29 protein-coding genes are annotated in these 40,430 nt (G+C 55.5%); 20 read left to right on the forward strand and 9 right to left on the reverse strand.

The genetic code is table 11. The annotated features are described in order from the left end of the window. The first annotated feature begins 677 nt into the window (after nt 1-677). The 7 genes from R2A130_RS18430 to R2A130_RS07700 all read left to right on the forward strand — a co-directional run bounded on the left by R2A130_RS18430 (nt 678) and on the right by R2A130_RS07700 (nt 8,885). Nucleotides 678-878: a hypothetical protein gene (locus R2A130_RS18430; protein WP_009464465.1), complete on the forward strand. Its 201-nt coding sequence runs from the start codon at nt 678-680 to the stop codon at nt 876-878. A gap of 66 nt (nt 879-944) precedes the next feature. Next, nucleotides 945-1,637, forward strand: coding sequence for a DUF2493 domain-containing protein (locus R2A130_RS07670; RefSeq protein ID WP_009464466.1), 693 nt, complete (start codon nt 945-947; stop codon nt 1,635-1,637). A 240-nt stretch (nt 1,638-1,877) separates the two neighbouring features. Further along, a complete protein-coding gene (locus tag R2A130_RS07680; protein ID WP_009464468.1) occupies nt 1,878-2,462 on the forward strand; it encodes a recombinase family protein in 585 nt (194 codons plus the stop codon). Further along, complete coding sequence (locus R2A130_RS07685) at nt 2,459-3,607, forward strand: cysteine desulfurase family protein (protein WP_009464469.1); 1,149 nt, start codon at nt 2,459-2,461, stop codon at nt 3,605-3,607. Before R2A130_RS07680 ends, R2A130_RS07685 begins: the two co-directional genes overlap by 4 nt. Before the next feature lie 99 nt (nt 3,608-3,706). Next, nucleotides 3,707-4,663 carry a DUF4007 family protein gene (locus R2A130_RS07690; RefSeq protein WP_156798442.1) on the forward strand — a complete coding sequence of 319 codons (957 nt, stop codon included), beginning with the start codon at nt 3,707-3,709 and terminating at the stop codon, nt 4,661-4,663. Then, nucleotides 4,660-8,022, forward strand: a complete 3,363-nt coding sequence (locus R2A130_RS07695; protein WP_009464471.1) for a hypothetical protein — start codon at nt 4,660-4,662, stop codon at nt 8,020-8,022. Before R2A130_RS07690 ends, R2A130_RS07695 begins: the two co-directional genes overlap by 4 nt. Further along, nucleotides 8,019-8,885, forward strand: coding sequence for a phosphoadenosine phosphosulfate reductase family protein (locus tag R2A130_RS07700; protein ID WP_009464472.1), 867 nt, complete (start codon nt 8,019-8,021; stop codon nt 8,883-8,885). The genes R2A130_RS07695 and R2A130_RS07700 overlap by 4 nt, the downstream gene beginning before the upstream one ends. 2 nt (nt 8,886-8,887) lie before the next feature. Here R2A130_RS07700 and R2A130_RS07705 read toward each other — a convergent pair whose 3' ends face one another. From R2A130_RS07705 to R2A130_RS07720, 5 genes are all read right to left on the reverse strand, one after another. Further along, complete coding sequence (locus R2A130_RS07705; protein WP_009464473.1) at nt 8,888-11,218, reverse strand: DUF262 domain-containing HNH endonuclease family protein; 2,331 nt, start codon at nt 11,216-11,218, stop codon at nt 8,888-8,890. 109 nt (nt 11,219-11,327) lie between these two features. Beyond that, complete coding sequence (locus R2A130_RS07710; RefSeq protein WP_009464474.1) at nt 11,328-12,629, reverse strand: MBL fold metallo-hydrolase; 1,302 nt, start codon at nt 12,627-12,629, stop codon at nt 11,328-11,330. A gap of 45 nt (nt 12,630-12,674) precedes the next feature. Further along, nucleotides 12,675-13,307, reverse strand: a complete 633-nt coding sequence (locus tag R2A130_RS07715; RefSeq protein WP_009464475.1) for a hypothetical protein — start codon at nt 13,305-13,307, stop codon at nt 12,675-12,677. A gap of 102 nt (nt 13,308-13,409) precedes the next feature. Next, entirely contained in the window at nt 13,410-13,880 is a 471-nt protein-coding gene (locus R2A130_RS18035) for a helix-turn-helix domain-containing protein (protein WP_083804230.1), read from the reverse strand. A 120-nt stretch (nt 13,881-14,000) separates the two neighbouring features. After that, nucleotides 14,001-14,738: a hypothetical protein gene (locus R2A130_RS07720; RefSeq protein ID WP_156798443.1), complete on the reverse strand. Its 738-nt coding sequence runs from the start codon at nt 14,736-14,738 to the stop codon at nt 14,001-14,003. Nucleotides 14,739-15,048: 310 nt separating this feature from the next. Here R2A130_RS07720 and R2A130_RS07725 point away from each other — a divergent pair, with 310 nt between their 5' ends. Beyond that, on the forward strand, nt 15,049-17,409 hold the full coding sequence (locus R2A130_RS07725; RefSeq protein WP_009464477.1) for a sensor histidine kinase: 2,361 nt from the start codon (nt 15,049-15,051) through the stop codon (nt 17,407-17,409). Beyond that, nucleotides 17,406-19,331, forward strand: a complete 1,926-nt coding sequence (locus tag R2A130_RS07730; RefSeq protein WP_040305456.1) for a hypothetical protein — start codon at nt 17,406-17,408, stop codon at nt 19,329-19,331. The genes R2A130_RS07725 and R2A130_RS07730 overlap by 4 nt, the downstream gene beginning before the upstream one ends. Before the next feature lie 250 nt (nt 19,332-19,581). Here the strand turns inward: R2A130_RS07730 and R2A130_RS07735 are convergent. Both R2A130_RS07735 and R2A130_RS07745 read right to left on the reverse strand, forming a co-directional pair. Beyond that, a protein-coding gene (locus tag R2A130_RS07735) for an IS3 family transposase (protein WP_156798444.1) occupies nt 19,582-20,681 on the reverse strand; the annotation gives its coding sequence in 2 pieces (ribosomal slippage) (nt 19,582-20,429 and nt 20,429-20,681; 1,101 coding nt in all). A 786-nt stretch (nt 20,682-21,467) separates the two neighbouring features. Continuing rightward, a complete protein-coding gene (locus R2A130_RS07745) occupies nt 21,468-22,355 on the reverse strand; it encodes an HAD-IIA family hydrolase (protein ID WP_009464482.1) in 888 nt (295 codons plus the stop codon). 258 nt (nt 22,356-22,613) lie between these two features. Here R2A130_RS07745 and R2A130_RS07750 point away from each other — a divergent pair, with 258 nt between their 5' ends. The 9 genes from R2A130_RS07750 (at nt 22,614) to R2A130_RS17540 (ending at nt 33,845) form a co-directional block, all read left to right on the forward strand. Beyond that, nucleotides 22,614-23,396 (forward strand): DeoR/GlpR family DNA-binding transcription regulator, encoded by a 783-nt coding sequence (locus tag R2A130_RS07750; RefSeq protein WP_009464484.1) that lies wholly within the window; start codon nt 22,614-22,616, stop codon nt 23,394-23,396. Next, on the forward strand, nt 23,393-24,430 hold the full coding sequence (locus R2A130_RS07755) for an ABC transporter ATP-binding protein (RefSeq protein ID WP_009464485.1): 1,038 nt from the start codon (nt 23,393-23,395) through the stop codon (nt 24,428-24,430). The genes R2A130_RS07750 and R2A130_RS07755 overlap by 4 nt, the downstream gene beginning before the upstream one ends. 49 nt (nt 24,431-24,479) lie before the next feature. Continuing rightward, nucleotides 24,480-25,736 carry an ABC transporter substrate-binding protein gene (locus R2A130_RS07760; RefSeq protein WP_009464486.1) on the forward strand — a complete coding sequence of 419 codons (1,257 nt, stop codon included), beginning with the start codon at nt 24,480-24,482 and terminating at the stop codon, nt 25,734-25,736. Nucleotides 25,737-25,803: 67 nt separating this feature from the next. Then, entirely contained in the window at nt 25,804-26,697 is an 894-nt protein-coding gene (locus R2A130_RS07765; RefSeq protein WP_009464487.1) for a carbohydrate ABC transporter permease, read from the forward strand. Beyond that, nucleotides 26,694-27,503 carry a carbohydrate ABC transporter permease gene (locus R2A130_RS07770; RefSeq protein WP_009464488.1) on the forward strand — a complete coding sequence of 270 codons (810 nt, stop codon included), beginning with the start codon at nt 26,694-26,696 and terminating at the stop codon, nt 27,501-27,503. The genes R2A130_RS07765 and R2A130_RS07770 overlap by 4 nt, the downstream gene beginning before the upstream one ends. 4 nt (nt 27,504-27,507) lie before the next feature. Further along, nucleotides 27,508-28,305: a metallophosphoesterase gene (locus R2A130_RS07775; RefSeq protein WP_009464489.1), complete on the forward strand. Its 798-nt coding sequence runs from the start codon at nt 27,508-27,510 to the stop codon at nt 28,303-28,305. Further along, on the forward strand, nt 28,302-29,963 hold the full coding sequence (locus R2A130_RS07780; RefSeq protein ID WP_009464490.1) for a Na/Pi cotransporter family protein: 1,662 nt from the start codon (nt 28,302-28,304) through the stop codon (nt 29,961-29,963). Before R2A130_RS07775 ends, R2A130_RS07780 begins: the two co-directional genes overlap by 4 nt. A gap of 676 nt (nt 29,964-30,639) precedes the next feature. Continuing rightward, complete coding sequence (locus R2A130_RS07785; RefSeq protein WP_009464492.1) at nt 30,640-31,554, forward strand: hypothetical protein; 915 nt, start codon at nt 30,640-30,642, stop codon at nt 31,552-31,554. A 341-nt stretch (nt 31,555-31,895) separates the two neighbouring features. Further along, nucleotides 31,896-33,845: an AAA family ATPase gene (locus R2A130_RS17540; RefSeq protein ID WP_009464494.1), complete on the forward strand. Its 1,950-nt coding sequence runs from the start codon at nt 31,896-31,898 to the stop codon at nt 33,843-33,845. Nucleotides 33,846-34,036: 191 nt separating this feature from the next. Here the strand turns inward: R2A130_RS17540 and R2A130_RS07795 are convergent, their stop codons facing one another. Continuing rightward, nucleotides 34,037-35,335: a site-specific integrase gene (locus R2A130_RS07795; protein WP_040305458.1), complete on the reverse strand. Its 1,299-nt coding sequence runs from the start codon at nt 35,333-35,335 to the stop codon at nt 34,037-34,039. Nucleotides 35,336-35,465: 130 nt separating this feature from the next. Beyond that, nucleotides 35,466-36,968, reverse strand: a complete 1,503-nt coding sequence (locus R2A130_RS07800) for a DUF3987 domain-containing protein (protein ID WP_009464497.1) — start codon at nt 36,966-36,968, stop codon at nt 35,466-35,468. Between the two features lie 151 nt (nt 36,969-37,119). Here R2A130_RS07800 and R2A130_RS07805 point away from each other — a divergent pair, with 151 nt between their 5' ends. Next, on the forward strand, nt 37,120-38,541 hold the full coding sequence (locus tag R2A130_RS07805; protein WP_156798445.1) for a hypothetical protein: 1,422 nt from the start codon (nt 37,120-37,122) through the stop codon (nt 38,539-38,541). 268 nt (nt 38,542-38,809) lie between these two features. After that, the coding region (locus R2A130_RS07810; RefSeq protein WP_009464500.1) for a recombinase family protein at nt 38,810-40,430 on the forward strand (1,621 nt) is incomplete at its 3' end.

The raw sequence follows: 40,430 nt of genomic DNA on the forward strand, positions 1-40,430 counted from the left end.
GGCCCGAATAGTCCTGCGAACACGTATCGTGTTGAAATTGTTATTTAAAATTTTAATGCGATTGAGGACTACGTAAAAATTCAGGTATAGTCAGGCGGTTTTTCGCGTTCTTGTTTTGTTTTATCGGTCATTCCTTTCGGTTGATGACGAGCGGATTCACTTCATTAAAAAATCAGTCCTCGCTGTTCCATTGGTGCTTACGCCGGACACGGCCTTTAGTCTCCGATCGAGTTCATAAAATTGATCGGCCAACCCAACCAGCCGATCCAATCATAACCCCAGAAAGCCCGCAGCAGGCGGCTCAGCGTTCGGGGAGCAGAGCACATACAGCACACTAAACGACGAATTTTCCTAGGGGCTGGAACAACGTATGGTCACAGAGGGTTTGCGACCAGCGTATCGAACCCTGCGATCGACCTAAAGGTAGTATCTGTCTGGCATAAATTGCGATGAGTTCCGCGGTGCCGTCCGCATCCATATCGGCTGCGTTTATCAAAAGAGTTGCTGTCACATCTTTGCATCGAGCTCGATCATTCGCCTTACCTTGCTGGAATGAGGGTTTTAAGTGCTGACATAGCGCAATGGTGCTAAACTCGACGTTCAGCGGGCTCGCTTCATTCTGCAAACCGGACTGCCAGTTTTCTAAACGAACCCGCGACAGGTCCAGGACAATTCTCATGAACACACAGATGCAAAATCTAGCTGCCTTCGAGCAGCTCACCCATTCACACGATCCCGACGAACACCACGTCGCCTCATCCACGCATCACGCCATCGAGGCCATGAAGCTCCACGGCCTTCGGCAAGAGTGCGGCGAACGCGACTGGCGCGATCTTCCCGAGACCGAGCAGATCGAGCATGCGGCCCACTCCATCTAGGACACGCTCCTGGAAACCTTCGACGGCACTCCTCTCTAGGATGATCTGCAAGAGATGCTCTGAGGTGTGGTCAACGTTTTTCACCGCCGCCTCGAGTTCATCGACAAATGCCCTCAGACCAACGAGGACGAGCAACGCCAGATGGTAAGTGATCAGGACGGTTCAGAAATTCGATCCGTCGAGTTGGAAGGCAAGCTCATCGAGGGCGAATTGCTTCTGGAAAAGCGCGCAGCCTTCGAGCTACTGCGCGATGCAGCAGCCAACCATTTCAGCACGCAGACAGGTTCGACGTGGCTCCCTCGCTCCGGCTCACGGACATCACATGCAGCCCTGACGAGCGCGGTGATCGATAGCCGCAACTACCAGTCGGCCAAGCGCAGCAAGAAAAACGAGATCCACTGTCCTGACGGCACCCGTATCGGCTTTACAGGCGGAAGAGACTTCAACGACCACAACGCAGTCATCGCAGCCCTCGATAAGACGAAAGCTAAATATCCCGACATGATCCTCCTGCACGGCGGCACCAAGGAGGGTGCGGAAATGATCGCTGCCAAATGGTGCGAGTGCAATAAGATCGCTCAGGTCATCTTCAGCCCCGAATGGACCGAACACGCAAAGGCAGCACCGTTCCGGCGCAATGATGCACTGCTGAAAGAGATGCCAATCGGTCTCATCGCATTCTCAGGTTCGGGTGTGAACGAAAACATAGTCGACAAAGCCAAGGGACTGGGCATTACTGTCATGCGTCATCGAGCGTAACATAAAACAGATTTGAAGCACCGTCGGCTTTTGCTGGCGGTGCGACATCTTTGGCTAGGCCAATGGCATTTAGTGCCTTGCGAAAGTGGTCCGACAAACGTCCGTTAGCTGGACAAGTCGCCACAATGTCCGGTAAAGCCACATAGCGTGATTTATAGGACAGTTTGATTGTTGGACGAGTTTGCGGACTATTGGCGATAGTGAAATGCTGCTTCAGCATCTGCGAAGGGAACAATAGCGATGTCCTTGATTGGATACGCACGGGTATCGACCGCCGAACAGGACGTCGCCCTTCAACTCGACGCTCTGAATGCTGCCGGCGTGTTACGCACCTTTGAAGACCGAGGCGTATCCGGTACGAAGACCGAGCGCCCCGGGCTGATGAAGACACTCGCCTTCCTGCGAGAAGGTGACACACTCGTCGTCTGGAAGCTCGATCGCCTTGGGCGATCAATGACCCATCTTTTGCAAACGGTCGCAGGCTTGGAGGCCGAAGGGATCGGTTTCCGGTCTTTGACCGAGAACATCGATACGACGACACCGACCGGACGCCTCGTGTTTCACATTTTCGGAGCTCTCGGTCAGTTTGAGCGCGACCTGATCCGTGAGCGGACGAATGCCGGTCTCGCTGCTGCTGCTGCGCGTGGGCGAAAAGGTGGTCGTCCGGTGGCAGCCACCCCGGATAAAGTTGCCCGAGCGCGGCAAATGATTGCGGCAGGACTCAATGTCCGGGAAGCTGCTGCTCGCCTGAAAATCGGCAAGTCGGCTCTATACACTGCGCTTTCGGCATCGAACGCTGCCGAAGAAAGTGACAACCGCGCATGACCGGCATCTACCTCGACTTCGCAGCGACAACCCCGATTGATCCTCGAGTTCGCGCGGCTATGGAACCACTCCTCAGCGCTCACTTTGGAAACCCTCACGCAGAGCATTCTGATGCCATCGCTCCCGCCGCGGCTATCGACACCGCAGAAAAGCAAGTCGCGCACCTGATCGGTGCTCAACCTGGAGAAATCGTCTTCACGTCAGGGGCAACAGAAGCAAACAATGCCGCTTTGAAAGGCGTAATGCGGTCAACGCAACGTCGCGGCGATCATCTCATTGTCAGCGCGATCGAACACAGCTGCGTGTTGGAGAGCGCGCGAGCACTCGAACGCAGCGGCTGCACCGTCACCTTCATTCCCGTAGATAGATTAGGGTACGTCACCACCGGTGATGTCCTCGATGCCGTCACGCCGGAAACGGCTTTGATTTCGATCATGCTCGTCAATAACGAACTTGGCACTCGTCAGCCGGTCCGCGAAATTGTGCAGCAAGTCGCAGGCCAGGGAATTGTGACCCACACAGACGCGGCGCAAGCCGTCGCTCGAATTCGCGTCGATGTCCACGACCTTGGCGTCGACCTCCTCAGCCTATCCGGTCACAAACTGTATGGCCCAAAGGGGATTGGTGCTCTTTATTCATCATCGGACTGCCCCGTCCGCTTGGAACCGTTAATTCACGGGGGTGGACAACAGGGTGGACGACGCGGCGGCACAGTTCCCGCCTTCCTCTGTGCCGGGCTCGGTGCCGCCGCCGAGCAAGCGATGGACGCCTTGAACCTTTCCGACACTGCGTTCGCAGCAGCGCGATACTTTATCGAAAGTCTTGATCGGGCGATTGAAGGCGTCGACTTCAACGGTTTCGGGCCCACAGACTACGATGGAATAGTCAGCGTCCGGTTCCACGATGCGAAAGCTATCGATGTCCTGCAGCATCTATACGGACGGGTATCAGCGTCGTTGGGATCAGCCTGTCATGCAGGTTCGATCGAGCCTTCACACGTCTTGCAAGCAATCGGTTTGGATACAGCGCAAATGTCCGAATCCATCCGTTTTAGTTTCGGACGAGATGCGACGGAAATTGAGGTCGATCGTGCGGTTTCTATGATCGCTGACGCCGTTTTAAGAACCCGCGCGTTGAACCTTTAGACTCTTCCTGAAGCTTATCCCCACCGCGTAGGATCTCGCTGCCGCGCTGGACACCGCGTCCAGTTGCTTCGCGGCCGTGTGCGGTCTAGTTTCCACCTCATGCTAAGAGGACCACTCGGCGAACCATCTGCCGTCACACGATTTTCAGGACATGAGACATTTCCGTTGCGTCGCCTATGGCTTCGCAAAGCGTACGAGGCTGTACGCGAGGCCGAGGGTACGGACGCGTCGGAAGTCTTTGATAAAGATGCTGGAATTATCAGGTTCGGCGTCGGCAAGAATATGGTTTTCGCCATTCGCCATTGGGCGAGAATATGCCGAGTCATTGAGGAAGATGCCCAAGGCCACTGCAAAATCGGACCGGTTGGCAATTTGCTCTTTCATTCGGAAACCGGCGTTGATCCTTATCTCGAAAATATCGCATCAACTTGGCTGCTTCATTGGATCATCGCGTCCGACAGCGAGAATGCGACCACATGGTATTACGCGTTCAACCATCTGAACGCCGGTACGTTCGATCGTGAAACAATTGCCTCGCCGCTGCGCGACCTGTGTCTGGAGCTATCGAGGTCACGCGCATCTGCGGCGACCATAAAAAGGGACGTCGAGGTCTTCGTTCGCTCCTACGTTTCCAGGATTGCGGGATCTTCGGTCGACGATCAGGTCGAGACCGTACTTTCAGAATTGAACCTCGTTCGGGAAGTGGCCGGGAAGGCGTTCGAATTTCGCCGTGGACCGAAGCCGTCGCTACCAGATGGCGTCTTCGCCTACGCCCTTCATGACTTTTGGTCACGTAAAGAACGGCTGACCGCTAGTGCCGTAAGCTCGATCTCAGTTGAAGAGATCGCGTTTGAACCTGGCTCGCCCGGCCGTATCTTCAAGATGAACGAAGACGCTGTCATCGATCGCCTTGTTCATATCGATCGAACAACTTCCAAGGCCTTTGTTTGGTCAGATACAGCCGGGGTTCGAAACGTCTCCAAGCGTGACAAAATCGACCCCTATGAGCAGTTGCGCAGCTCATTCTCTCGGTCGCGGAAAGAGGTTGCCGCTTGACCAAATATCTCACTCATCACGCCACTGTGGAACGCCGGTTTCAAAAGTCGATCCGGCTCGATGCAGATCTTGGTTCAATCGATGGTTTGCATGGCTACGTCGTGCACGAGACGGCTCGCGCTGCCCTTGAAACAACTTGTGCGTCGATCGCAAGAGGGCAGGGCGCGTTCACATGGACAGGACCGTATGGAGGAGGAAAGTCGAGCCTCGCACTGTCTCTCGCCTCGTCGGTTCTCCCCGAAGGAGAGGCCAGAGATACCGCTCGGACCTTGCTTGGTGAGTGCATAAAGCCCGCCTTCGATGGAACGCCTGGTGAGTGGTTGCCTGTAGTCCTGACCGGACGTCGCGCCGATCCGGTTGAAGACCTACGTGCAGCGACTGCTGACGCGGTTGCGCAATCGCCTGGTTCCGCTCGAACCAAACGTGGCCATAAGCTGGACGCTTCCGGTCAAGATGTCATTCTCCGTCTCTCTCGCGAGGCCGAGGCACGACCCGATGGGGGCGTCCTCGTCATCATCGACGAAATGGGGAAATACCTAGAAGGGGCTAGCGATCTTTCGATCGACATACACTTCTTCCAAGATCTAGCCGAGACAGCCAATCGATCTGGTGGTCGGCTCATCGTGATCGGCATTCTACATCAAGCATTCGATCGATACGCGGAACGGTTAGGGTCCCGGGTCCAAAATGAATGGGCCAAAATCCAGGGCCGGTTTGTCGACATTCCTATCGTCACTGCAACAGACGAGGTAATTGACCTGATTGGACGCGCGATCACCGTAAGCGTCCAACATTCCACTAGTGCCAGCGTATCGGAACTTGTTGCATCCGACATCGCAGAGCGACGTCCAGGAACACCTGATGATCTCGCAGAAAGGCTGGACGCTTGTTGGCCTCTGCATCCCGTCACAGCTTCGCTTCTTGGCCCGGTAACGAGAAGGCGCTTTGGACAGAACGAGAGAAGCCTATTCGGCTTCCTAAGTTCTGCTGAGCCCAATGGGTTTCAAGAGTTCCTTGACCAGACAAGGTCGGGTTCGAACGTCACGTTCAGTCCATCGGATCTGTGGGATTACCTAAGGATCAATTTGGAACCGGCCATCCAAGCGTCTCCAGATGGCCACCGGTGGTCACTAGCCGCTGATGCTATCGAACGCGCCCAACGGCACGCCGATGCCCTCCACGAGCAGATCGCGAAGACGGTCGCCATCATTGATCTCTTCCGCAACGGGTCCGGCATCGTAGCTTCTCAACGTATCGTCGAGGCCTGTTTGATTGCGCCACGTGCGACCGTTCAAGCTGCGCTTGAAGATCTCGTGCGATCATCTTCATTGGTTTTCCGTCGGCACCTTGGTGCCTATGCGGTTTACGCTGGCAGTGATTTCGATATCGAAGCGGAGATCGTCACTCGGATGGACGAACGCGGCTCACTGGATATCAGAACACTGAACGAGCTAGCGGGTTTGAAGCCAGTCCTCGCAAAGGCCCACTATTTCGACACCGGGACACCACGCTGGTTCGATACGCGTATGACGGAGATCGGTGGAGAGACAGTATCCATTTTTGAATCTGCCGTTTCTTCCGAAGCAGCTGGTCGCTTCATCCTTGGATTTCCCAGTGATCGCCTTTCGCTGGACGAGGCGCATGAAAGTGTGAAGCAGGCTTCTAACGTTCAGAGCGAACTGCCCATTATTGTCGGCCTGCCTCCGAACTACGAAGCGGTGCGGTCACTTGGGCGAGAACTGTCTGCGTTGCGGGACGTGCAGCGGGAAAGTGCAGAACTTGAAGGTGACGCAACCGCTCGACGGGAAGTCGAAGCAAGGATCGCTTTACTGACAGGTCGTTTGGAAGAAGAACTACGATTGGCCTTCGATGGAGCCAAGTGGTTCCAAAATGGTGCTGAGATCACGACCGAAGAAGGGTCAATGTCACGACTGGCGAGTGACCAGGCTGAAATCGTCTTCAAGCATGCCCCTGTCGTTCATTCCGAATTGGCGAACCGTCAAAAACCGTCCAGCAATACCAATGCTGCCATTCGAGCACTGCTGAAAGGAGTGGCTGACGCCACAGGTGAGCATCGGTTTGGTATCAAGGGTTATCCGCCTGAGGTCGGACTTGCCGCGACAACCTTGGAGGCGACCGGTCTTTATCGGGAAGCCGAAGAGGGTTGGGCATTTGTCGAGCCGGCAAATGATGATTTCGTCGAACGCAACCTAGCCCCGTTGTGGAGCGAAACAGACAAGCTTCTCGCCTCCGGTGAACGGATCAGAGTGGCTGATCTCTATGACGAGTGGCGCCGACCACCGTTCGGTGTTCGCAACGGTCTGATGCCGATCCTCCTAGTCGCCTATCTGCGAACACGGCAGGTGAAGACAGCGGTCTATGTAGAGAACATGTTCCAGCCGTCGCTAGACGATCTCGTAATCGACCGATTGCTACAGGACCCCTCCGACATCGCACTACGCCGTGTGCTCACAACCAAGAATGATCGCACCGCCATGAAGATGTATGCGGCAAAAGCGCATGAGCTCACCGGTTGGTCACCACCGGCCGAACCGCTCCCGGTCGCGCAGGCGCTGGTTGAATTCGCTTTCAAGCTGCCAGGTTGGGCCCGTCATGCGCATGGCGCGCTGTCGAGCGCTGCTAAAAGCATCCGCCGTGGTCTCCTTCATGCCGATGATCCGCACGATCTATTCGCAAAGGCGTTCCCTGAAGCTGTTGGCGGTTCCGACGGCAAAACCGGTCAACGGGTCTGCGATGCACTCGAAGAATTGCGAACTGCGCAGCCTCGAATGCTCGACGAGTTGCGCGGCAAGATGCTGGCAGCGTTGAAGCATCAAGGGAGCAACTTCGAACCATTGCAGGCGCGGGCGCACGCAGTCGAAAACACGGCAAGCGACGATCTCAAACTGAGCGGGTTCATCTCTCGCCTTGCAGCCTTCGACGGATCTACCGCACACATGGAGGCGATCTGCGGTCTTGTGACCGGCCAACCCGTATCCGGGTGGCGTGACCTCGAGCCCAAGCGCGCTGCTGTTCAGTTGGCCGATTTCGCTTATCGTTTCCGACGGGTCGAACTGTTCGGAGATACAGGCGAGGCACCTACACAGACAGCCGTGATGATGATGGCGGGTGTCGGCACGGCAGAGCGTAGCGTCGTTCGACGAGCTCAGATTTCGGTCGCAGAACAGGCAACGATCGAACCGATTGCAAGTGAGATCAGAAAGCGTTTGCAGCAGGAAGGTTTGTCGCAAGATCTGCTCCTGGCCGTGCTTGCAGAAGTCTCTCACGACCTTCTCGAAGACGACGGCGAAGCGGACGTCACCGTGCCACTTATCCCCGAAGAGGAAGCTTCCGCATGACCCAAATGAAATCGCCTAACCAGCCGCGGGAAATTCACGTTCTTGGCCTGTCCGGCGGCCGTGACAGCGCTTCACTGGCGGTCTGGATGCGTCAGAACCGACCTGAGATTGATATCAAGTACTTCTTCACGGATACCGGCAAAGAGCTCAAAGAGGTGTATGACTACCTCGGCGAACTCGAAGGGTTCATCGGCAAACCGATCGAAAGACTGAACGCGGATCGCGACTTCGATTTCTGGCTAAAGCAATATGGTCACTTCCTTCCATCGCCACGCACGCGCTGGTGTACGCGTAAACTCAAAATCGAACCGTTTGAGCATTGGCTCAAGCCTGAGTTGGAAGCTGGCACGATCGTTCACAGCTACGTGGCGATCCGTGCAGATGAGCCGGATCGATCGGGGATGATCGCCACCCATCCGAATATGAAGGTCCACTTCCCCCTGCGGGAGGCGGGTCTCGACAAAGCTGCAGTGATCGAACTTTTAGACAGCTCGGGCCTTGGCTTGCCAGCTTACTATCGCTGGCGATCCAGAAGCGGCTGCACGTTCTGCTTCTATCAGCAGAAGATCGAATGGGTTCGCCTGATGAGAGAGCACCCCGACGCGTTCGAGGAGGCTAAGTCCTATGAGAAGTCTGCACTCGAGCACGGATCTCCTTTCACATGGACGCAGAAAGAGTCGCTGGACGAATTGGCACGGCCTGAGCGTGTCGCACAAATCGAGAAAGACTACGATTTGCGCGTTGCTCGCCGGAAGGCCAAACAATTGGCCAACCCTCTTCGGGCTAGACTGAGCGAGATCGACATTGATGAGGTCTATGGAGTTCCCGAGGCCGCGAGCGGTTGCCTGACCTGTCACAAATGAACTTACGGCGCGCCCGGAAGCCAATCCTGAAGTTGATCCCATGCAAGTTCACAGAGCCGTTCCGAGCGGCGTTCGATGAAGGCGGGGTTCCAGTCTTCGACTGCCGACAGTGGGACCAATACGTCGGCGTGTATAGACTGATCGACGATTTCCGTCGCGCGCTCCGACAGATCAACCCCGATATCGGGCAGCTGTCCCACCGCGTCACGAAACTCCTCTTGAGTAGTAGCTCCCAACACTCGGTAGATCGCACGTTTCGCCTTCCAGGGCCGGTTGCTCAAGACGATGTTTTCTAATTTGGGAACGACCGTCAAATTGCCGATGGAATGGGGAAGATCTTTGCTCTCATAGATGGAGTTCTCCCAAGTCCCATCTGACTCATCCGGCGACTTCGGGGCCACATGCTCGATCTCCAAAGCTGATATTCGCTCGAGCTCGCGCACCGTGAGTGTGGGCCGGACATGGGCACGTCCGCGTCTCAGGAGGCCCGGTAAGCTGTCGTCTTCAACCGCATCATGTGCTGACAGGAGCAACAACATGCGCGCAGTCGGCTTCGATTTCTCGTAGATTGGAGTGCCTTTAGCCTCAAGAATCCATTCGGCCTTGGTTCCAATCTTCTCCCGCTTCAACGCTGCCCAAAGCGCTTGCCGATAGACATCGATATCGAGAATGGCAGCGTTTCCCTTTGGTCGCGCGGCGAATGGGTCAGTGTCGATCCCTTCTCGCATCAGGTCCCGGAACCGCGCGTCGATATTGGTCGTGGTACCGAATGCACTGCGCCAAAGAACGGCGAAAGCCCCGGTTGCTGCTAATGCTTGCTCGAACGTTTTGACCGCCGCAGCCTTGTGCGAACTGTCCGCGTGTATCGCCTGTCCGAAGAAACGGGCAAGCGGAGCCAGTGTAATGCTGTGATTAAGCTGCCGCAGATATTCATGAGCAACACGAGCCGCTTCCCACTCAACGGGTAGCCCGCCAAACTTGGCTTTGGTCTCCTTCTTGAGATCCCAACTCGTGTCGATCAGTTCAGCCATGTCACCGAGACGCCTTACGAAGCCCTCACGTTTCGGTTTGTCCTTGGTCGCTTCGATTTCGTCAAATTGACCCCGCAAATAGCGGCGCTGCTCATTGAGTTTACCGGCCAGCCGTGTACCCGTCTCGGCCAAAGCAAAGGGTACAAGCATACTCGCTGTTGCCTTCTGCTTCTCCTCTGCTTTCTCGAACCTGTTGAGATAGCCCTCGACCCGTTGGATTTGACGATGGGATTCAGACCCTTCGTAGTGCTGGATCGATTCCGCCTCGATGATCTTCGGTTTGAAGGTTTCAAAAGCCGTCAGCGGTTCGCCTGTCGTATTCAACGCTTCGAACATATCAAAAGCGTCGTCTTCACCCTTCGCTTCCACAACAGTGAAGGCCATGCGCTTTTGCATATACAATGCTGTGACGATCAAGGTGGCGAGGTCATAGAGGGTCTTGTCCGCGCCCTTCTCTTCGAATTCTCCTTTGAACCGTGCCTGAACATCACCGGGAACATCGTAGCCAAAAAGCTCTAGGCCGAAATCAGCGCTCGCCATCAGTTCCTGGACGTCCAATGCGTTCTCGGCTTCGTCCTTACGGGAGCAGAGGTCTTTCAAATTTCTCTCGATCACACGGTAGATGCTGGCCACCACCTTATGCGTTTCCGGGGGGGCGTCCTTTGGGGTCTCTGGTTTGAATGTCCCGCTTGCCTTATCCATCCAGAACTGGAGATACTGCCAGGTTACGTTTGCGATTGAGCCTTCGTATTTGGCGTCTCGTCCATTCGTGGACCACACATCATGGTAGGCTCGGATCAAGCGGGGATAGTATTGGTAGATCCCTTCTCCATCATTCATATCCAGCCGAACGCTCCCGAGAAGTGTCGGGAGCATGCGACGCGCGCTGGCTGCCAGCCATTTCGCCGTTTCGTCCTCGTCCAGCCTTTCAGCTTTCTCGCGAAGCCGATCGATCCGATGGTGCAATGCGATGAAGATGAGAACGAATGTCGACAGGCGCTGTTGGCCGTCGATGATCGTCATCACCTTTTGCGGCATCTGGTCGGTAAAAGCCGGGCGCACTGACAGGTACTTCGTGTCATGAATGGCGATAATCGTACCGAGGAAACTGATGGTCGTGAGCCTCGTTGGCAAGCTGTTCAAACCACCGCGAGCGTCTTCGAACAGACGGTCTACGTTATCCTTGCTCCATGAATACTCTCGTTGAAACGCCGGGACGTAGCAGCCCTGTCCGTTAGCCTGCAGAAAGCTCAACGTGCTCTGAGGCACAGCTGTGAACGCTGATTTGACTTCTGTTGCCATAGGCTTGTGTCCGGATCTTCGAGTGCGTCAACGATGGCCGCAACGTGAAGTAGAGTCACCCCTGCAAAACAATTTGACTCTGATCTTTGACGCCAAACAAACAGGAAAATTATCGGCTGACGGCCATCATCGTCCAGACACTCCGGTCGTATTGAGTCACATGTATGAGCCTACGGGAAGCGTTGCGAACAGCCTTACAAACGCTGGCCGATGGGTGTCGGTATTGGCTGGGTCGGCCTGCTGCTGCCACATAGGCGGAAATTGAAGGTGGCGTCAGCAGATCTTTGTTGAAGCTAGACGCCGCCCCATGATGAGGCAGAACCAGCACAGAGCAGGCCTTGAGGCGATGGCCGAAGAATGATGTCCATTCTCGCATGGATTTAGTGGTCGAAAGTGGTGCATCTCCCGCTGCGATCCAGCCGGGATGGTCTCCCAGGTCCCTGAGGCGTCGGCTGGTCCCTTGCCATCCAGAGACGGTCCAGGTCCCGGCGGAAAAGGTTACGGGGCCGGAATACAGAGACATCGATACGCCGTTGTGTCTTGCGCCGCCAAGGCCGCGGCCAATATTGGCATATGCGGCTTTCATTTTTGATCGGCAGGTTCTGCATTGCAGCGCAGCTTTCAGGCGGCTGTCCCTCGATGAACCTGAGCGTTTTGGTGAATGAGCCCCTACAATCGTCTTGAACGCATTCTCGAAGTTCGGAAAATCCGCGGTTTTCGTACGGTCGGGCACGAAGGGCAGAAGCGTCCAGTCCAAAGGTTGCTGACCATCAGAAATCAGAACGGAACCGCCAAAACCAAGAATGGATTGCTCTGCGTCGTCGGGTTCAGCATCGCTTAAATCCGCAGTCGCTCTTTCGAGCGGAATGGACGTCATGAGCTTGTAACGCCGATCAACATCCGACGGTCCGAGTTTTGATCCATCTGCGAAGGCGTCGGGATCCAGCGTAGGTGGTTCTCTCGGGGGCTCGTCTTCTGATCCGTCTTCCGCGCCTCGCACACGAACGATTCGATCTACGCCACGCCGGCCAAACCAGGTGGCGGGATTAACGGCGATTTCTCTAAGCGATCCGGAGCTCGTTCCGTCCCCGCCGATGAATACGAGCGCCTGCTGCACTGGGGATAGGTACGGGATGAACACCGTCTCAATCTTGATGTTCTCCAGGAGACGGTCGAGCCCGTCCACATGATCAGCATCGAAGTGTGAGATGAAGAGCGCATCGACGTGCCCACCGCACCAGGCCTTAACATCCGGGATTAGGCGTTCCGTGTTTCTGACAGGGTCCGAACCGCAATCGTAGATGAAGTGGAATTCTTCTTCGTTCGGTGTTGTCAGGCTCATAATGGCAAAACCGCCTTGCCCGACAGGGAGTTGTTGGTGGCAGACGATTGACGGACGGTTGAACGACAAGTGTTTTCCTTTCAGCGGTCGTCGTGATGCGCCTTTTGCTCATACTTACGGGTTGCCGCCGTCTACATCGTTGAGAAGTGGACATGATCGTTGCCCACCGCCGGTGTCGCGCCCAACCAATGTTGGGTCTTGGGCAACGTTCTCGACATACCTTCGAACCATGTCCGGAAAGCCTGCGAGCGCAATAGCGTAATTTTCCAGCGAGATGTTTTCCCCCTCAGGAACTACCCGTTCGACCAGGTTGAAATGGAAAGTCCTGAACCGCTGGAGGCAAGCTTTTAGTTCGATGTCGTCGACAACCGACGCACGCGCAATTGCGCCGTCAGACGTAATGCTTGCGATCCTTACGGCCGGATGAAGGCGATTCCAGGCGGACTTTTGTGCTGCGAGATCCTTCTTCTCGCGAGCGGAGTCCGGGCGATAATGCTGGGTGAAGGCTGCAACGAACTCTATCGTTGCGGTATGTGCCTCCATAGCAAGCTGACCTTTGTAAGCACGATAGTTCGAAGCTGATGTGATCGAAAAAAGGTAAGCTGTAATCAGCAGCCCAGCGACACCAACTAAGGTGCCGAGCACCGTCCAGAATGTGCCGGTTGCCCAAACAGCGGGCGCTTTGCCAAGGTCGTCGTCAGTATGAACCAATTCCCCATCGGGGGCGGTATTAGTCTGTCCATTCATAGATAGATCACCTTTCTGTCGTGAGCAGCTGTCTTATGACACAAGTATCTTTGAGTTGCATGAGCAGTAAGATGATGGACATATCGCTTCGTGACCGCGCTCTCAGTCGCTTTGCTCCTCGAACCATATAGGTTTCGGCCGATGCCGGTTCCGATATTTTGCGCAAGACAAATGGAGTGCGACGGGCGGGCGTACTCGGTTCCGCCGCGAAAGAGCGGCTCCACCAGGTGCGCAGTTCTCCGCCCTCTTACACTGTTCCGGGGACCATCCCGCCTTCAAACGATCGATTACAGCCATGCGGAGCTCGGCATTGCGCACCAGCTTCCAAAGCCGTTTCCGTCGCCTGCCTGCGAGGTCATTGGCAGTCATGGCGTAGTAGCCGTTCAAATCGTTCCATTGCGGATCGGTGAAGCGGTTGCGTCTTAATTCGCGATAGATCGTCGAGCGATGACGCCCCAATGGAGCAGCGATCTCATCAACAGAAATGCTCCACTGCGACATACGATCGATCTGACGACGTTCTTCGATATCGAGCTGAACGTATGATCGATGTGATAAAGATGACTGCGACATGACGGGGGCTCCAAAATACGACTCGTTGATTTTACTCACTCGTCGCACTTGGAAATAGAACACACCCGGCTACACAATTAAGTCGCATAACCTTAATTGTGGAACTTATTTACAGTGCTGTCAGCAGCTAACATACGCTTGTCTAGGAATGATAGACGAGGCATACATTTCGTCTTCACCGATCAATATGGCTCTATCCGACGCTTCAACATGTAATGCCAGTGATAAATCTACTACCGGCGTGCCGCCATTCGGCCAACTCATCAATGTGTTCTGAGCGGTTCTTTGTATTATTGACTGGATGATCATTAAAGCTAAGCGTATTTGTGCTCGAAATATTTCCGTCTGGTAGTCAGCAGTCGTATCTCTGGAGCCCGGTCCCCAATCGATTGGTTCCAACGGGCGTATTTTGCCATGAAGTAGTCCGTTCCTAAACTGCCTTAGATGTTCTGCGGCAATCGCAAGGTAACAACCACTTTGTATCGCTTCGCGGTACGCTGCATGCCGAGTGTCTATCGCAGTACTCGACAGTTTTTGCGCATCCCACACCGCCTCTTTTAATCCCCGCATCGGTCGATAGCCCGCAACGTTTCCAAGCGCGTGCCGCACCGCCTGCGTGGATGGTTGCGTTTCCCACCGAAATAACGCCCCTCCCACAACTTCCAAACAGTTCCATACGCCTTGGAACACAAGTTGGCCTGCTACGAAGCGCTCAGTGACACGCGCATGAGCCTCGTCGCTTTCGAAAGCACTGCTACACATTGCGCTGTCGCCATGCACATCTGGTGACGCCCCAATGCTATTTAGGGAAACTGCTCCATGCAGGTTGAACCAAGCAGCACCCCATTCTGCGTCCATGTCTCCTTCCGAAAGAGACGCAAGAACCCTCAGCAAATTGAGAGCATGTCGGCGGAGCCCCAGAAGGTCACTTCCGGTCTCCAATTTCGTTTTCCCTTCCCAGAGTTTGTCAAAAGGCAATTGCTGCTCGCGGAGAAGCCTGTCGTAATGATCTCTGAGGTCGCTGACGGACGCCTCGCGTGGGCTAACGAGAGGTTCGTCACGCTTTATTCTCTTCTGCTTTCGTGCGAGGTTGAAGGAGTTTAGAAAGCGCGCGAGCTCATGCCGCATCGCTCTGAGTCTGCTAGAAGAAGAAGCGCCTAGGGAGATCATGTTTAAGATTACTGCGCGCACTGTTTTGGAGCTCGGTGCCGAACTTATAAGCTCAGACATCATTGCGTTCTACGAGCTTATCAAGAATGGGTTCGATGCCGGTTCAAAATCTGGTGTCGATATTGAGTTTCACGTTTTCATTCCGCGACGTGAAAGCAAGTTTATCGAGAAGGAAGCGCGCCGCCAAGGGGCGGTTTCGGAACTGAGAAAACTTGCATTAACCACACCCATGCCCCTCGCAGATGCCGGGTTGCGAATAGCTTTCGAGGCAGAAGTCAAGGCTGCATCGACGCGTCAAGACGTTGCCGCCGTTGTCAAGGCATATGAGCTTGAACATAATTATATCGTCGTGGCTGATGCAGGTTCCGGCATGTCTAAGGCTCAGCTGAACGACGCCTTTCTCGTCATTGGAACGACCTCACGAAAAGTCGATGTGGAACGCGCGCTGTCGGCCGGGCAGGACGACGTGCCGTATCTGGGTGAGAAAGGCATCGGTCGGCTATCTACTATGCGCTTGGGCAACCGGCTGACAGTTGAGACTGCGACAGAGGCTGACAGCACTCTCAATCTGTTAGACATCAATTGGCGCGACTTTGGCGACCTAGACGCCATGATGGAAGACATCGCGGTGGCTCCGGTCGATGGTCCGGCTAAACCGACACCGGCCTGGCATGGCACTAGAATTATCATTCGCGATCTTTTGGAAGCATGGACCGAAGAACGTGTTGGGGAGCTGTGCCGCTACGACTTCGCCAGATTGACCGATCCTCATGCGAACAAGCGGAAAAGACCGAAGGTAAGGGTCACCTTCAACGGTGAACCAGCATCTATCCCTTTCATGCCAACTCCCCTTCTCGATGCAGCTCATGCGAAAATTAGTGGGAGCTACGAAATCCACGATGGTGAGCCGATCTTGCGATCCATCACCGAAGTCTTCTCCCTAGGGTTCGACCATCCACATGAGAGTGACACGACCGTCCTCACTACGTCAGAGCTCCAAAGCACCATAATAGATAGCGCGGGGAACGTTGATGATGAAACGCTTGTCGCCCTCGGCGACTTTAAGTTCGAAATATTTTGGTACAATCGTCGACGGCTAAGTCGTGTGGACAGCACGGGCGAAGCGAAGTCCCTTCGCGACCTGCAAAATGCATGGTCAGGCATTATGCTATTTCGAGATGGATTCCGGGTGTTTCCATACGGAGAAGACAAAGACGACTGGCTCGATCTTGATCGGAAGGCTCTTCGAAACAGGGGTTACACCCTCAACAAAACCCAGTTCATCGGCCGGGTGAACATCTCGCGAACGAAGAACCCGCACCTCTTGGATCAGACGAACCGTGAAGGTCTTCGTGTCACTCCCGAGCAGACAGCCTTTCTCGAAATCTTGCGATGGTCGGTTCAAGACGGTCTCGGCGGTTTTATGCGCGACGTGGAGAAACGCTACAAAGATCAAAAGGTCGAACTTGGTGAAGCGCAGACGCGGGTCGACTCCATCGAAAAACGCGCGCGTCAGTCCATCAAACAGCTTCGAAAATTCGTGCCGAAGGAGGGGCGGGAAGATCTCGTAGCATTGGAACAGACCCTCCTCGAACTTTCCGATTTTGCTAATCTGGCGAAAAAACGCATCGAAGAGGCCGAAAAAGAAGGACGGCAGCTGATCGACATGGCCGGCATCGGCTTGATGGTCGAAGTCGTGGCTCATGAGCTTGCAAGGTCGTCAGAAAACACACTCCAAACCCTGTCGAGCCTTCAAACCGCAGATGTTCCCGAGCACGTGCGGGCACAACTTCATACTCTGCAATCGCAAATGAAGACGCTCAGCAAGCGTATCCGAATTCTTGACCCGATGTCTGTGAATGGTCGCCAGACCAAAGATAAATTCGATCTCGCAGCTCTCATCCACGATGTTTTGGACGCGCATGTGAGCCAATTCGAACGACACGGTATTTCGCTGGACCTTGACCTCGGTGACAAACCTGTTCGTGTCCGTGCGGTCAAAGGGATGATGATACAGATTCTGGAAAATCTTGTGTCAAACTCAGTCCACTGGATGGATCTTCGACAGCAGCGGGATGCTACCTATAAACCCACCATTCGAATTGTCCTCGAGAGTGGGCCTCTAACAATCACCTATGAAGATAATGGCATCGGGATTGCGCCAGACAACGCCGAGAAGGTCTTCCGCCCGTTCTTCTCTCTGAAGGAAAAAAAGAAAAGACGCGGTCTTGGTCTGTTCATCGCGCGAGAAATCGCAAACTATCACGACGGCACTCTGCTTCTCAGTGATGTAGTGAACCCTGACACGAAGCGGTGTCACCGGTTCGTTCTCGAATTCCCAAGCAAGATCGAGCTATGAACGTCGAGGAAATTAAGGTCCTGTTTTCGTCGTCAGACATCACTTCCGCAGTGATCATCGACGACGCTAACGACGACCTTCCGACCGCACAGGCTGTGTCGAACAAGATCGCTGAATGGGACCTTTTCGAAGAGGCGCGAACGGACGCTGACGACGTCCTTTTAAAAGCCAGCTATAGCGGCGCTGATGGTGACCCAACAACCGTTCGAAACGACGATGCCTACGTCCAAGCAGTGTATGCACTGCGTGATCAGCTCGAGGCTGACGCTAAGGCAATATTCCAGACCTACGAAGATGGCAGGAGTTCGGACCTCCAGCGGGTAGAGATAATCGAAGCGTATTTGATTGAAGCGGGGCTCAAGGTGAGCCGCCTGGGGACCGAATTCAAGAATGATGTTGGTGATGCAGATTTAGTGGTGATCGATCTGTACCTAGGGTCGTTGCAGGATGATGATGCGAAGAACAAGTCGGAAATGGGATTGCGAGCTGTGATGCATAGCCGACAAGTGGCGCCGCCTCTTGTCCTTCTGATCTCTAACAATGGAGCTCTACCTGACCTCCGCAATTCCTATCGCGATAAGGTCAAACTCCTGGAATCCGGCTTTCGAATTTTGCAAAAATCGGAGCTTGATGATGTGACATCTCTCGGGCGACAGTTAGGCCGACTAGCCGAAAACAAGAACCAAACGCAGGCGTTTGCTGCGTTCCTCACTGCGTTGGACGAGGGCGTCGACAAGGCAAAGACGCGCACGATGGAGGCAATGCGTCAGCTGAAGCTGTCGGACATCGCTCAGGTGCGCCAGCTGCTGCTCGATCACGAAGAAGAAAAAACCGGAACTTATTTGGTCGATTTGTTTGACCGGTCCTTACAGCACGAGATTGAATGCGAACCAGAGATCATTGAAACTGCGCGTGCGATCAATGACATCGACATACCGCATTATGCCCCTCACGTGTCAGGATCTCCCGACTTACCTCAGATGGTCGCTCGCGCGTTGACCCGCGGCTTCGAACGGTGGAAGCCCTCAGATGAGGGCGCGGTGAGCCTCAAATTCGGCGATGTGCTGCTGATTAAAGGTGAAAAAGCCTCTAAACATGGGAAGCGTCCAAACAACCGAGCGTTCCAGGTCGAACATGGTTCGGCCGTACTCGTGATTACGGCGGCGTGTGATCTCGTAAACGCTGGCTCACGCGAACCCGTAAATAGCGTTCTGTTCTTGGTAGGTGAGATCGTTTCCATTGGGCTAGATAGCTGGAAATATCCCGACGATGGACGAACGTACGCGTTTCAACTCGACGACGGTCTGCGTTGCATCAAGTGGGACACGAAGAACATCCGCACCGTCAATTGGGCGTTGATTGATAAACAGATCGGTTCTAACCGAGCACGTTTTATAGGCCGACTGCGTGAAGATCACGCCACATCGCTCCAGCAGAAAACCCTGTCATCAATCGGCAGAGTTGGAATGGCAGCCACACTGCCGGCATCAATCCCGGTCGATGTCGAGGCATATGTGGTTGGTGTGGATGGAAAGCCACTACAGATAACGGTCGATGGACTGAATGATGGAGGAACGGTCTTTGTCGGCACTAAAGGCAAGCGATCGCTGACGCTTACTGAAAGGGGATGTGATGAGTTGGCACGGGCTTTGGCGGAAGTTCCTCCGGGAAGTGTAGCGCAGAGCTCTCGGGGCCGATTTCGGACGTCTCGTGAACAAAGCGACGCTCGTCTGCGAGCGGGACTTCCTCTGAGTCCAAAGCTGAAAGTTGATGCACCGCAGAAAGTGCCTGATCCTGAGGCAAAGGGTGATCCTTGCATCCATACTTACTGGGGTGATTTAGATCGGGATGAAGTGCTCAGTGCGCAAGATCAGAAGAAATTGGGGCTCATATTGAATCTCATACCAACTGCTGGCCTTTAGCGGACGCAAAACGCGGGGCCGGTTCTTTTGATGATCTCGCGTTTGGTCGGTCAAACCTGCAGACCATCTCGTCTAAAGATACCTCGTATCGCTACCGTGGCTGGGACGGCTGTAGTCAGTGCCCATAGGCCGAGCAGGGACGCGCCAAGCACGACAAAAGCCATCGCGGGCAGAACCGCACGGAGCATTCTATTCTTGAGCTGCTCCCCAATTTAGGACCGCCCGGCTGGAGTATTTCCGGGGGTTTTGCTCAGAGCGCGGTGGCACCTTCAGAGCAGTTTAGCAGTGATATCGGCGGGTTGTTGCCGATGGCACTGTGGGGTCGAACGGTGTTGTAGTCTCTGCGCCAAGCGTCCAGTTTTTGCCGCGCGTCGTCAAGGCTCATGAACCAGTGCGCGTTCAGGCATTCGCTTCGGAAGCTGCCATTGAACCTCTCGATGAAGGCGTTGTCGGTGGGCTTGCCGGGGCGTGAGAAGTCGAGGATGACGTCATTGCTATAGGCCCACAGGTCCATATCCCGGCTAATGAACTCACTGCCATTATCGACACGAATGGTCTGCGGATAGCCGACTTCCCGGCACACCTCTTCAAGTGTCCGGACCACATCCTCACCCTTGTAGCTGAACCGTGGATCAGTGGCTGGCGAATAGCGCGAGAACGTATCGACGATCGTCAGGATGCGCAGTTTGCGCCCTGTCACCAGTTGGTCGTGAACGAAGTCCATCGCCCAGACTTGATTGGTATGCGTGGCTTCACACCGATCATCCCGCAGCTTCGCCTTCACGCGCCGTTTGGGCGTCTTGTTGCGCAGCTGAAGGTCCATCTCGTTGTAAAGACGCCGGATCCGCTTCTGGTTCACTGTCCAGCCTTCCCATTGCAGCATCACATGCACGCGACGGTAGCCAAACCGAACGCGCGTCTCGCAGATCTCTTTGATCCGGTGTTTGAGAGCGGCCTGATCGCCACGCTTCGATTTGTACGTGTAGAGGGATCGGTCGATCCGCAGAGCGGCACACGCCTTGCGCACCGAAACTTTCCAAACCTCACGAACCTCATCGACAAGCGCACGTTTGCGACCAGGCCTCAGAGCTTTTTTGACAGCACGTCCTGGAGCATGGCCGTGTCCAACGACAGATCGGCGACGATCTTCTTCAGTCGACCATTCTCATCTTCAAGCTGGCGCAGCCGCTTCATCTCCGACGGCATCAAACCGGCGTACTTCTTGCGCCAGTTGTAAAACGTCGCAACGCCAATACCGGCCTTGCGGCAAACCTCGGCAACGGTCGCGTCACCCTCGGCCTGCTTCAAAACAAACGCAATCTGCGCTTCGCTGAACTTCGATGCCTTCATTGAACTCTCCTTCTCCCGACAACGGGATCATAAATGGAAAATTCCAGCCTACGGTGGTCTGAATCAATGGGAGCAGGTCAGGGTCTAAATGCTGATGGAACGGCTGTGGCCGGAAGCGGACGCTTCGGTTCGTTGAAGCTACGGCAGTAAGCAGACGTCCATTGTGGATATGTACGCGCTAGCGCTCAGTTGTGAAGACAGTAGTCACACAGCGGCATTCCTCCAGAGATGGATCCCGTACCAAGTGAGAATTTCCGATGGCAATGTACGCATTCCATCTGTTCCGGGGCTCGCGATTTGTCATGCTGTGGAGCGCGGCGCAGTTTATACCAGCGTCGTCTTTCTTCGTCGGTGAAAGCCATCAAGTGTTCCCTTACAGTCTAACGTAGCGAGCCAATTTTCGTGAGGACATCCTAATAAAACGGTACTGTCGCGTTAGCCACGTCCACGTGCGGCGATCGCGTTGAGAACCGATCGCCGCGGTTTTGTCCGGACCAACATCGTCACTGACTAAAAGAGCCGACCTCTTGTCCAACGTCGAAAGGCCTTTAGCAGACGTTCGGCACTTTTCCGCGGTGTCGAAAAGCGCCCACTGGCAGGGCCCACCTGTGGTGTCACTGCTTGTCAAACACAGTGGAACGAGACAGGGTTTCGAACCAATCGCAAATTTGGTTTGGTTCAGGTTCTGCTGAGAGGTCTGGCAGAAAGCTGGTGTTTTCGCGTACGGCGGAACTTTTCGCCAGTTCAGCGTTATCTTTCAGCTTCGCTGTCGCGTATGATTGCCCGTTAGATCTGTGGCAAACGCCAGGTGGGATTAAGACCGCTGCGAGATATGAAAGTATCGGTGTCGAAACCGGCAAACAGGCCATCCGCTGTTACCAGCACCGTTTTCCAACCCCGGCTCGTGGCACCCGAAATATCCGTGTGGAGAGTGTCGCCGCACATAATGATGCGCTCCAGTGCGATGTCGGTCAGCGAAGCCTCCGCCAATTCATAAACTTCCGGAAAGGGTTTGCCGAAAAACCTGACGTTTTCGACGCCTGCGTCGCACAGCAGATGCCCATAGTGGCCGGGTTCGATCGACAGACTATCGCCCCTCGGGGCCACAAGGTCGGCATTGGCGATCAGCACGGCTCTTGGTTTTTTGGCCAGTGCTGCGGACAATAAGTCCTGCCGACTCTCCGTCCATTCGGCGCTGGACAGAAACAGGAAACAATCCACCGCGTCATAGTCGTTTGCGGCATCCCCCAAGCGCAGCGAGGCCTGTCCAATATCTGCGAGCGCATCATCACCAGCCGCAATGCAACCGATGGTACCGCCGGGCAACGCTGCCAAAGCCGCATCCCTGCTGGTGATGATTTCGTCGGAAAAAACGTCCATTCCAAGCGCTGCGAATTTGGCAATGGCCCCACCACGGTCGTAGCTTGCAGCGTTGGTGAGGATGCGGATTGATACCCCCATCGACCGCAATTCGTTCAACCGCGCGGCAGCACCGTCTATCGGCGTCTCCCCAACATTCAAAACGCCGAACGCGTCGAAGACGAAAGCGTCACCCTGTCGCGCGATTTCTATCAGCGAGGCAATGTCCTGCGTTGCAGGTTCCGGGTTGGCGACCGGCACGCGGTGGCGAACATCTTCATAGCGCTGAAAAACGGCTTCGACGTTGTCGAGCATGATTGTCCGATCCCGGTTCCACGGTCGCGTCAGCCGGAGGCCGAAACGATGATTTCGAAACCTACAAAACGACAAGAATGATCGTTTCGCAAGTGCTGCAATCCTTGAGCGGTTGCAGAAACACCGAAAAACACTGCGAAATTCTAATCACGTGCCCCACAGACCCGCGCGCAGTGGAGAAATTTCAGTCAAACAAAAACAAAAGTGTTGTTTTGTTGCTTTCACTGGTCAACACTCTGACAACAGAGCAGGGCGAACATGTCATCAAAGAAGCACAAACGGCGCAACATGATCCAACAGATCGTACATGAGCGGGGCGGCCTCACCGTCGGTGCGCTGGCGGAAATGCTGGATGTCTCGACGCAGACCATCCGCCGTGACCTTGATAAATTGTGCGACGGTGATGTGCTGCGTCGCCGCCATGGCCGTATCGAACTGGCCGAAGACCGGCTCAATACGCCATTCGACCAACGCGCGGGCACCAATCTGGTCGGTAAGCGGGCGATAGCCGAGCATGTGGCGCGGCAAATTCCTGACGGCTCCAGCCTGTTCCTGTCTATCGGCTCCACCGCGCTCAGCGTGGCGCGGGCGCTCGGACGCCATAAGCAGCTCACCGTCATCACCAACAATCTAAGCGCAGCCATGACGTTGAGCGAAGAGGTATCCAACCGCATCATCCTGCCAGGTGGCGAACTGCGCCTGCCGGACCGCGATATGATCGGCGAAGAGGTTGTGACCTTCCTCGACCGGTTTCGTGCCGAATTTGCTGTCTTCGGCGTGGCCGGAATTGCCGAAGATGGCGGATTACTGGAATTTCACCCCGCCGAAGTGCGGGTTTGTGCGCGCATGCGTGACAACGCTGCCATGTCTATACTGGCGGTCGACCGCACGAAATTCGGGCGGTCCGCGCCAGCCTATGGCGGTAATATCGACACAGTCGATCTCGTGGTCAGCGACCGCATTCCCGATGCACTATATCTGCCCATCGTCGAGACACTCGATGACCGGATCGTCTTTGCCGAAGGGGTGATGGAACGATGAGTGAGCCATTCGTACGTATCGAAGGCGTCGCAAAACGCTGGAACGGGCAGCTGGGTGTGGAGAATGTTTCACTTGATATCGAGCGCGGTTCATTCGTCGCTCTGCTCGGCCCTTCCGGTTGCGGCAAGTCCACGACACTTCGCCTGCTATCCGGCCTAGAGTTGCCGGACGAAGGCAACATCCGTATCGACGGCAATGATGTGACGCTGGCGGCACCGTCGGAGCGAAATCTGTCGATGGTGTTCCAGTCCTACGCCCTGTTTCCCCATCTTACGGTTGCCGAAAACGTGGTCTTCGGCCTGAAAGTACGGCGCGTGGGCAAGGTGGAGCGGGCCGAAAAACTACATCGTGCGCTCGAAATCACCGGCCTGCTCGGCTACGAGCAACGCAAGCCCGGCGAACTATCCGGCGGTCAGCGGCAGCGTGTGGCACTAGCCCGCGCCATTGTTGCGGGGCAACCGCTATGCCTGATGGACGAACCGCTTTCGAACCTAGATGCCAAACTTCGGGCCTCCGTGCGCCGTGATATCAAGAAGCTGCAAACCGACCTCGGCATCACCGTCATCTACGTGACGCACGACCAGACCGAGGCCATGAGCATGGCCGACAAAGTGGTGCTGATGAAGGATGGTCACATCCAGCAGGTCGGTCCACCGCAGGATCTGTATTACGAACCCGCCAACACCTTCGTTGCCGAATTTGTGGGTGCGCCACCCATGGCGTTGATCGAGGCGGCAGCTTTAACGGGCTTCGACAATGCAACCCGTATCGGCATTCGTGCAGAGGATGTTCGGGTCGCAGCAGATGGTCAGGGCCGGTTGAATTGCACGGTCGCTGATTGCGAGTTTCTCGGCTCAGAGACCTTCATCGTGCTCGACTGCCCGCACACCACGGGCCTGACAGTGTCCATGCCGGGGCTGCAACACATACCGCAGGGCGAAGCCATGTCGATCACCTTCGATGATGGCGCGCTGCACTTCTTCGACGCTTCGGGAGAACGCATCGAGACGGACAGCGTGGCGTCGGCCGCCTGAAAGAAACGGACGATAACGAACGACCAATAAAACAAGTGGAGGACTGCAAATGAGCATTTTCAAGAAAACCGGACTGGCCCTGGCGGCAGCCGCGATGATGGCTGCACCCGCATGGGCGCAAACCAAACTGACCATGTATTACCCCATCGCCGTGGGCGGCGCGCTGACAGAAGTGGTGGACGGCATCGTCGCAGACTTCGAAAAAGCCAACCCCGATATTGATGTCGAGGCGATCTATTCCGGCAACTACGACGACACGCGCGTGCGTGCTTTGTCGGCACTCGCTTCTGGCGAGCCAGCGCAGTTGGCCGTTATGTTTTCCATCGATGCCTACGACCTAATCGAGCAGGACCTCATCGTGCCTTTCGACAGCGTGCCCGGTGTGGAAGCGGACTGGTTGAACTCGTTCTACCCTGCCCTGACCGCCAACGGTAAAGTCGAAGGCCAGACATGGGGCATTCCCTTCCAGCGCTCCACCATCGTGGCCTACTACAACAAAGACATGTTCAAGGCCGCCGGTCTTGATCCTGAAAGCCCGCCAAAGTCTTGGGACGAGTTGGTCTCCATGGGCAAAAAGTTGACCAAGGAAGGAACGTCCGGACTGATGATCCCGTCGACCGGATATCCCTATTGGATGTTCCAGGCGCTAGCGATTCAAAACGGCAAGGAGCTGATGTCGAACGATGGCAAGACCACATATTTCGATGATCCCGCCGTGGTCGACACGCTGAAATTCTGGAAATCGCTGTCTGCCGAACACGGTATCATGCCCACCGGTACCGTGGAATGGGGCACACTGCGTCAGGCATTCCTTGAAGGTCAGACGGCAATGATGTGGCACTCGACCGGCAACCTCACCGCTGTGAAAAAGAACGCTTCGTTCAATTTCGGCGTGGCGGAACTGCCCGGTAAGGAACGTCTGGGTTCGCCTACGGGCGGCGGCAACTTCTACATCTTCAAGAAGACGTCGGATGAAGAAAAAGCGGCTGCGCTGAAGCTCATTACCTACATGACTGACCCTGAGCAGGCCGCCAAATGGTCCATCGCAACCGGCTATATGGGTGTTTCGCCCGCGGCCTATGAAACGGAAGCGCTGAAAGCCTACACCAAGGACTTTCCGCCAGCGCTTGTCGCTCGCAACCAGTTGCAGAATGCCGTGGCCGAGTTCTCCACGTTCGAGACCGCCCGCGTGCGTGAAGGTTTGAACAACGCGATTCAGGCCGCGCTGACTGACACCAAGTCACCGGAAGATGCACTGGCAGAAGCGCAAGCCAAGGCCGTGCGCCTGCTACGCGACTACCAGTAGCTCCATCTGACAGGGCGTCGGGCTTTGGCCCGGCGTCCTTTTTTCTTCAAGCGCAGGCGTAAAACACATGGCCAAGCACATCGATGCAGAGAAGCGGCGTCAGGCCATCTACGGATGGTTGTTGCTTTCGCCTGCTGCCGTGCTGCTGACCACCTTCGCCTTCTACCCGACTATGGCCACGCTGTGGTCCAGCCTGTTCAGCCGCGGAACCCGCAGGCGACCGACGGAATGGGTGGGAGGCGAGAACTATGCCGATCTATTTGCCGACCCCACCTTCTGGCTCGTGGTGAAGAACAACCTGCTCTACGCGGGCATCACCATTCCCGTTTCCATTTTCATCGCGCTGTCGATGGCGCTTTGGGCTAATTCCAAACTGCCTGCGAAAGGCTTCCTCCGCACCGCCTATTTTACCCCCACCGTGCTGCCGATGATTGCCGCAGCAAACCTGTGGCTGTTCTTCTACACACCGGGGCTTGGTGTGCTCGACCAGATCGGCGGCCTGTTCGGCCTGCCCACGGTCAACTGGCTGGGACAGCCGGAGACCGCGCTTTGGGCCATCATCATCGTGACGATCTGGAAGGAGGCCGGCTTCTTCATGATTTTTTATCTGGCAGCCTTGCAGACCATTCCCGCTGACCTGAAGGAAGCGGCCGACATCGAAGGCGCTAGCCGCTGGACTTATACGCGGCGCATCGTGCTGCCGCTGCTCATGCCCACAACGCTGTTCATCGCAGTGAACGCACTCATCAATTCGGTTAAGCTGATCGACCACCTCTTCATCCTCACAAAGGGCGGGCCGAACGATGCGTCCAAGCTGATCCTCTACTACATCTATGAGATGGCCTTCGCCTTCTTCGATGCACCCCACGCCGCCGCGATGACCATGATGGTGTTGCTCGTGCTCGGTATAGTGGCCGCCTTCCAGTTCACAGTGCTCGACCGTCGGACGCATTACCAATGAACGATTTTCTCCGCCGCTTCGAAACGCTGGGCGCATTCGCCCTCGCCATCATCTGGATATCGCCGTTGGTGTTCGCAGTCTGGGCTGCGTTCCATACCACGTCAGATGCAGTGAATTTCAATCTCGGCGCGGCATGGACGTTGGACAACTTCCGCACCGCTTGGGCGGGCGCGCCTTGGTTTCGCTATTTCATCAACACGTTCCTGCTCGTTACCATCGTGCTCATCGGGCAATTCTTCGTTACCACGCTGGCCGGTTTCGCCTTCGCTAAAGTGCAATTCCCCGGCAAGGACGTCGTGTTCATTTTGGTGCTCATGCAACTGTTCATCTTGCCGGAAGTGCTGATCGTGGAGAACTACGCGATGGTTTCGCGGTTGGGCCTGTTCGATACGATCCTGGGCGTTGGAATGCCCTATATGGCATCCGCTTTCGGCATCTTCCTTATGCGCCAAGCCTTCAAAGGCGTGCCCATCGAGCTGCACGAGGCAGCGCGCGTGGAGGGTTGCAGCTGGCTGGGCATCCTATGGCGCGTCTATGTTCCACTCGCCCGCCCCACCTATCTGGCCTATGCATTGGTGTCGGTCTCCACCCACTGGAACAACTTCCTGTGGCCCCTCATCGTCACCAACTCGCCCGACACGCGCCCGCTGACCGTCGGTCTGTCGATCTTCGGCGCTCCCGAAAATGGCGTCGATATCTCCATTATTTCGGCAGCGACCATCATGTCCGTCGCACCGCTTTTGCTGGCCTTCCTCATCTTCCAACGGCAGTTTGTTCAGGCCTTCCTGCGCGCCGGAATCAAGTGACCTGATGGCGCGTCTTCTGCACCTGACTGACCTGCACGTTGTCGCGCCCGGCACCCTGGCGTCTGGTATTCTCGACACCCCGCGCCTGGTGAAAGACGCGGTCGACCGTGTGCTGGAACGCGAGAACGAGATTGGCCCGCTCGACGCCGTTTTGGTGACCGGCGACATCAGCGATGACGGTTCGGCAGGAAGCTACCGCTTTGCCCGTGAGCAGTTGGACCGGCTCCGCCTGCCTCTGCTTCCGATACCGGGCAATCACGATGCGCGCGAGGCCATGCGAGATGCTTTTTCCGATCTGCCGGTCATACCCGCCGGTGACCAGATAGATTGGACGTTTGACCTCGGAACGACACGCATCATCGGTCTCGATACACTTGTCGAAGGACAAGGGGCAGGGCGCTTGTTACCGTCGAGCCTCGCCCATCTGCGCCATGCAATTTCGGGGTTCGAAGGCACCACTATCATCGTCGCCCTGCATCACCCACCCCTGAAAACCGGCATCGCCTTCATGGATGCAATCAGCCTTGTAAACACCGAGGAGCTGGCACCCATTCTGGCGTCATTTGAAGGTGATTTACGCGTTTTGGCCGGGCATGTTCACGGGGTCCACATCGGCAATATCGGTAGACATCCAGTGATGACGGCACCGTCCATCTGCAGCGCATTTCCGCTCGATCGTCGTCGTGATGCGCCGGTCGGGTTCAGCACTGGGCAGACGGGATACGCTGTCATCGACACCGCGGCAGATGGGCTGTGGTCGACGATATCTCTTGCGCCCTCTGACGGCCCGCATCCATTTTGAGCCAGTCGCCACTCCTCTTTGTGCTCAACATGGCAGCGGCTGCTGCGCTTCTCATTTGGGCGGTGCGGCTTGTGCGCACCGGGTTCGAACGCGCCTTCGGTGGCCAGTTGCGGCTGTGGCTGCGGCGTTCCACAGGCAACCGCGTATCGGCTGCACTAACCGGCGTGCTGACGGCGGTGTTGATGCAAAGCTCCACCGCCGTTGCCATACTGATGGCGGGCTTCGTGTCGGCGGGCACCATCGTTGCAGGGTCCGGTATCGCCATCATGCTAGGAGCCGACGTTGGCTCGGCCATCGTGGCGCTGGTCCTCAACTCCCGCGTCGAGGCGTTGACGCCGCTGCTGATGTTAGCAGGCGTGTTGATCTTCCTGCGGAGCGCGAAGCGACGGCATCGTCAAATCGGGCGCATTCTTATCGGCCTTGCGCTTGTTTTCGTGTCCCTTGATCTTATCGCATCCGCGAGCCTGCCGCTGGTGGGAAGCGACGCCACAAACGCCGTGCTAACACAGCTGGCGAAACTGCCGCTGACCGCCTTCATTCTGGCCGCGCTCTTCGCTTGGCTGGTGCATTCCAGCGTGGCTGCTGTTCTGCTCTTTGCTACCCTGTTTGCCCAAGGCCTGCTGCCCCTCAACACGGCATTTGCCATGGTGCTGGGTGCAAATCTTGGCGGCTCGCTTATCGCACTTGTGCTAACATGGGCGGCAGATGTGGACGTTCGCCGCATCATCGCCGCCAACTTCGTTCTGCGCGGTGGCGGTGCCCTTGCAGCGCTTTTTGTGGTTACGGGCAACGATGCCATCTCGGCGTGGCTATCACTTGGGCCAATCCAACCGCCGCTTCTGCTTCACCTCGTATTCAATGTTGCCTTGCTGCTGGTTTGCCTGCCCCTCGCGCGCGCCCTCATCCGGGTTGCAGAGATATTGATACCCGATAGCCGTGCGGCCAACGGAGACGATGGTACGCCCTCCATGCTCGATCCATCGCTGCAGGACCAACCCGCCCGCGCCTTCGCCTGCGTGAACCGCGAGTTGGTTCAGATGGGCAACAGCATCGAGGTCATGCTTCGCCAATCCATCGGGCTTTTCGATAAATATGATGAGGACATGGCGCGCAGCGTGCGCACGCGCTTCAAGGATATCGAGCGAACATCGCTTGATCTTAAAATCTATCTGGCTGGCATAACCGGTCGCAAGGATGGCGAGGGCATTGGCCGTGAGGCTTTCGACCTGTCCGGCATTGCGGTCAATCTGGAAGCCGGTGCCGACATCATCGCCACAAAAATGGTGGGGCTGGCCAAGCAAAAATCTGCTGAACATCTGACATTCTCCGAAGAAGGCTGGCGTGAGCTTTCAGATTTTCACGACACGGTTTTACGCAACGTGCAGCACGCTATCGCCGTTTTGATGTCCGACGATACGGGGCTGGCGCGAGAGTTGGTGGAGCAAAAGGATAAGGTGCGCGAGATCGCGACAAGGCTGGAACGAAACCATCTGGAGCGGATCAGGCAGGGCCTGTCGCACTCCATCGAAACCAGCGCGATCCACCTCGATCTCATGCGTTCTCTCAAAGCTTTGAACACTGCCTTCGCCATGATTGCCTATCCGCCATTGAGGCAGTCCGGCGATCTTCTCGAAAGTCGTTTGTCTGCCACAAGTTGAGAATTAAAAGTGCTTTCTCGTCTGGAACTGGCCGACGCTGTGTGGAAACGCGTATGGCGTGAGGTTTTTGCCGGTATCGCACGGGATCGGTTTGAGCGCTTCTGAGCCGCTCTGTATGCTTTGGTAGGTCCGCTTTGGGGCGCATAGCGGACCTAGGTATTCAGTAAAATTGGATGGGATTCTGTCGGCAAGAATTAACGATATTTACCGGATTAGCATTACGAATTCGAAATTCGTGCTATCCATCGATTTCGCAATCGCGAAAGACGGCCTCAGCCGGATGCTTGTAACATCCAACCGAAGCCTGACCCTGAAACCTGTATCAGAGGAATCAAGGCTATGGATAGCTTTACACCCTTTGGATTCTTTGCGGAATCCCCGACGTCCGAATGCCGCGCTCTATGTGTGTCGGTAAAATCTCGCGTGATGAACTTCTCGTTGCCAGTATCGACGTCCCACCTTCCCACAACAATCTCGTAACAGCAGCACCGACACGTCGGTGAGTGCAAACGCTGCCCGCGTCTGCTTGCCTTTTGGCATGCACTTTTCGGGCTAGAGTTTTCGATAGGTGTCTCTGTTGAACCCATGCAGGCCAACGCCTGCGTGAATGAGTGCCCGTATCTGCTGTTTACCGATTTGTCGGTGATGCCCTTCTCTTTTTTGAAAGGTCATCATCATGACAAACCTCAACACGACTGCTCGCCAGCCCTCACTTTCGCTAGTCGCAAAGAACGATGGCTCGTCCATCTCGTTTCCCAGCAAAAAGCTGGAAAAGAAGATCAGGAACCTCGTTGCTCGACTGGGCAGGAAGGCTCTGAAGGGCGCTTCAAAAGTTGACCCGATCCTGGGCCGCAATTCTGGCCATGTCTCAGTCGGAGCTTCTTTCCAACGCCAGCACGGTTTGCACCTTCCCAACGTACTTGCCGCACTGCTTAAGCACTACGGCTTGGTGGTTTTCACCGATCACAAGATTCCGGTATTCCAAACCGCCAGATCTCTGGTGGAAGGAAACACGCCGGATGCCCTGCGTGACGTCCGTATCCAAGCATCCGGCGACGTCGCCTTTCACTATAAGGCCGATCTTGTCGTGTTCTGCCCTACTTCCGGCTGGCTGGGGGTATTTGACGGCAAGCGTGGTCTTGGCAACTCGGATTCGTCATCAAAGTTGGCGCTGGAGCCGAAACTGCGAGCAGTTCATCTCTCGGTGAGCTGCTACATGCGCATGCAAGGCTACAACGTAGTCTCAAACGATACGCGTGTGATCGATTTCTATGGCCAGACTGGCTACCCCACCGATCTCAAGGTCGATGGTTGCGAATTGGATGACTATTTCGGCATTCCTGTTCAGCAGGCGCTTGCTGCGTTCAACAACGCGATGGCCGTCGAGCGTGCCAAGGCTTTCAATCTGATGGCACCAGCGTCGGGAGACCAGACTGGCGACGTGATGGCACAGCCCGTCAGCGATTTCCTGTTTCCGCAGGTTCATCAAAATGCGGTGGCTGACCTGCTTGATGACACAGGCGCCGATACCATGAGCCTGTCGACGATGCGCAAAATGCTCGCTGCCGCATCCTTGCCACTCGCGGCTTAATCATACCAATCAGAAAGAGGAATATCCCATGACTGATTTGGTCAATGAGGAAGTGCGCCCTGTTGTTGGAGCGCGTGAGTGTCATTGTGAATATGGTCGAGACAAGGCATCTCCACGAAGCGTCCGATCCATAGTCGACGATCCCGCAGCCGCGATTGCATTGGCGATGGCGTTTGCGAGAATCTGCCGGCAACGCGGGACAGAAATCCCGGCTCCCGCCGTCGATCTGCTGCGGAGCCACGTCGACGAAGGTAATGCGGCCTGTACGATGGTGTTCGCCCATCTGCATGCGCGCGGTCTTATCGCCGTCGTAAGGCCAACTTCGCTTGGAGGTGGCACTCATGACCGAGCGTAAAAACAGCAAGGCAAACGAAACGCCGGAGCAATCAGGATTGCCTGACCTCGGCCATGTGCTGCCCGAGATCGATAACGCTGAGTATGTAGAACTGGCCAAATTGCTGGACGCCTTGTTGATCGACGAGTTCGTTCACAGCGACCGGCACGAGGATGCGCCATTCAACGGTACCATGATGGCAATCGACAACGACCTTTTGAAAGTTCCGACGTTGATCGCGTCGCTCGCCGATCTGCCGGTGAGCGGAGGACTTGAGGAACGTCAGAAACTCATCCCGCTGGTTCGGGCCATGCTTCCAAACATGGGCTTCGACATACCAAATATCCTGTCCGGAGGTGGGCGCAAGCCTGAGCTCGAATTGATCGATGCGCTCTTCCGTGTGGCCGTCTTGAATGACAGCCAAGCAGGAATGGAGATTGCCGACCGCGTTCTGTACCGGCTGGCTGTGCTGAAGGACAACCCTGAGCTTCTGCCGCGGCTCGTCGCCCGATTTCATGAGATTTACCTTCAAGATGACGCCAAACGCAATTCCTTACGCCACTGCGTGTTGGAACATGCTCATGCGCGCCTGAAGCTGATGCGCCTGAAGGACGGTGCGCCGGCAGGACGTGTTCTGCAGGCGCCATTGAACAACGCAAACCGCGGTGACGTGACGTTGGCAGATGAACTGCTGGCTCTCGCAACCGATGGCAGTCAGACATTTCTCCAAAAGGTACAGTCGTGGATCACATTCAAGAAGCAGACGGTCGCTGTATTCTGGCCTGCTATCTTTGAAGAATGGGAGGATGAGGATACGGCCGCGTCTGCGAGCAAGCCTACTGGCAGAGTGTTGCCGCACAGCAATGAACTGGAAGGCGTGCTCATTGAACTGCGACGCTTCCACAACCATCAGACTGCCGTGAACGGTGGCACCGGCAGCGGTGATACCGCTTCCAAAATTCGATCCGCCCTTCGCCGCTCTGGGGGTTTGGATTTAAACGATCCGGACCTTTTCGAAAAGATGGATGCGCTCAACAACGCTGTAGAAGACGATGCGACGACCGAGACAGGCGTACAGCAAGACGCAGGAACACAGTCGATCGTCGTTTTTCCCAAAATCGCCAAGACGGGCAATCATGATCTAGACCAGCGCCTTAAACTTCTTCGGGAGGAATTCTCAGAGCAGCCACTTCCGCTCGTTCGCACTCCCGACCTCGCACCCGTCAGAACTCACTTGATAACGTTACTGCCCCATTTGAAGACTGTCATCGATCGCATCCTCAATGCGATGGTGCCGCATCAAAGCATCAAGATTCCTCCGATTTTGCTTGTTGGTGCCCCCGGCTCCGGAAAGACGACCTTGGCACAGGAATTAGCACTTGCATTGGCGCTACCATCAGTAAGGTTCGATGCAGCCGGAGTGAGCGATGCGAATTTTATGGGTATCGATATACGCTGGGCCACAGGTGCCCCAGGTTTGCACCTCGACCTGATTACCACCCATGAGATCGCCAATCCGCTGGTCATCATGGACGAAATCGAAAAAATGGGCGGCTCGATCCGCAACGGTGACCCGCGCAAGGTTCTGATGGGTTTGATGGAGCCTCGAAGCGCGGTGGCTTTTTATGACCCGTTTCTCAACAAACCTATCAACCTGTCTGCGCTCAATTGGATATTCACGGCCAACACCGTCAAAGGCATTCCTGATGCTTTGCAAAATCGGCTGGAGATCATTCGTTGCCCATCGCCCACGCGGACGCACCTCGATCAATTGGCTCCACAATTGCTTGAAGCAGAATACCGCAACCGTGGCCTTGGGCCAGAATGGTCTCATTCACTCACAGAAGATGAGTTGGCAACATTGCGTCGACATTGGCCTGGAGGCTCAATCAGAAATCTGAAACGCCTCATTGACGTGGTTGTCGACGCCCGTGAGAAATTCATGCCTCGTGCGTAAAACGCTTGCTGCTTCAATCGGCGTGAAGCTGGTCTCCAGACAATTCGGCGTCACGTTCGGATTTGGCTACGAGGATCGGTCTGGGTCAAAAACGGACCAAATAGACTGAGGTCGGACACGCACCGCCTTTCGGAGCATTCGGAGTGGGTCGAACAAATAAGTCTCATTGAAGGGGTCGTGATCTGCAAATCCTAAGGCTTGTGCGTAATGGCCTCTTCAACATTATCGATAAGCTCGATTTCGTTGTCCGGAATTTCCAATGGATGGCGCCGCACAAGCTCGACCTCCGCCCGCCGTGCTTTCGGGACGACTGCCCTCGCCGAGCCCTTGTTGCTTCGAGCATAGTGCATGGTTGCGGTTAGATCGCTGGAGTGCCCCATCAGGGCTGCAACGATTGCCCGGCAATCTGCGTGGTCCTCGTAGGCGAGTTTCATATCTGCTGCGAATTGATGGCGGCCCGAATACAGACCGTATCGTCTGCCTTTGTTCTTGGGCCATAGCTTTTCGCACGCTCTGCGGATCAGCTTCTGGATTGCCTTGCACTCAGCAGCCCACTCGGCTTTCGTTGCAAATTGAGAAGCGTAGGCTTTCACGAAGGCGAGCTTTCTCCTGCCCTCGTATCCGAGCCAGCGATAGGTCAGGTGCCGGAACTGACCGTTTGCACGATCGCCCGCGGTGTCGAACTTGGCGTTCTCGATTTGGACGATCCAGAAGGTGGTGCGCGGATCGCGCCACCACCTCAAATTATGGACTTCGATCGGCCTGTGGCCGAACCCCTTTATGATATCAAGCATCGCCACTGCAATGTCGGCACGCTCGCTACGGCTTTGGAAGAGCTGTTTGGAAACGGCCGCAAAATCATCTTTAGGAAAATAGCTGCGGGTCGCCTTTGTTCTGCTGTTTGCCTTGTTTCTTTCATTCGCCGCTGTCGACTTCTTTGCATCGATATTGCCGTCCTGGTCGCAGGCTGCATCCAGCAAGAGATAACCGACGAGCACCTTCACGATATCATCGCGAGTTGACTGTAGGCTGAGAAGATCGACTATTTTGACCGCCGCAGAAGAGCGGTACTGGCGCCGGGTCGAGGCCGCGCAATTACGTGTTTTAAGTTGGATCCAGTAGGCGTAGTTGCGAGCGTCCTCCGCAGAGATGACGTCGAGGTGCGCGCTACGGAGTTGGCCCGCCGCGCGCTCACGATATTTACGTCCAGTGTCCTTCTTCAGGCTATCACGCCAATTGAGCAATCGTTCTATGGCAATCGGTGGATCGTCATCGAAGACGATTGGTCGGCTTCCATTGTTGACAGGTCCGGATGCCTCCACACCAAACTCGCGCAGTACCCAACCGGTCTTCAATTGCGCTTTCGCAAGGGACTGAATTTCGTCGACACCTACGTTACAGACCATCTGCTGTAACGCTTCGAGAGGCACTTGCTGTAACGGGGGTAAAGAGCCTGCCGAGCGGTCTGTCAGAGCTGAACGTGTAACCATTCTTCATCTCCCCATTCTGGTTATGGTGGAAGCAGAGTTGCAGCGCGACCACGGCGGAACGTGCTTGAGTATGGGTCATGAGCGCGTGCGAAAGCGCCGGTTGCACATCACCAAGCGAGCGACTTTCTTCTCAGCGAAGGTAGTGCTGACGTTTCGCGAGAAAGCTCGGATTGACCACGAAATCGAGCGGCGTTGGCCCAGATGCGTTAGATGCACGGGCGCGCTGCCTGACGATGTTTGCCTGCTCCAGAACGGTCAAAGCGTTGCGCATCGGTTTGGCGTCACGCACTAGGCCGGACAACTCGTGGCGCTTCTTGCGAGCATTAAACGTCTCGATGTTCTCAATGAGCAAATGGTAGGCGAGAAACGTCGCTGCCTTGATTTCAGGCAGCACCGAACTCTCCGACAGCACGCGTTTCGCGACGGGGAGATAGTACGTCTCCATAAGATCGAGCGCACATGTCATCAGCTCGCTCGAAATCGGCGCGATTCCAGAGCTGCTGTCCGTGACATGATCAAGCACCGCCAGGCTCATCGCGAGACGAAGCGCATTAGAATGCGCACGCTCATATGCAGAGGAGAGGGGGGCAGGCATGCGCATGGCCTGCCGCCGCCAAGCTTCGGTGCGGTCGGCCAAGTTAGCCAACGCCTCATCAGTCAGGTTAATCGATCCCGCAAGCTCGGACGAACGAACTGAGCTTATTACCTGCGACAGAACCTTGAATGGTTGGCCGTCGGAGCCTGCATTGAAGGTATGATCTGGCTTTGGAAGACAAAAAAGAAACCGTCCCGCCACGCCGTCGTCGCGGTCAAGCTTCAAGTCGCCGACTGCATCCGGCTGAATACCGGCAAGGATAGAGATAGCAACATCGTCGATCCGGACGTCGCCGTGAGCTCGCGTCGAGACGCGGGCAGAACCTCCTGAGTATCCGTTTAGATACATTTGACGCAGCCCACCACTTCCCATGGCAGTAAAAATCTGACCGGCCTCGCCATTGATAATGCCGATGCCGCACTTGGATGTGCTCGCTATATCGAAGGTGCGTGCGAAGGAGCCAGCTCCGACAAGTATTGTTGGAGCTGGTTCGTTGTCTTCGATGACCTGACGCAAAACCGCCGACATTTCGGGTGGAGGACCACCCGCATCGACCGCGGCCCTCACGTCACGCTTGTGTTGTGCCAGCAGAGCATCCCGATAGATCTCGTTCTGCCGATAAGCGGTGGCAATCGTTCCCGAACGCGGGGGTGTTTCATCGCGCTCGATTTCGCCGATTATGGCGACAAGCTGACTTAGTAGAGCTGACTTCAAGTTACCGGGTCGGCCGATCAAAAGCGACCAGATCGAGGCCGACTCGATCCAGCTCGGACCAATCCGCGCTTTAAGACGATTTCCAATTAGGATTGCGACACAGGTCACAAGAGCCGTGAAGATGTAGTCTGCACAAATCCCTGTTGATTCTGCCACAAGCCGGATCAGCTTGGCCCATTTCGCGGGCAGCGCGTGAAGTGGAAACTCGACCGCAGCAAGATTGGGATCAATGATCGTAAAGTCGACTTCGCCCCAATCGATATCGTTGTCATCCGCACGTGATGCGGGGTCGGTGAGGTTCTGATAATTGGTGTCGGTTTTCATTCTTAGCTCCGGTTGTCGCCCGGTGAGAGCGGTTGCCGGCTTGTCATGCGAAACGCTTGTCACGAATAATTCGAGCCAAGTCGGTATAATGACTTCAAGCGGTTCGAATTCTCTCCCATTAACTACAATTCGGGTCTCCCCCAACCTGATCTTGAACTGGATTTCCGATAGCGCACCTAAGGAGGACTATGCCCTTTTGTGGGGCGCACCAGAAAAGAATTGCGAAGTTTCCTTGCCATCCAAAGTCACCACATCCTCCATGACGCCTTTGCCTTTGGAACTGTTCATTAAACCCGACGGGCATAATCAGGTGCCAAATTTTGACCAGAACGTCCTCAACGCCAGTCTATTCGACGATAAAACATGGTTCTTTCAAAGTCGCTTGGCAGCAATCTTGAACGATGAACAAGCTTACAGAGCGTGGGAGATCATTCGCACTGCTCAAGCGATCGGGTCGGTCTATCTCAGCGACGAAGTCATCGTAACTGTTGATGGTTTTCCAGATGACGCTTTCCGCCTCTTATCGCAGCACGAAACTGGTCCTTGGCACCTCGGACTACCCGTTTGGTTCGAGCCCTACGCCGAGCGGGACCGCAAAGTACGTAACATAGCCGGAAAAGCGGATGGCTCCGATCGCCGGTTGGAAGGAATGCGTGCGGAAGTTCAACATGGCATCAGAGTTCAAGTAAGCCGCATCGTCCACATGACTCGCGAACGCGAGAGGCACATTCTCAGAGCCTTTGGCGCTGGAGACGAGACACTAGAAATTCTGATCGACAAAGCGCTCGCCCCGATAGCTGGCGCCTTCAACGCCAATACGGCTGAGGCAGAGAAACGCGACACACCAGTGTACGATGCTGTCTACGCAAACTCGAAGGAAGCGCTTAGGTTCTTGTACGGAGATATATCTGCGTGGGTGGTTCGAAAAGAGATGGAGCAAGAAGCCAGAAGCTTATCAGTGAGAGAGATCACGCGAGCGTTCGAAATTGAGTTCAGACAACTGACGACGCTTGTCCACCTATGGGAAGCCGTTGACGCACAGCGACGAGTGATGGCGCAACGGGTCGCCAACAATGAAAAATACATCGCCCGAAAGAGCGATCTTGATGCGAGACCTAATATTCGGCAGCCGACAGTTCTCGGATTGCTGAACGATACCGCCCGCATCCAGCGAACTCGACCTTCTGTAAACGATATGGCCCGAGCAGCATTTAGTCTTGGTATCACGGAAGCGTGGTGGGCGTATCCATCGCTTCAGTTCCTACAGCCTCTTCTTCGGGCAGCTGCCTTCGCTGGACAGGTCACCCGCCACGCAGGGAGCGATTTGCTGGATGACTATCGCGTTGCCGGTGGCCTGCTTGCCCTGGGATGGAATACTCGATTTCCTGAGGTCGTTAGCGGAATCGATCCTGAGCTTATCGCGGTTCAAAATGACATCCGAAAATGGATTTCAAGTGATGGCTTCAAAGTGATTGACCTAGCCAACAACGCTTTGCAATGCCTCGTCGAGAACTGCGAAATGCGGATCGATAATCGCGAGTTCAAACGCCGCTATCTGCTGCAAGAGCCATAAACCGACTTGGCTCGAATTATTCGAGTGAGCGCCCTGACATCTGACACTCCACTTCCACGTGGATTGTCAAAATGTCAGAAATCTCAAACGGCTACGGCAGAAAACCAGACGCCAGCACCGAGCTTGAATATGTAGCGAAACAAGCTTCCTGTACGGCTCTCAGGTCGTGGATTCCAGAACCTGATCGCTTCGAAATCGACTACCTGTTTGTCCACCTGCGCGAGCACTTGAGCAATACGAATTCAAACCACGAAGAGGACTGAATGCCATGACCGAAACAACGAAAATTGCGTATCTCTACGCTCGCGTTTCTACTGGCAAACAGGCGGCGGCAGACTTATCACTGCCCGACCAACTCTCCCAGATGCAAACGTGGTGCGATGCCGAAGGCATCGACACAGTCCAAACTTTCTCCGATGCCAAATCCGGACGGACGGGCAATCGCGTCGACTTCGAGGAGATGATCGATCTCGCCCTCTATTCCGAGCCTCGTCCCTATGTGATTGTCGTCCACTCTTACTCGCGGTTCTTTCGCGATGCCATCGAGCTTGAACTTCTCTATCGCAAGCTCGCCAAACGCGGAATCAAGCTCCACTCCCTGACGCAGCCTTCCGACGACGATAATCCGAACGCTAAACTCATGCGGCGTCTCATTGCGATGTTTGACGAGTATCAGAGCGAAGAAACGGCCAAACACGTGCGTCGCACGATGCGTCAGAACGCGAAGAACGGCTACTGGAATGGTTCGGCGCCGCCTTATGGCTACCGCGCGGCAGAAGCGGAAACCAAGGGTGTCCGTATCAAGAAGGTGCTGGAAATCGATCCAGTCGAAGCCGAAATCGTCCGGCTCATCTATGCGCTGTATACCGAGGGTTTGCCCGATCAGGATCTCAGCCCCATGGGCGTGAAGGCGGTCTGCAATTTCCTCAATGAGAACGGCTACCGTGTCCGGTCCGGCGGACCGTTTGGCGTGTCCTACGTCCATAAGATCTTGTCGCAGGCCACCTATATCGGGCGTCACATCTACAATCGAAGAAACAGCCGTACCGGAGAAGACCGTCCAAAGCAGGACCACGTCGTCATGAAGTGCCCGGCGATCGTGTCCGACATCATTTTCGAGCGAGCCCGTCGCCGCGCCAAGGCCGCCAATCCGAAGACAGGGCGCCCCGCCGCTGTTGCAGGTCCCGTTTTGCTGTCCGAGCTTGCGAAATGCGGTCAATGCGGGTGTTCCATGACCGCAACGACGGGCACTTCAAGCACTGGTAAGGTGTACGAGTACTATAAGTGCAACGGTAAGGTGCGGATCGGGAACGCGAAGTGCACCGGCGTGACCGTGCCGCGAGCCAAGTTGAACGATGCAGTCATGCAGGCAATCGCAGATCAGGTCCTCGAACCGGATCGTGTCCGCACTCTCTTGGCTGGTCTTCTTACCAAGCAGAAAGAGCAGGCGTCACAAGTCGCAGGGCGGACGCTTCGCCTTGCTAACGAGATGGAGCAGGCTGACGCGTCGCTCAAACGCCTCTACGGCGCTATCGCGAAGGGAATGATCTCAGACGACGACGAAACCTTGAAAGAAGAGATCGCAGCTCTTGTGGCGACGCGCGACGCAGCGAAGTCGGCACTTGATCGCATGGGCGATCATAAAGCAGTCGCGTCAACGATCCGAGAGGATCAGATCGTTCGGTTCTCAGAGCAGCTTGCCGAGAAACTTCGTGATGGGAAGGTCGAATTCCAGAAGGGGTACCTCCGCACACTGCTGAGTGAAATCATCGTTCACAAGATGAGCGCGACGCTGATCGGCCGCACTGACAGGCTCGTCGAAGCGGTTTCGATCAGCACAAATGACAACGCTGAAAACGTTCGCAGGCATGTACTGAAATGGTGCACCC

The organism is Ahrensia sp. R2A130 (assembly GCF_000179775.1).
Classification (GTDB): Bacteria; Pseudomonadota; Alphaproteobacteria; order Rhizobiales; family Rhizobiaceae; genus Pseudahrensia.

What these genes read in the sequence shown, in the direction of transcription:
- R2A130_RS18430 (WP_009464465.1), top strand. Translation starts at nt 678, where the DNA reads ATGAACACACAGATGCAAAATCTAGCTGCCTTCGAGCAGCTCACCCAT.
- R2A130_RS07795 (WP_040305458.1), bottom strand. Translation starts at nt 35,335, where the DNA reads ATGGTTACACGTTCAGCTCTGACAGACCGCTCGGCAGGCTCTTTACCC.
- R2A130_RS07725 (WP_009464477.1), top strand. Translation starts at nt 15,049, where the DNA reads ATGTTTAAGATTACTGCGCGCACTGTTTTGGAGCTCGGTGCCGAACTT.
- R2A130_RS07700 (WP_009464472.1), top strand. Translation starts at nt 8,019, where the DNA reads ATGACCCAAATGAAATCGCCTAACCAGCCGCGGGAAATTCACGTTCTT.
- R2A130_RS07685 (WP_009464469.1), top strand. Translation starts at nt 2,459, where the DNA reads ATGACCGGCATCTACCTCGACTTCGCAGCGACAACCCCGATTGATCCT.
- R2A130_RS07765 (WP_009464487.1), top strand. Translation starts at nt 25,804, where the DNA reads ATGGCCAAGCACATCGATGCAGAGAAGCGGCGTCAGGCCATCTACGGA.
- R2A130_RS07755 (WP_009464485.1), top strand. Translation starts at nt 23,393, where the DNA reads ATGAGTGAGCCATTCGTACGTATCGAAGGCGTCGCAAAACGCTGGAAC.
- R2A130_RS07760 (WP_009464486.1), top strand. Translation starts at nt 24,480, where the DNA reads ATGAGCATTTTCAAGAAAACCGGACTGGCCCTGGCGGCAGCCGCGATG.
- R2A130_RS07775 (WP_009464489.1), top strand. Translation starts at nt 27,508, where the DNA reads ATGGCGCGTCTTCTGCACCTGACTGACCTGCACGTTGTCGCGCCCGGC.
- R2A130_RS07730 (WP_040305456.1), top strand. Translation starts at nt 17,406, where the DNA reads ATGAACGTCGAGGAAATTAAGGTCCTGTTTTCGTCGTCAGACATCACT.
- R2A130_RS07705 (WP_009464473.1), bottom strand. Translation starts at nt 11,218, where the DNA reads ATGGCAACAGAAGTCAAATCAGCGTTCACAGCTGTGCCTCAGAGCACG.
- R2A130_RS07690 (WP_156798442.1), top strand. Translation starts at nt 3,707, where the DNA reads ATGCTAAGAGGACCACTCGGCGAACCATCTGCCGTCACACGATTTTCA.
- R2A130_RS07720 (WP_156798443.1), bottom strand. Translation starts at nt 14,738, where the DNA reads ATGGACGCAGAATGGGGTGCTGCTTGGTTCAACCTGCATGGAGCAGTT.
- R2A130_RS07680 (WP_009464468.1), top strand. Translation starts at nt 1,878, where the DNA reads ATGTCCTTGATTGGATACGCACGGGTATCGACCGCCGAACAGGACGTC.
- R2A130_RS17540 (WP_009464494.1), top strand. Translation starts at nt 31,896, where the DNA reads ATGACCGAGCGTAAAAACAGCAAGGCAAACGAAACGCCGGAGCAATCA.
- R2A130_RS07770 (WP_009464488.1), top strand. Translation starts at nt 26,694, where the DNA reads ATGAACGATTTTCTCCGCCGCTTCGAAACGCTGGGCGCATTCGCCCTC.
- R2A130_RS07715 (WP_009464475.1), bottom strand. Translation starts at nt 13,307, where the DNA reads ATGAATGGACAGACTAATACCGCCCCCGATGGGGAATTGGTTCATACT.
- R2A130_RS07785 (WP_009464492.1), top strand. Translation starts at nt 30,640, where the DNA reads ATGACAAACCTCAACACGACTGCTCGCCAGCCCTCACTTTCGCTAGTC.
- R2A130_RS18035 (WP_083804230.1), bottom strand. Translation starts at nt 13,880, where the DNA reads ATGTCGCAGTCATCTTTATCACATCGATCATACGTTCAGCTCGATATC.
- R2A130_RS07750 (WP_009464484.1), top strand. Translation starts at nt 22,614, where the DNA reads ATGTCATCAAAGAAGCACAAACGGCGCAACATGATCCAACAGATCGTA.
- R2A130_RS07800 (WP_009464497.1), bottom strand. Translation starts at nt 36,968, where the DNA reads ATGAAAACCGACACCAATTATCAGAACCTCACCGACCCCGCATCACGT.
- R2A130_RS07745 (WP_009464482.1), bottom strand. Translation starts at nt 22,355, where the DNA reads ATGCTCGACAACGTCGAAGCCGTTTTTCAGCGCTATGAAGATGTTCGC.